Annotated in this window: 49 protein-coding genes and 1 tRNA gene (1 of these 50 running past the window's edge); 29 read left to right on the top strand and 21 right to left on the bottom strand. The window is 64.9% G+C overall.

From position 1 onward, the window contains the following. Together CH251_RS07580 and CH251_RS07570 are read right to left on the bottom strand one after the other, a co-directional pair. Nucleotides 1-580, bottom strand: the 5' portion of a protein-coding gene (locus CH251_RS07580) for an AAA family ATPase (protein WP_094612607.1). 152 nt of this gene lie to the left of the window's left edge; the window shows 580 of its 732 coding nt (coding positions 1-580); the start codon lies at nucleotides 578-580; the stop codon falls past the left edge of the window. A 243-nt stretch (nucleotides 581-823) separates the two neighbouring features. Next, nucleotides 824-900 (bottom strand) — tRNA-Leu (locus CH251_RS07570). 120 nt (nucleotides 901-1020) lie between these two features. On the opposite strand from CH251_RS07570, the gene CH251_RS07565 reads away from it, so the two are divergent. Then, a complete protein-coding gene (locus CH251_RS07565) occupies nucleotides 1021-1653 on the top strand; it encodes an ANTAR domain-containing response regulator (RefSeq protein ID WP_094612605.1) in 633 nt (210 codons plus the stop codon). A 173-nt stretch (nucleotides 1654-1826) separates the two neighbouring features. Next, a complete protein-coding gene (locus CH251_RS07560) occupies nucleotides 1827-3161 on the top strand; it encodes an ABC transporter substrate-binding protein (protein WP_094612604.1) in 1335 nt (444 codons plus the stop codon). Nucleotides 3162-3307: 146 nt separating this feature from the next. Here the strand turns inward: CH251_RS07560 and CH251_RS07555 are convergent, their stop codons facing one another. The 4 genes from CH251_RS07555 to CH251_RS07540 are packed head-to-tail and all read right to left on the bottom strand — an operon-like array spanning nucleotide 3308 to nucleotide 7532. Next, nucleotides 3308-4108 carry an ABC transporter ATP-binding protein gene (locus CH251_RS07555; protein ID WP_032394315.1) on the bottom strand — a complete coding sequence of 267 codons (801 nt, stop codon included), beginning with the start codon at nucleotides 4106-4108 and terminating at the stop codon, nucleotides 3308-3310. Then, nucleotides 4105-5202, bottom strand: coding sequence for an ABC transporter ATP-binding protein (locus CH251_RS07550; protein ID WP_094612603.1), 1098 nt, complete (start codon nucleotides 5200-5202; stop codon nucleotides 4105-4107). The genes CH251_RS07555 and CH251_RS07550 overlap by 4 nt, the downstream gene beginning before the upstream one ends. Then, a complete protein-coding gene (locus CH251_RS07545; protein WP_068052136.1) occupies nucleotides 5195-6184 on the bottom strand; it encodes a branched-chain amino acid ABC transporter permease in 990 nt (329 codons plus the stop codon). The genes CH251_RS07550 and CH251_RS07545 overlap by 8 nt, the downstream gene beginning before the upstream one ends. A gap of 7 nt (nucleotides 6185-6191) precedes the next feature. Beyond that, entirely contained in the window at nucleotides 6192-7532 is a 1341-nt protein-coding gene (locus CH251_RS07540) for a branched-chain amino acid ABC transporter permease (RefSeq protein WP_094612602.1), read from the bottom strand. A 261-nt stretch (nucleotides 7533-7793) separates the two neighbouring features. Between CH251_RS07540 and polA the strand changes: the two genes are divergently transcribed. Further along, on the top strand, nucleotides 7794-10535 hold the full coding sequence (polA, locus tag CH251_RS07535) for a DNA polymerase I (protein ID WP_094612601.1): 2742 nt from the start codon (nucleotides 7794-7796) through the stop codon (nucleotides 10533-10535). 76 nt (nucleotides 10536-10611) lie between these two features. Here polA and trxA read toward each other — a convergent pair whose 3' ends face one another. From trxA to CH251_RS07520, 3 genes are all read right to left on the bottom strand, one after another. Beyond that, complete coding sequence (gene trxA / locus CH251_RS07530; RefSeq protein ID WP_032394311.1) at nucleotides 10612-10983, bottom strand: thioredoxin; 372 nt, start codon at nucleotides 10981-10983, stop codon at nucleotides 10612-10614. 85 nt (nucleotides 10984-11068) lie between these two features. Then, the gene (locus CH251_RS07525; protein ID WP_094612600.1) at nucleotides 11069-12067 is read right to left on the bottom strand and encodes a GlxA family transcriptional regulator; all 999 of its coding nucleotides are present in this window, start codon (nucleotides 12065-12067) and stop codon (nucleotides 11069-11071) included. Between the two features lie 209 nt (nucleotides 12068-12276). After that, the gene (locus CH251_RS07520) at nucleotides 12277-12783 is read right to left on the bottom strand and encodes a 2'-5' RNA ligase family protein (protein WP_094612599.1); all 507 of its coding nucleotides are present in this window, start codon (nucleotides 12781-12783) and stop codon (nucleotides 12277-12279) included. A 10-nt stretch (nucleotides 12784-12793) separates the two neighbouring features. On the opposite strand from CH251_RS07520, the gene CH251_RS07515 reads away from it, so the two are divergent. Beyond that, on the top strand, nucleotides 12794-13891 hold the full coding sequence (locus CH251_RS07515; RefSeq protein WP_094612912.1) for an isocitrate/isopropylmalate dehydrogenase family protein: 1098 nt from the start codon (nucleotides 12794-12796) through the stop codon (nucleotides 13889-13891). Nucleotides 13892-13906: 15 nt separating this feature from the next. Here the strand turns inward: CH251_RS07515 and CH251_RS07510 are convergent, their stop codons facing one another. Beyond that, complete coding sequence (locus CH251_RS07510) at nucleotides 13907-14734, bottom strand: class I SAM-dependent methyltransferase (RefSeq protein ID WP_094612598.1); 828 nt, start codon at nucleotides 14732-14734, stop codon at nucleotides 13907-13909. A 214-nt stretch (nucleotides 14735-14948) separates the two neighbouring features. Here CH251_RS07510 and rpsA point away from each other — a divergent pair, with 214 nt between their 5' ends. Continuing rightward, nucleotides 14949-16427, top strand: a complete 1479-nt coding sequence (gene rpsA / locus CH251_RS07505; protein ID WP_027497255.1) for a 30S ribosomal protein S1 — start codon at nucleotides 14949-14951, stop codon at nucleotides 16425-16427. A gap of 156 nt (nucleotides 16428-16583) precedes the next feature. On the opposite strand, the gene CH251_RS07500 is transcribed toward rpsA, so the two are convergent. Next, nucleotides 16584-16793, bottom strand: coding sequence for a hypothetical protein (locus tag CH251_RS07500; protein WP_032394307.1), 210 nt, complete (start codon nucleotides 16791-16793; stop codon nucleotides 16584-16586). A gap of 129 nt (nucleotides 16794-16922) precedes the next feature. On the opposite strand from CH251_RS07500, the gene coaE reads away from it, so the two are divergent. Beyond that, nucleotides 16923-18140: a dephospho-CoA kinase gene (coaE, locus tag CH251_RS07495; protein WP_094612597.1), complete on the top strand. Its 1218-nt coding sequence runs from the start codon at nucleotides 16923-16925 to the stop codon at nucleotides 18138-18140. Between the two features lie 16 nt (nucleotides 18141-18156). Here the strand turns inward: coaE and CH251_RS07490 are convergent, their stop codons facing one another. Beyond that, complete coding sequence (locus CH251_RS07490) at nucleotides 18157-18702, bottom strand: DUF402 domain-containing protein (protein WP_094612596.1); 546 nt, start codon at nucleotides 18700-18702, stop codon at nucleotides 18157-18159. A 77-nt stretch (nucleotides 18703-18779) separates the two neighbouring features. Here CH251_RS07490 and uvrB point away from each other — a divergent pair, with 77 nt between their 5' ends. Together uvrB and CH251_RS07480 are read left to right on the top strand one after the other, a co-directional pair. Beyond that, nucleotides 18780-20942 (top strand): excinuclease ABC subunit UvrB, encoded by a 2163-nt coding sequence (uvrB, locus tag CH251_RS07485; protein WP_094612595.1) that lies wholly within the window; start codon nucleotides 18780-18782, stop codon nucleotides 20940-20942. A gap of 129 nt (nucleotides 20943-21071) precedes the next feature. Continuing rightward, complete coding sequence (locus CH251_RS07480) at nucleotides 21072-21935, top strand: hypothetical protein (protein WP_094612594.1); 864 nt, start codon at nucleotides 21072-21074, stop codon at nucleotides 21933-21935. A gap of 6 nt (nucleotides 21936-21941) precedes the next feature. On the opposite strand, the gene CH251_RS07475 is transcribed toward CH251_RS07480, so the two are convergent. Further along, nucleotides 21942-22799, bottom strand: coding sequence for an ABC transporter permease (locus CH251_RS07475; protein ID WP_094612593.1), 858 nt, complete (start codon nucleotides 22797-22799; stop codon nucleotides 21942-21944). Further along, complete coding sequence (locus tag CH251_RS07470; protein WP_094612592.1) at nucleotides 22796-25651, bottom strand: alpha/beta fold hydrolase; 2856 nt, start codon at nucleotides 25649-25651, stop codon at nucleotides 22796-22798. Before CH251_RS07470 ends, CH251_RS07475 begins: the two co-directional genes overlap by 4 nt. Nucleotides 25652-25833: 182 nt before the next feature. On the opposite strand from CH251_RS07470, the gene CH251_RS07465 reads away from it, so the two are divergent. Beyond that, nucleotides 25834-26286: a universal stress protein gene (locus CH251_RS07465; protein WP_032378962.1), complete on the top strand. Its 453-nt coding sequence runs from the start codon at nucleotides 25834-25836 to the stop codon at nucleotides 26284-26286. A gap of 68 nt (nucleotides 26287-26354) precedes the next feature. Here CH251_RS07465 and CH251_RS07460 read toward each other — a convergent pair whose 3' ends face one another. The 3 genes from CH251_RS07460 to CH251_RS07450 all read right to left on the bottom strand — a co-directional run bounded on the left by CH251_RS07460 (nucleotide 26355) and on the right by CH251_RS07450 (nucleotide 30843). Beyond that, nucleotides 26355-28676: an ATP-binding domain-containing protein gene (locus CH251_RS07460; RefSeq protein WP_094612591.1), complete on the bottom strand. Its 2322-nt coding sequence runs from the start codon at nucleotides 28674-28676 to the stop codon at nucleotides 26355-26357. A 149-nt stretch (nucleotides 28677-28825) separates the two neighbouring features. Further along, nucleotides 28826-30016, bottom strand: coding sequence for a DoxX family protein (locus CH251_RS07455; protein WP_094612590.1), 1191 nt, complete (start codon nucleotides 30014-30016; stop codon nucleotides 28826-28828). A 137-nt stretch (nucleotides 30017-30153) separates the two neighbouring features. Continuing rightward, the gene (locus CH251_RS07450; RefSeq protein ID WP_094612589.1) at nucleotides 30154-30843 is read right to left on the bottom strand and encodes an MBL fold metallo-hydrolase; all 690 of its coding nucleotides are present in this window, start codon (nucleotides 30841-30843) and stop codon (nucleotides 30154-30156) included. A 261-nt stretch (nucleotides 30844-31104) separates the two neighbouring features. On the opposite strand from CH251_RS07450, the gene uvrA reads away from it, so the two are divergent. Beyond that, a complete protein-coding gene (gene uvrA, locus CH251_RS07445; protein ID WP_094612911.1) occupies nucleotides 31105-34035 on the top strand; it encodes an excinuclease ABC subunit UvrA in 2931 nt (976 codons plus the stop codon). 78 nt (nucleotides 34036-34113) lie between these two features. On the opposite strand, the gene CH251_RS07440 is transcribed toward uvrA, so the two are convergent. Together CH251_RS07440 and CH251_RS27415 are read right to left on the bottom strand one after the other, a co-directional pair. After that, on the bottom strand, nucleotides 34114-34494 hold the full coding sequence (locus tag CH251_RS07440; protein WP_045199679.1) for a DUF1844 domain-containing protein: 381 nt from the start codon (nucleotides 34492-34494) through the stop codon (nucleotides 34114-34116). Between the two features lie 2 nt (nucleotides 34495-34496). Beyond that, the gene (locus tag CH251_RS27415; protein ID WP_179273337.1) at nucleotides 34497-34640 is read right to left on the bottom strand and encodes a hypothetical protein; all 144 of its coding nucleotides are present in this window, start codon (nucleotides 34638-34640) and stop codon (nucleotides 34497-34499) included. A gap of 234 nt (nucleotides 34641-34874) precedes the next feature. Here CH251_RS27415 and infC point away from each other — a divergent pair, with 234 nt between their 5' ends. The 17 genes from infC to CH251_RS07355 all read left to right on the top strand — a co-directional run bounded on the left by infC (nucleotide 34875) and on the right by CH251_RS07355 (nucleotide 53607). Then, nucleotides 34875-35615 (top strand): translation initiation factor IF-3, encoded by a 741-nt coding sequence (gene infC / locus CH251_RS07435; protein WP_373454930.1) that lies wholly within the window; start codon nucleotides 34875-34877, stop codon nucleotides 35613-35615. Between the two features lie 114 nt (nucleotides 35616-35729). Next, a complete protein-coding gene (gene rpmI, locus CH251_RS07430) occupies nucleotides 35730-35924 on the top strand; it encodes a 50S ribosomal protein L35 (RefSeq protein ID WP_032394297.1) in 195 nt (64 codons plus the stop codon). An 87-nt stretch (nucleotides 35925-36011) separates the two neighbouring features. After that, nucleotides 36012-36401, top strand: a complete 390-nt coding sequence (rplT, locus tag CH251_RS07425) for a 50S ribosomal protein L20 (protein WP_032378959.1) — start codon at nucleotides 36012-36014, stop codon at nucleotides 36399-36401. A gap of 38 nt (nucleotides 36402-36439) precedes the next feature. Then, nucleotides 36440-37246, top strand: a complete 807-nt coding sequence (locus tag CH251_RS07420; RefSeq protein ID WP_094612588.1) for an RNA methyltransferase — start codon at nucleotides 36440-36442, stop codon at nucleotides 37244-37246. A gap of 106 nt (nucleotides 37247-37352) precedes the next feature. Continuing rightward, nucleotides 37353-38420 (top strand): phenylalanine--tRNA ligase subunit alpha, encoded by a 1068-nt coding sequence (pheS, locus tag CH251_RS07415; RefSeq protein ID WP_094612909.1) that lies wholly within the window; start codon nucleotides 37353-37355, stop codon nucleotides 38418-38420. A 56-nt stretch (nucleotides 38421-38476) separates the two neighbouring features. Further along, nucleotides 38477-40963 (top strand): phenylalanine--tRNA ligase subunit beta, encoded by a 2487-nt coding sequence (pheT, locus tag CH251_RS07410; RefSeq protein ID WP_094612587.1) that lies wholly within the window; start codon nucleotides 38477-38479, stop codon nucleotides 40961-40963. 70 nt (nucleotides 40964-41033) lie between these two features. Then, nucleotides 41034-41591, top strand: coding sequence for a hypothetical protein (locus tag CH251_RS07405; RefSeq protein ID WP_094612586.1), 558 nt, complete (start codon nucleotides 41034-41036; stop codon nucleotides 41589-41591). A 52-nt stretch (nucleotides 41592-41643) separates the two neighbouring features. After that, entirely contained in the window at nucleotides 41644-42699 is a 1056-nt protein-coding gene (argC, locus tag CH251_RS07400; protein WP_094612585.1) for an N-acetyl-gamma-glutamyl-phosphate reductase, read from the top strand. Further along, nucleotides 42696-43934, top strand: coding sequence for a bifunctional glutamate N-acetyltransferase/amino-acid acetyltransferase ArgJ (gene argJ, locus CH251_RS07395; protein WP_094612584.1), 1239 nt, complete (start codon nucleotides 42696-42698; stop codon nucleotides 43932-43934). Before argC ends, argJ begins: the two co-directional genes overlap by 4 nt. Next, on the top strand, nucleotides 43931-44845 hold the full coding sequence (gene argB / locus CH251_RS07390) for an acetylglutamate kinase (RefSeq protein ID WP_094612583.1): 915 nt from the start codon (nucleotides 43931-43933) through the stop codon (nucleotides 44843-44845). The genes argJ and argB overlap by 4 nt, the downstream gene beginning before the upstream one ends. Further along, entirely contained in the window at nucleotides 44842-46047 is a 1206-nt protein-coding gene (locus CH251_RS07385) for an acetylornithine transaminase (protein ID WP_094612582.1), read from the top strand. The genes argB and CH251_RS07385 overlap by 4 nt, the downstream gene beginning before the upstream one ends. Next, on the top strand, nucleotides 46044-46979 hold the full coding sequence (argF, locus tag CH251_RS07380) for an ornithine carbamoyltransferase (protein WP_094612581.1): 936 nt from the start codon (nucleotides 46044-46046) through the stop codon (nucleotides 46977-46979). Before CH251_RS07385 ends, argF begins: the two co-directional genes overlap by 4 nt. Further along, nucleotides 46976-47491, top strand: coding sequence for an arginine repressor (locus CH251_RS07375; RefSeq protein WP_037192611.1), 516 nt, complete (start codon nucleotides 46976-46978; stop codon nucleotides 47489-47491). The genes argF and CH251_RS07375 overlap by 4 nt, the downstream gene beginning before the upstream one ends. Nucleotides 47492-47542: 51 nt before the next feature. Beyond that, a complete protein-coding gene (locus CH251_RS07370; protein ID WP_094612580.1) occupies nucleotides 47543-48742 on the top strand; it encodes an argininosuccinate synthase in 1200 nt (399 codons plus the stop codon). Then, nucleotides 48739-50187 (top strand): argininosuccinate lyase, encoded by a 1449-nt coding sequence (gene argH / locus CH251_RS07365; RefSeq protein WP_094612579.1) that lies wholly within the window; start codon nucleotides 48739-48741, stop codon nucleotides 50185-50187. Before CH251_RS07370 ends, argH begins: the two co-directional genes overlap by 4 nt. A gap of 108 nt (nucleotides 50188-50295) precedes the next feature. Continuing rightward, nucleotides 50296-53313 (top strand): AMP-binding protein, encoded by a 3018-nt coding sequence (locus CH251_RS07360; RefSeq protein WP_094612578.1) that lies wholly within the window; start codon nucleotides 50296-50298, stop codon nucleotides 53311-53313. A gap of 87 nt (nucleotides 53314-53400) precedes the next feature. Next, nucleotides 53401-53607 (top strand): Trm112 family protein, encoded by a 207-nt coding sequence (locus CH251_RS07355; protein WP_094612577.1) that lies wholly within the window; start codon nucleotides 53401-53403, stop codon nucleotides 53605-53607. A 28-nt stretch (nucleotides 53608-53635) separates the two neighbouring features. Here CH251_RS07355 and CH251_RS07350 read toward each other — a convergent pair whose 3' ends face one another. Beyond that, entirely contained in the window at nucleotides 53636-54391 is a 756-nt protein-coding gene (locus CH251_RS07350) for an ABC transporter permease (protein WP_094612576.1), read from the bottom strand. Next, a complete protein-coding gene (locus tag CH251_RS07345; RefSeq protein ID WP_094612575.1) occupies nucleotides 54388-55119 on the bottom strand; it encodes an ABC transporter ATP-binding protein in 732 nt (243 codons plus the stop codon). The genes CH251_RS07350 and CH251_RS07345 overlap by 4 nt, the downstream gene beginning before the upstream one ends. Before the next feature lie 80 nt (nucleotides 55120-55199). On the opposite strand from CH251_RS07345, the gene CH251_RS07340 reads away from it, so the two are divergent. Together CH251_RS07340 and tyrS are read left to right on the top strand one after the other, a co-directional pair. Continuing rightward, nucleotides 55200-55844, top strand: coding sequence for a DNA-3-methyladenine glycosylase (locus CH251_RS07340; RefSeq protein WP_094612574.1), 645 nt, complete (start codon nucleotides 55200-55202; stop codon nucleotides 55842-55844). Nucleotides 55845-55882: 38 nt separating this feature from the next. Further along, nucleotides 55883-57157, top strand: coding sequence for a tyrosine--tRNA ligase (gene tyrS, locus CH251_RS07335; RefSeq protein WP_094612573.1), 1275 nt, complete (start codon nucleotides 55883-55885; stop codon nucleotides 57155-57157). Nucleotides 57158-57671 lie beyond the last annotated feature (514 nt).

Genomic DNA, 57671 nt, shown 5'->3' with positions numbered 1-57671 from the left:
AGTGGGTGGCACAGACGATCTGCGCCCCCTCGTCGCCCAGCTCGGACATCAGTGCAACGAGCTGCAGGCTCGCGGTGAACGACAGCGCAGATTCCGGCTCGTCCAGAACGTAGAAGCCGGGTTCGGCCAACATTGCGCCGAACATGGCCAGGAACCCCTCGCCGTGACTCAGCTCGGCGGTGTTCTCGTCCCAGAAACCCGGCATGCCGCCGAGGTTCTCGGCCATGTCGAAGGCGGTCTCGGCCCGCAGGAAGAAGCCGCGCTTCTGCAGTCGGGGGCCGCGGAGCATCCGAGAACCCCGCGGCGTGGTCTCGAGTTCGAGTACCTCGCCGAGGGCGCTGGTCACCTCGTCGAGTCGACGGTATTGCTGCGCCGCCCGCCCGCCGCGGGCGTCGATTCCGAAACCCTCGGCGATGGCCTCGACGAGGGTCGATTTACCGGAACCGTTGTCGCCGACCAGAATTGTCACCGGTGCCAGGAACTCGAGTCCGTCGCGAGCGAGGTCGGCGACTGCGGGCACCGTGAAGGGCCACTCCGATCCGACATCGTCGGCGTGGACGTAGGCACGTTCTACGAACATGATTCAGGCAGTCACCAGGCGGTCGACGTAACCGGTCTCGTGGGTGGAATCGGCGCTGCAGGTGTAATAAACCCACTGCGCCGACTGGTCCGCCGAATCCCCGAACCGGTGGTCGACCTTCGCTGCGCACAAACTGCCTGCACTGGTGTCATGGCAACGAAGACTGCTGGGTATGTACATCACTCCACTGTAGGCGCGATTGTGGAATGCCTTCACCGTCGTCCGACCCGACGGGTGGTGTTGTGGTGCCCTCGGTGAGACTCGAACTCACACTGGACGGGTTTTGAATCCGTTTCCTCTGCCAATTGGGATACGAGGGCTGGCGTCTTTCAAGCAACGATTGACGAGTTTAGAAGATGCGCTTTCGGCGTCGTGCACCGGTACCCTTCAGATGCTCGACGGCCCTGATGGGCGATGACAGTCAAAGGAGACCGATACAGATGAATGCTCCTGGTGCGCACGGTACTGGCAAGCCCCCGCTTCGCGTGGTGGTGGCGGAGGACGAATCCCTGATCCGATTGGATCTCGTGGAGATGCTCCGCGAGGAGGGCTACGACGTGGTCGGTGAAGCGGCCGACGGTCAGCAGGCGGTGGAGTTGGCCGTCGAACTGCGTCCCGATCTGGTCATCATGGACGTCAAGATGCCGCGTCGGGACGGAATCGATGCGGCATCGGAGATCGCCGAGAAGCGCATTGCGCCCGTCGTCATTCTCACCGCGTTCAGTCAACGCGAGCTGGTGGAGAAGGCTCGCGATGCCGGAGCGATGGCGTATCTGGTCAAGCCGTTCACCAAAGCCGATCTGATGCCTGCGGTGGAGTTGGCCGCGAGCCGTTTCGGTGAGATCTCCGCGCTCGAATCCGAGATCGTGGATCTGCAGGACCGGCTCGAGACGCGCAAGCTCATCGAGAAGGCCAAGGGCATCCTGATGGAATCGCAATCGCTCACAGAACCGCAGGCGTTCAAGTGGATTCAGCGAGCGGCGATGGATCGCAGGACGACGATGAAGGCCGTCGCGGAGGTCGTGATCGACACGCTCGGTACCCCTGCGAACAAGCCTGCGGCAGAGAGCTGATCGGCCCGCGAAAGCTACGGCCACGTAAAACTTCGACTCCCTAGGTCACAGTCAGGTCACGAGCGTCGTTCTAGGCCTTGCGAATCAGCTCCGAGCATTAGCGTCTGACCCACACGTGAGCCACATGTAACTCAGGTGCGCTTCATCGACGAGCAATTTCAAGGAGAACCTAGATGGCAATTCGGACCTATGTCCGCACGGCTGCGGTGCTGAGCGTTACCTCGCTCGCACTGTTCGGCTGTTCGTCGAGCGACGACTCGGGCTCGACCGACTCCACCAGTGCCAGCGGCGGCACTGCAGCCGCGGAAACGACCGTCTCCACCGACTGCACGCCCGAGCAGGCCACTGCCGGGGCAACCCCGGACACGGCACCGCTGGTGGTGGGAACACTCCTCCCCGAGACCGGAACCCTGGCCTTCCTCGGCCCACCCGAAGTTGCCGGCGTTCAGTTGGCCGTCAACGACGTCAACGAAGCCGGTGGCGTCCTCGAGCAGCCCGTCACGCTCATCCCCGGTGACTCGGGCGACACGACGACCGATACCGCCAACACCACGGTCGACCGCCTGCTCGCCGGCGGCTCCGACGTCATCGTCGGTGCAGCGTCGTCCTCGGTCTCGCTCAAGGTCATCGACAAGATCGCCAGCGCAGGCGTCGTGCAGTTCTCGCCGGCCAACACCTCCGATCAGTTCGTCTGCTACCCGGACAAGGGTCAGTACTTCCGTACCGCACCCACCGACGTGCTGCAGGCACAGGCCCTGTCCCAGCTGATCGCCCAGGACGGTGCGCAGCGCGTCGCCATCCTCGCGCTCAACGACCCGTACGGCACCGGACTGGCCGCGAACACCGCGGACAACCTCGAAGAGGCGGGCATCGCGGCGGACCAGATCCAGACCACGATCTACGACCCGAACGCACAGTCGTTCAACGCCGAGGTCGACGGTGTGAAGAACTTCAACCCGGACGCCGTGGCCATCATCGGCTTCGAGGAGTCCGCGAAGATCATCACCCGTATGCACGAGATCGGCATCGGACCGTCCGACGGCACGCTGGTCTACGGCGTCGACGGCAACATGGGTAACGCCCTCGGCGAGTCGGTCGCAGCAGGTCTGCTCGATACGATGCGTGGCACCACCCCGTTGACCGATGTCGGCACCGGATTCCAGGATCGTCTCAAGGTCGTCGATCCGGCCCTGGTGGACTTCAACTACGCCGGCGAGTCCTACGACGCGGTGGTCATCTCGGCGCTCGCTGCCGAGCAGGCCAAGTCGACGGCAGGTACCGACATCGCTGCGAACATCAACAGCGTCACCAAGGACGGCACCAAGTGCACCAGCTACGCCGAGTGCCTTCCGCTCGTCAAGGCCGGAACCGATATCGACTACGACGGAATCACCGGCGCGCTGAACTTCAGTGATGCAGGAGAGCCCGCCACCGGTTCCTACGGCAACCTGGTCTTGGGACCGGACAACACCCTGACGACGGACGGTTACATCGTCGTCGGTGAGTGATCTGTAACTGTCACACAGCCTCTGGGCCCGAGTCCTCGATCAGGACTCGGGCCCAGAGGTTTTCGTATGTGTCGCATGTTCGACGGCAAACGAGAAGGCCCCGATTCGATGTCGATCGAACCGGGGCCTTCGTCGTTGCCGAGGAGCTACTTCTTCTCTTTGCTTCCCGCCAGGGTGCCGAGATACAGCTCGATCACCTTCGGGTCGTTCATCAACGCCGGACCGGTGTCGGTGTAGGCGTTACGGCCCTGATCGAGGACGTAGCCGCGGTCGCAGATCTGAAGGCAACGACGGGCGTTCTGCTCGACCATGATGATCGAGACGCCCGCTGCATTGATCTTCTTGCAGCGGATGAACACCTCGTCCTGGAACATCGGTGACAGTCCGGCCGACGGTTCGTCGAGCAGCAGTACCGACGGCTCCATCATCAGAGCGCGTCCCATGGCGACCATCTGGCGCTCGCCGCCGGACAGCGCGCCCGCCTTGACCTTCTTGCGCTCACCGAGCAGCGGAAACAGCTCGCTGACGAACTCGAAACGCTCGCCGAACTTCTTGGGACGCAGATAGATTCCCATTTCGAGGTTCTCTTCGATGGTGAGCGACGGAAACACGTTCTGCGTCTGCGGAACGTAGCCGACTCCCTTGGTGACCAGGACGTGCGCTTCGGCGGAGGTGATGTTGTCACCTCGCAGTTTCACGCTGCCCTCACGGACGGCGACCAGCCCGAACAGGGTCTTGAGGAGGGTCGACTTCCCGGCTCCGTTGGGTCCGATGATGCCGACGATCTCCCCGTCGTTGAGGAAGAAGTTGCATTCACTGAGGATGTTGACGCCCGGGATGTACCCGGCCACCAACCCGTCGGCGCGTAGCAGTGCACCTTCGGCGAGGCGGGCGTGCTCCTCGGGTGTCGCGGCGAACTCTGCCGGCGTCAATGTCTGTTCGCTCATCGTTTGTCCTCCTCGGCCCGGTGCGAGCCGCCTTCGGTCACGTCGGTTACCACCGGGCGTACGAACTCCGGCTCCGAGAGGTCGCCTCCCGCTTCGAGTTCCTCGGCCTCGGCCTTCTTCAGTGCCTCTGCGAGCTCCGCAGTGGCACCGACCGGATTGCCGTCGGCATCGAATTCCAGAGCCTGATCGTGATGGCTACCGAGATACGCATCGACGACGGCTCCGTTGTTGGAGAGCTCCTCGGGGGTGGACTCGGCAATGATGCTGCCCTGTGCCATCACCACCACCCAGTCACTGATGTCTCGGATGACGTCCATGTCGTGCTCGACGAACACCACCGTCATACCGTCGTCGCGAAGCGACTTGATGTGCCCGAGAAGCGACTGTGTCAGAGCAGGATTGACCCCGGCCATCGGCTCGTCGAGCATGACCACCGACGGATCGGTCATCAGCGCGCGCGCCATCTCGAGCAGCTTGCGTTGGCCGCCGGACAACGAGCCGGCCAGGTCGTCGGCCTTGGCGTCGAGCTTGAAGCGCCCCAACAGCTCGTAGGCGCGTTCGGTGATCTGACGTTCCTGGGCCTTCCACGTCCACGGCATGAACGTGTTGATCATGCGCTCGCCGCGCTGACCGGTTGCGCCCAGCCGAACGTTGTCCAGCACAGTCAGTTTCGACAGCGCCTTGGTCAACTGGAACGTACGGACGACACCTTTGCGTGCCACCTGGTGCGGATGCATCCGACCCAGTTCCTGGCCGTCCATCGACCAGGTTCCGGTGTCGGGTCGATCGAATCCCGTGAGCAGGTTGAACAGGGTGGTCTTGCCTGCGCCGTTGGGCCCGATGAGTCCGGTGATGCAGCCACGCTGGATTTCCAGGTGCGCCACGTCGACGGCTTTCAGGCCACCGAAGGTGCGCGAGACGCCGTCGACCACGAGGGTGGCGTCGGGCTTGGCGGATCCGGGTTCGTTGGCGACACCGGCGAACAACGCCGACCGCTGATCACTCGAGAGTGCTTTGGCCGCACGGGATTCGAGTGTGCTTGCTTTCTTGCTCGGTGCCGCGGTTGCGGCGGCATCCTTGCTCGGGTCAGGCATTGAGTTGAACCTCTCGCTTGTTGCCGAGAATGCCCTGAGGTCTGAACACCATCAAGACGGCGATCAGGATTCCCAGGAGCACGAACCGCGTGGCACCGACCTGCGCGCCGGTGAGGTTGAGCACCGGGTCGTCGCCGGAGATCAGTTGTCGCAGAATCGCATCGGGAATGGACAGCAGGAACCAGAAGAGCATCGCGCCCAGGACGGGGCCGAACACCGTGGCGGCACCACCGAGAATCAGGGCACCGAAGGCGAAGAACGTCTGCGCCGTCGAGTAGAAGTCCGGGTTGATGGACTGGGTCTGCAGTGCGTTGAACACACCGCCCATACCGCCGATGACGCCACCGAGAACCAGTGCCTGCATCTTGTAGACGAACACGTTCTTGCCCAGCGAACGGGCTGCGTCCTCGTCTTCACGGACAGCCTTGAGGACGCGTCCCCACGGGCTGTGCGTCAGCAGGTACACCACGCCGCACAGCAGCAGAACCAGGGTCCAGCCGACGAGCATGGCCCACAGATCGTTGCCGAGGAAGCGCACGCCGATGAATTCGTAGGACTTGCCACCCTCGAACGGACTCATGCTGGTGAACGGGCCGGCGAAACCGGTGATGCCGTTGGTCGACTTGGTCACCGAATCCGTTGCGGTGGAGCGAAACACCAGTCGCAGAATTTCCGAGGCGGCGATGGTGACGATCGCGAGATAGTCGGCTCGCAGTCGCAGAGTCGGAATGCCGAGCACCAGGGCGAGAAGCCCCGCCGCGGCGAGTCCGACCAGAATGCCGAGCCAGAGCGGCTGTTCGTAGGTGATGGTGGTGATGCCGACGCCGTAGCCGCCGAGCAGTGCGAAGCCGATCTGGCCGAAGTTGAGCAGTCCGGCGTAGCCGAAGTGCAGGTTCAGGCCGATGGCGAGCAGAGCGTAGAAGATGGCCGACGGGCCGACCAGCTGAGCGAGTGAGATCTGAAGTGCGCCGATGATATCCATGTGAAGGTCACCCGATCCTTTGTCGCGAGCCGAGGATGCCCTGTGGACGGACGACGAGGATGAGAATCAAGACGAGCAACCCTCCGATGTATTTGAGATCGGGATTGATGACCAGCGTCGACCACTGCACGAGCAGACCGACGATGACGCAACCGAGGAATGCGCCGTAGGCCGTTCCCAGTCCACCGAGTGTGATGCCGGCGAACATGAGCAACAGGAGTTTGAAGCCCATCTCCCACTGGACGCGACCGCCGAGTTCGGAGAGCCCGAACAGCACGCCGCCGAGGGCAGCCAGGCCGCCGCCGAGGCACCAGACGAACGTGACCACACGCTCGACGTTGATGCCCGAGGACGCAGCGAGGTCCCGGTTGTCGGCGACCGCGCGCATGGCCTTGCCGATCTTGGTGCGCTGCAACATCAGTGCAACGCCCACCAGGACGACGATGCTGATGACGATGCAGGCGAGGTTGACGTTGGTGATCGACAGCGGACCCCAGTCGTTCTCGGTCTGAGCCTGGTAGTCGTCGAAGGGTTCGGAACGGTCCGAGAAGAAGATCAGGATGAGATAACGCAGTGCGATCGCGAGGCCGATCGTCACCACCAGCTGAGCGATGAGGCCGGTTCGCCGCTTGCGTAACGGCCGCCAGATCAGGGCATTGTTGAGCCAGCCGATCGCGACTCCGACGACTATCGCGAGCAGCGTGGCCGGGATCAGCTGTATCCCCACACTGACGTTGAAGAACCACGCCGCGACGGCACCGAGTGTGACGAGTTCTCCGTGTGCGAAGTTCGTCAGACCGGTGGTGCCGAAGATCAGACTCAGCCCGACCGCGGCGAGCGCGATGACGAGGCCGAAACGGAAGCCGTCGACGGTGGTGCGAACGAACTTCTCGTAGAACGGAATGGTGGTGGCGGTTCTGGCCTCACCGAACGAGAAGATGACGGTGTTGGAACGCCCGGCCTGCACATCGCGCTGGACCTCGCCCTGGACGCTGACGCCGTCGGGGAGCGTTTCCTGAACCACCTGGAACGTGTAGGTGCCGGGAGACAGTTCGAGGGTCCACCGGCCCCCGGTTTCACTGGTGGTACGGGCGACTTCGGAGCCGGACGCGTCGAGCGCCGCGACGTCGATGCCGACGAGTCGTTCGCCACCGTTGTTCAGGGATCCGGCGACGCTGACCGCGTCCGCCGGTGGTGTCTGTTCGGCACTGGTCCCCGGCGCTGCCGGGGGAGTGGGGGTAGGTTCCTGGGCCAATGCCGGCGCACTGAACAGCAGCGCGGCAATGGAACTCAGAACGGCGAGTAGGAGTGTTCGCTGAAGGAGCCGAACGGCAGATCTTGCGCGCAACCTCGGCGGTTGCACCTTTCTGGTCCATCGAACATTTGGAGCCACGCACGTCCTCCGGACGGTTGTCGTTGTGCCACGGGTATGTGGGTTTCCTGCAATTGTCGGACTCTATCCGCTGAAACGACGCAAAATCGGCGACTGAGATTTCCGGAAAGTATCGGTTGTGTTTCGCGGTGCGCGACGCTCGCCGTGACTGCGATCGAGCCGCGGCGCGTGCATCCGGCTACGAGTTGTCGGACCCGCTCCCTAGACTGGTCAACCGTGAGCCCAGTAACGGAGAAAAGTGCAGCGCCGGCAGCCGAGACCGATGGGAAAGCGGGCGAGGAGCGGCCTACGTTGCTGCTCATCGACGGCCACTCGATGGCGTTCCGGGCCTTCTTCGCGTTGCCTGCGGACAACTTCAAGACCACCAGCGGTCAGTCCACCAATGCCGTGTACGGGTTCACCTCGATGTTGATCAATCTGCTGCGGGACGAGAAGCCGACACATATCGCGGCGGCGTTCGACGTCTCGCGGCAGACCTTCCGCGCCGAGCGGTACCCCGAATACAAGGCCAACCGCAGCAAGACGCCCGACGAGTTCGCCGGTCAGGTCGACATCACCAAGGACGTGCTCGGGGCCATGGGTATCCCGGTGATGGCAGAGGCGGGCTTCGAAGCAGACGACATCATCGCCACGCTGGTGACCCAGGCGGAGGCGCTCGGCTACCGCGTTCTGGTGGTCACCGGCGACCGCGACGCGCTGCAGTTGGTGACCGACAACGTCACGGTGTTGTATCCGCGCAAGGGCGTCTCGGATCTGACTCGGTTCACCCCCGACGAGGTCGCCACGAAGTACGGATTGACGCCATCGCAGTATCCGGACTTCGCGGCCTTGCGCGGCGACCCGAGCGACAACCTTCCCGGCATTCCCGGAGTCGGCGAGAAGACCGCGACCAAGTGGATCATCGAATACGGTTCCCTCACCGCTCTGGTCGACAACGTGGACAAGGTCAAGGGCAAAGTGGGAGATGCACTGCGCGCCAACCTGTCGAGTGTGGTGCTCAATCGCGAGCTCACCGAGATGGTCCGCGATGTGCCGTTGCCCTACACCCCCGATCAGCTCGAACTGGCTCCGTGGGATCGCGAGAAGATCCACGCCCTGTTCGACGATCTGGAGTTCCGCATTCTGCGGGACCGGCTGTTCGAGACTCTCGCGTCGGTCGAGCCCGAAGCGGAGGAAGGGTTCGACGTCCGCGGCGGCATCGTCGCGCCGGGCGAACTGGCCGCGTGGCTGGAAGAACACGCATCCGACGGCCGTCGAAGCGGGCTGTCGATCCTCGGCCCGCGTAGGCCGTTCGACAGCGACGCGACGTCGGTGGCGATCGCCGCGGCCGACGGGGAAGGCGCGTTCGTAACGACGACCGCCCTGGACGAATCCGACGAGCAGGCACTCGCCGCCTGGCTCGCCGATCCGGCACGACCGAAGGCTCTGCACGAGGCCAAGTGGGCTCTGCATGCGGTTCGGGGGCGCGGCTGGACCCTCGACGGGTTGACTACCGACACAGCGCTGGCGGCGTACCTGGTGCGGCCCGGTCAGCGATCGTTCAACCTCGACGACCTGTCGTTGCGCTACCTCAAACGCGAACTCCGAGTCGAGGATGCGGGTGAAGGCCAGATGTCGTTGCTCGATGCCGAGGACACCGCCGATGCGGCGTTCGCAGAGGGCGAGATTCTCAAGGCGCGGGCCGTCATCGACCTGGCCGACGCGCTGGACGCCGAGCTCGCCGCCATCGAGTCGACCACTCTGCTCTCCGAGATGGAGCTGCCGCTGCTGACGGTGTTGGCCGATGTCGAGGCAACGGGTATCGCCGTGAACGGTGATCATCTGCGCGCACTGCAGTCCGGATTCGCCGCCCAGGTGGACGAGGCCGCGAACTCCGCCTACGGCGTGATCGACAAGCAGATCAACCTCGGGTCACCCAAGCAGTTGCAGGTGGTGCTGTTCGAGGAACTCGACATGCCCAAGACGAAGAAGACCAAGACCGGGTACACCACCGATGCCGATGCGCTGCAAGGGTTGTTCGAGAAGACCGAGCATCCGTTCCTGAAGTTCCTGCTCGACCACCGAGATGCGACACGGATGAAGGTGACGGTCGACGGCCTGCTGAAATCCGTGGCCGACGACGGTCGCATCCACACCACGTTCAATCAGACGGTCGCGGCCACCGGACGACTGTCGTCCACCGAGCCGAACCTGCAGAACATTCCGGTACGCAACGAGGCGGGACGCCACATCCGTGACGGCTTCGTCGTCGGGGCCGGGTACGACACTCTGCTCACGGCCGACTACAGCCAGATCGAGATGCGCATCATGGCGCACGTCTCCGGCGACGAAGGGCTGATCGAGGCGTTCAACACCGGCGAGGATCTGCACAGTTTCGTCGGTGCCCGCGCGTTCGGGGTGCCGATCGAGGAGGTCACCCCCGAACTGCGCCGCCGGGTCAAGGCCATGTCGTACGGACTGGCCTACGGACTGAGCGCATTCGGTCTCGCCGCGCAGCTCAAGATCTCCACCGACGAGGCGAAGCAGCAGATGGAGGCGTACTTCGCGCGGTTCGGCGGCGTCCGTGACTATCTGCGCAACGCCGTCGAGGAGGCGCGCAAGGTGGGGTACACCTCCACGCTGTACGGCAGGCGCCGCTACTTGCCCGATCTCAACAGCGACAATCGTCAGCGCCGCGAGGTCGCCGAGCGGGCCGCCCTCAATGCGCCCATCCAGGGCACCGCCGCAGACATCATCAAGGTCGCGATGATCGACGTGCACCGGTCGCTGGCGGAGTCGACGCTGAAGTCGCGAATGCTCTTGCAGGTGCACGACGAATTGGTGCTCGAAGTCGTCGAATCCGAGCGCGAGGAAGTCGAGGCACTGGTACGCGACAAGATGTCCTCGGCCATCGAACTGTCGGTGCCCCTGGAAGTCTCGGTCGGCACCGGTCGCAGCTGGGACGCCGCTGCCCACTGATTCGACCTATGGCCAGACGAAGGGCCGCTCACCGAGGTCGGTGAGCGGCCCTTCGTTGGTTACGAGCGAGGAGAAACTACTCCGCCGCGGGAGCCTGCTCGGCGATCTGCTGGCGCACGACGTCCATGTCGAGTGCCTTGATCTGACCGACGAGGTCCTCGAGCGCCGGTGCAGGCAGTGCACCGGGCTGTGCGTAGACGAGAATTCCTTCGCGGAACGCCATGATCGTCGGGATCGACTGGATCTGCGCTGCCGCAGCGAGGCCCTGCTCGGCCTCGGTGTCGACCTTGGCGTGCACGACGTCGGGGTGCGCGTCGGACGACTTCTCGAAGGTGGGCGCGAACTGGCGGCACGGTCCGCACCAGGACGCCCAGAAATCGACCAACACCACGTCGTTGCTCGTCACGATCTCGTCGAAATTCTGCTGGGTCAAAGTCTGAGTGGCCACGCGGTCCCTTTCGATTGATTGCGCTTCTGGTGTGACTCAACGCAGGTACTCGCCGGAATCATCCCGGCTGTGTGCGGCCCCCTGCTCAGGCGGGCTGGGGTGCGGCACGGAACGTGCGGCGATACGAATTGGGCGTGGTGCATCGCAATCGCACGAAATGCTGCCTCAGGGCCGCGGCGTTTCCGAAGCCGACCACCTCGGCGATCGAATCCATCGGCAGATCCGAGTTCTCCAGCAGCTGCTGCGCTGCCAGTACTCGTTGGTCGTTGAGCCAACGTGCAGGCGTCGTTCCGGTCTCGGCCGCGAACTTGCGGGCGAAGGTGCGCGCCGACATGTTCACCCGCGCCGCCAATCGACCGATGGTGAGCTCGGAGTCGAGATTCTCGGTCATCCAGTCCAGCAGCGGAGCCAGTGTCTCGGTGCGAGTGGCGGGCAGGGGACTGGTGACGAATTGAGCCTGGCCGCCGTCACGATGCGGAGGAACGACCATCCGGCGGGCGATCCCGTTGGCCACGACGCTGCCCTGGTACTTGCGCACGATGTGCAGGCACAGGTCGATGCCGGCTGCCGTGCCAGCGCTGGTCAGTACGTTTCCGTCGTCGACGTAGAGGACGTTCGGATCGACCTGCGCGAGTGGGTATTTCGCGGCCAGCAGTGCGGAATGCCGCCAATGCGTCGTACAGGGGCGGCCGTCGAGCAGTCCGGCCTTGCCCAGGACGAACGCGCCGTTGCACAGGCTGGCGACCATGGCACCCCTGTCGACGGCTGCGCGAAGTTTGGCCAGTAATGGCTCGATGGACGAGTTGTATCCGACTCCGCAGACATACGTCCCGTCCTCGGCGGCTTCGGTGCCGCCGGCCGGAATGATGATCAGATCGGCGCTGTCGAGGCTGTCGAGATCGTGTGGCACGTCGATGGTGTAGCCGACGCGGGTGCGGATCGGTTCGGGTACACCTGCGATCAGGGAGAAGTCGTAGGTGGGGAGGCCCTCGTCCGAGCGATCGAATCCGAATACTTCGCAGGCAACGCCCAGCTCGAACTGTTCTGTCAACGGCATCAGCGCGACGACCACTCGTTTCAGCATGCCCAGAAGTATGGCAGAAAATCGTCGATATATGGCGTTACTGCCACTCGTGCACGCTTCCCGCGGGTTGGAAGCTAGCGGCATGACAATTGTATTGGTAGTTGTGCTGTTGTTCCTGGCCCTCGACGCCCTCGTGATCGCAGGCTTCGCTCCCGATACCCACGCGGAGGTGACTCAATTCGGCGACTTCCGGTTCTAGGGTGCCCAGGTCAGCCGATCCGCCATTCGCGCTTGGCCTCGCCGTCCCATCGGCGCAGCGCAACTGCAGATCCGACCAGATCGTCGACGTCCACCGAGAGCAGGCGCACCGCTGCTCCTGCCTCCTCGGGCGTCAACCGTCGGGCCACCGTCACGTGCGGCGTCCATCGGCCGGGTTCGAGGTGATCGAGCGAACGTTCGCCCACGGCCTCGTACAGCCGGGCGTGCAGATCGAGCAACTCGCTCGATGGAACCACCAGTCTCGCCAGGGTGATCGATCGACCACCGAACACCACGAGCCCACCGAGACGCACATCGAACGGATCGAAGCGGACCGCATCACCGTCGTCCACCGCGTCCGGCATCGACGACGCCACCGCGACGGTGACGTGCGGGCGGTTCGACTCACCGCGGTGCCGGTTCTGGCTCGGGAGGCCGGCGTCGGACAGTGCCGCCCACTCGCGGCGAACCGCTGCGTCGAGGCCGGAGTCGAGGAGAAGTTCTGCGGACTGCACCATGGAGGCCATGATGTCGCAGACGGACGGTCACAATGCAACGGCACTACGGATCGGGGCCATGACCGGCGACGGGATCGGCCACGAGATCGTGCCCGCGACGATCCGGGTGGTCGACGCGGCCCTCGCGGCCGCCGGTGGACCGGCTGTCGACTGGGTGCACCTGCCGCTGGGGCTCGGTGCCGTCGACGAGCACGGGACGCCCATACCCGATTCCACGCTCGCGAAGTTGGGCGAGCTCGAAAGCTGGATTCTCGGACCGCACGACAGCGCCTCGTATCCGGAGCCGTTCCGATCGCAGCTGACTCCGGGCGGACGGATTCGCAAGAACTTCGATCTGTTCGCCAACATCCGGCCGGCGAAGGCACTGCCCGGCGTACGAGCGGTATCGCCGCGAATGGATCTGGTGGTCGTGCGGGAGAACACCGAGGGGTTCTATGCCGATCGCAACATGTTCGTCGGCAGCGGGGAGTTCATGCCCACCCCCGATGTGGCTCTGGCGGTCGGAGTGTTCACCCGCGCGGCCTGCGAACGCATTGCTCACGAAGCGTTCTCGTTGGCCGAGCGACGCAATCGAAAGCTGACGATCGTGCACAAGACCAACGTGCTGTCGATGACGACGGGACTGTTCCGCGATGCGTGCCGCGCAGTGGGAGAACAGTTTCCGCACGTCGAGGTCACCGAGGAACACGTCGATGCCCTTGCAGCACACCTGGTTCGACGGGGCGAGGAGTACGACGTCATCGTGGCCGAGAACATGTTCGGCGATATTCTGTCGGATCTGACGGGTGAGCTGTCCGGGTCGCTGGGCACCGCGCCGTCGATCAACTCCTCGGAAACGCAGGCGATGGCCCAGGCCTCGCACGGATCGGCACCGGACATCGCAGGCAAGAACCGTGCCAATCCGACGGCGCTCTTCCTGTCGGCCGCGATGCTGCTCGAGTGGCTCGCCCCACGGCATCGGGACGAACGGTTGGCCGCGGCCGCGGGCAGGATCCGACACGCAGTCGACGCCACGGTCGAATCCGGGGTCGCGACAGCAGACCTCGGCGGGCAGGCCTCGACCAGTGCATTCACGGAGGCCGTCGAAGCCCGGGTGCATCGGCGCTGATCGCGGCACTCTCGGTCAGAGGGGCTTGCGGCTGCTGAAGATCGCGGTGCCGGGAAAGAGTTGCCCGCGCAGTGGGCTCCACTGACCCCACTCACGGTCGAGCCACTCCGGCCAGTCCGGTTCGACGATGTCGCGAACCTCGAGGCCGGCGGCGACCAGCTCGCGCACGCGATCACCGATCGTGCGGTGATGCTCCACGTAATTGGGGGTCCCGTCGGCGTCGTACTCGACGTAGGGGGTCCGGTCGAAGTACGGAATCGTCGCGGTCAGACCGCCCACCCCGGGGTCGTCGGGGAACACCCAGCGCATCGGATGATTGACGGCGAACACCCAGATCCCGCCCGGCCGCAGTACCCGCGCCACTTCCTTCATCACATTGGCGGAGTCCGCGACGAACGGCACCGCACCGAATGCCGAGCAGACGATGTCGAACCGCTCGTCGGCGAACGGCAAGGACTCGGCACTGGCCTGCACCAGCGGAACCGTCGACCCGCCCGCGGCCATGGCATCGACGCCGCGCTGCAACATGCCCATCGAGATGTCGAGACCGATCGCGCGCGCACCCTGGGTCCCGAGCCAGCGGGCGCACGGTGCGCTGCCGCAGCCCACCTCGAGGACGTCCTTGCCCACGACGTCGCCCAGCAGATGCACGTCGCCCTCGTGCAGCCCCTCCGGGCACCAGACGAACTCCCCGGATTCGGTCGTCACTCCCAGAAACGCGCCGTGCGTACGGTGGTAGCTCTCGGCGTCGGAATCCCACCAGAGGCGACTCGCGCGGTCGCTCGCGACCGAATCGATTCGGCCGCGGCCGGGAGTGGACGACGGTGTGGAAAGATCGGTCACACGCCGACTCTAACCGGGTTTGTGCTGGTACTGCGGCATCGCGTACCCTGTTCAACGCGAGTGTGTTCATGCTGCGCCCAGGCCGGGTCCGCCCGGCGTCGACGCATGCGGACCCGGCAACGGTTCCGCGGAATGTGCTCGTGTTGCACACGTTTCACAAGTCCGACCGAACATCCATCAACCGATACCCAACCCGTCCGGAGCAACTCAACACATGCCCTCAACCACAACCTCACCGCAGGTAGCCGTCAACGATATCGGCTCCGCAGAGGATTTTCTCGCCGCCATCGACGCCACGATCAAGTACTTCAACGATGGTGACATCGTCGAGGGCACCATCGTCAAGGTCGATCGTGACGAGGTTCTACTCGACATCGGTTACAAGACCGAAGGCGTCATTCCTTCCCGCGAGCTCTCCATCAAGCACGACGTCGACCCCAACGAGGTCGTCTCCGTGGGAGATGAGATCGAAGCACTCGTCCTCACCAAGGAGGACAAGGAAGGCCGTTTGATCCTGTCCAAGAAGCGAGCTCAGTACGAGCGCGCTTGGGGCACGATCGAGGAGCTCAAGGAGAAGGACGAGGCCGTCAAGGGCACCGTCATCGAGGTCGTCAAGGGTGGACTCATCCTCGACATCGGTCTCCGTGGCTTCCTTCCCGCCTCGCTCGTCGAGATGCGTCGCGTCCGCGACCTCCAGCCGTACGTCGGCAAGGAGATCGAGGCCAAGATCATCGAGCTCGACAAGAACCGCAACAACGTGGTCCTGTCGCGCCGCGCATGGCTCGAGCAGACCCAGTCCGAGGTCCGCAGCGAGTTCCTGCACCAGCTCCAGAAGGGCCAGGTCCGCAAGGGCGTCGTGTCCTCCATCGTCAACTTCGGTGCCTTCGTGGACCTGGGTGGCGTCGACGGACTCGTGCACGTCTCCGAGCTGTCCTGGAAGCACATCGATCACCCGTCCGAGGTTGTCGAGGTCGGCACCGAGGTCACCGTCGAGGTTCTCGACGTCGACTTGGACCGCGAGCGTGTTTCCCTGTCGCTCAAGGCAACTCAGGAAGATCCGTGGCGCCAGTTCGCTCGCACCCATGCGATCGGCCAGATCGTGCCCGGCAAGGTCACCAAGCTGGTTCCCTTCGGTGCATTCGTGCGCGTCGAAGAGGGCATCGAGGGCCTCGTGCACATCTCCGAGCTGGCCGAGCGCCACGTGGAGGTTCCGGACCAGGTCGTGGGTGTCGGCGACGACGCACTCGTCAAGGTCATCGACATCGATCTCGAGCGTCGCCGGATTTCGTTGAGCCTCAAGCAGGCCAACGAGGACTACGCAGAAGAGTTCGATCCGTCCAAGTACGGCATGGCCGACTCGTACGACGAGGGTGGCAACTACATCTTCCCCGAGGGCTTCGACTCCGAGACCAACGAATGGCTCGAAGGTTACGAGAAGCAGCGTGAAGAGTGGGAAGGCCGCTACGCCGAGGCAGAGCGTCGCCACAAGATGCACACCGCTCAGATGGAGAAGACGGCCAAGGACGAAGCTGCCGAAGCCGCCAACACCAACTACTCCTCCGAGTCGGGTCAGGCTCCCGCCGATGCAGAAGGCGACGCTCCCGCAGCGTCGGCTCCGGCCTCGACCGGTGGATCGCTGGCCAGCGATGCGCAGCTCGCTGCACTTCGCGAGAAGCTGTCGGGCAACGCCTGATAGATGTGGTCCGCCCGTGAGGGTGTGACACCGAGCCCCGGTTCTCTCCACGAGAACCGGGGCTTTCTCGTTCGAATCAGGTGAGTAGGAACCCTGCGGACACGACAATGGACCCGGTTCGGATGAACCGGGCCCATGGTGGAGGGGGAGTGCGAACTACGCGGCGGTGGCTGGACTCCACTGGCCGACGCTCTCCGTGCGCTTGCGCATGGTGGCGAAGCTGTGGCGGGCGGGGGTCAGGAGGTTGGTGAACCAGTTGCGCCGATGGTCGGCCAACGCCGAGGCTACTTCCGGGATGAGAATGCAATGAACGCCTGCATCCATGCCAAGGCGGTGCCGACCCGGTTGGATCTGATTGCTTCGCATGGGTGTCCTTTTCAATAGCGGTGGGTCGGCACATCGAGGTCGCGCTCGTCGAAGATAACCGACCGAACTCCGAAAGCGGTGCATTTGAGGCTGGTGTGCTTCGGCGTGTTCGAGTGTCAGACTGGGTGCATGCTGAGACTGGGACTGACCGGTGGAATAGGTGCCGGAAAATCGACCGTTGCGAAGGTGCTGACCGAACTCGGGGGAGTGCTCGTCGACTCCGATCTACTGGCCCGTGAAGTCGTGGAGCCGGGAACACCTGGGCTGCAACAATTGACCGATACCTTCGGAGCCGACATTCTTGCACCCGATGGCTCGCTCGACCGTCCGGCCTTGGCGGCCAAGGCATTCGGCGACGAGGAATCCCGCAAGAAGCTCAACGCCATCGTTCATCCGTTGGTCGGTGCGCGCACCGCCGAGATCATCGACGGAGCAGCGCCGGATGCCGTTGTGGTGCAAGACATTCCACTGCTCGTCGAGGGATCGATGGGCCCGTTCTTTCACCTCGTGGTCATCGTGTGGGTCGACGCCGAGGAACGGGTGCGTCGTCTCACGGGACAGCGGGGCATGCCCGAGGCCGACGCCCGCGCGCGGATCGCAGCGCAGGCGACCGATGATGCGCGCCGAGCCGCGGCCGACGTGTGGATCGACAACACCGGTGCGCCGGGCAGCGTCGACGACGATGTCCGAGCCCTGTGGAACGACCGACTGATTCCCTTCGAGCGCAACATCAGGGAGGGGATCATCGCGCGTGTTCATCCGGAACAGGTGACGGCCGACCCCTCGTGGGAATTGCAGGCCCGACGCATCATCTCGCGCCTGGCCCTTGCCTGCGCCGACAAAGCAGTCCGAATCGACCACGTCGGCTCTACCGCAGTGCCCGGCCTCGACGCCAAGGACGTCATCGACATCCAGATCACCGTGCGAGGGCTCGACGACGCCGATGCCGTCGCCGAACAGTTGCGCGTGGCTGGGTTCCCTCGGCGAGAGTCCAGCAATTTCGACCATCCGAAGCCCGCATACGGAATCGGCGGCGAAGCCGATCCGGCCGTGTGGTCCAAGCGTTTTCACGGCAGCGCGGACCCCGGTCGGCCGGCGAACGTGCACATTCGCGTGGACGGCTGGCCGAATCAGACGTTCGCCCTGCTGTTTCGTGACTGGCTGCGGGCGGACGACAGCATCACCACCGAATATTCCGGAATCAAGCGACGCGCCTCCGAGGCCGCTGCCGGAATCACCGACTTCGAATCGGCGATCGAGGCATACGAGAACGCGAAGGCCCCGTGGTTCGATGTGGCATACCGTCGGGCATGGCAGTGGGCGGAGGAGACGAACTGGACTGCGTGAATCGGTTCGGGCTCGATCAGGACGGTTTGCCGTTCCACTCGGTCGGCATGCCGACGGACGCGAGCCACGCGTTCAGGTCGTAGTCGTGCCGCGTCAGTCCTTCGATGGCCGTGATGGATCTGGCCAGCGCGAGCTCGGCCGTGGGGGTGTCGAGGTGTTGCGCCACCCGAGCGTCGAACAACTCGTCGACGTCCAGCAGGTCGTAATCGCGGCCGGTACGGACACTGAGGTCGAGATAGTGGTCGACGGATGTCCATCGGGTGGTGCCGGCGGTGTACTCGCCGATGTCGACGTAGTAGTCCTGATCGCGGGCGTGCGCAGGGAGGTAGTGGAACACCGAGGCCCGCAGCCCCAGAGCAGGCAGCAACCAGGACTCCAGGTAGTCGAAATGGGCGTGATCGGACGGGCGGGCCATGTACAGCCCCCACGGCTCGACGCGGTATTCGTCGACGACACGGACGAACCCCTTGGGATCCACGTTCGTCTTGGCGACGAGGTCGAACGTCTCGTGCTTGGGGGCATGAACGACGGTGTGCGCACCGGCTGACGTGTGAGCGACCATGCCTGTAGAAGCTACCGGGAACCGGTGTGTGGGTCTCTCCGACGGAACTTGTCGGTGGTCGCGTCTACGCTTGTGAAATGGCGTTTGCATCCGAACATCCCGTTGTCGCGCACTCCGAACACCGTCCGGTGGGCGCAATCGAGCGCACCGGACCGGCGTTCGAGGTCGTCAGCGAACACGTACCGGCGGGCGATCAGCCGACCGCCATCGCCGAGCTCGAACGCCGGATCAAGGCGGACGAGAAGGACGTCGTCCTGCTCGGTGCCACCGGTACCGGTAAATCGGCCACCACCGCCTGGCTCATCGAGAAGCTGCAGCGACCAACCCTGGTGATGGCACCGAACAAGACGCTGGCGGCGCAGTTGGCGAACGAGCTGCGAGACATGTTGCCCAACAATGCAGTCGAGTACTTCGTCTCGTACTACGACTACTACCAGCCCGAGGCGTACATAGCGCAGACCGATACCTACATCGAGAAGGACTCGTCCATCAACGACGATGTCGAACGTCTGCGGCACTCGGCGACGGCATCGCTGCTCTCGCGCCGCGATGTGGTCGTGGTGGCGTCGGTGTCGTGCATCTACGGTCTCGGTACCCCGCAGTCGTACGTCGATCGGTCGATCGAGCTGGAGGTCAACGTCGAAGTGCAGCGTGACGCGCTGCTCCGGCTGCTGGTGGACGTGCAGTACACCCGCAACGACATGGCCTTCACCCGCGGATCGTTCCGGGTTCGCGGTGACACCGTCGAGATCATTCCGTCCTACGAGGAACTGGCCATTCGCATCGAGTTCTTCGGCGACGAGATCGAAGCGCTGTACTACCTGCATCCGCTCACCGGCGACATCGTTCGGCAGGTGGATTCGGTGCGCATCTTCCCGGCCACGCACTACGTTGCCGGTCCGGAGCGAATGGAACGAGCCGTCAAGGACATCGAAGCCGAACTCGAGGGTCGGCTCGCCGAGCTGGAGGGCAAAGGAAAACTGCTCGAGGCTCAGCGGCTTCGGATGCGGACGCAATACGACCTGGAGATGATCAAGCAGGTCGGATTCTGCTCGGGTATCGAGAACTACTCGCGGCACATCGACGGTCGTGGTGCAGGCACCGCGCCCGCCACGCTGATCGACTATTTCCCCGAGGACTTTCTGCTCGTCATCGACGAGTCTCACGTGACGGTGCCGCAGATCGGAGCCATGTACGAGGGCGACATGTCGCGCAAGCGCAACCTCGTCGACTTCGGGTTCCGCTTGCCGTCCGCAACCGACAACCGACCGTTGACGTGGGAGGAGTTCACCCAGCGAATCGGTCAGACGGTCTACCTTTCGGCAACTCCGGGCAAGTACGAGCTGGGCCAGACCGGGGGAGAGTTCGTCGAGCAGGTGATCCGTCCCACCGGACTCGTCGACCCCAAGGTCGTCATCAAACCGACCAAGGGCCAGATCGACGACCTGGTTCATCAGATCCGGGAACGCGCGGAGAAGGACGAGCGCGTGCTGGTCACCACGCTGACCAAGAAGATGTCGGAGGATCTCACCGACTACCTGCTCGAACTCGGCATTCGTGTCCGCTACCTGCACTCGGACATCGACACGCTGCGCCGCGTCGAACTGCTCCGGCAGCTGCGGCTGGGCGAGTACGACGTGCTGGTGGGCATCAACCTGCTCCGTGAGGGTCTCGACCTGCCCGAAGTCTCGTTGGTGGCGATTCTCGACGCCGACAAGGAAGGTTTCCTCCGCAGCGGTACCAGCCTCATCCAGACCATCGGCCGTGCTGCGCGAAACGTCTCCGGCGAGGTCCACATGTACGCCGACAAGATGACCGATTCGATGACCTACGCGATCGAGGAAACCGAGCGTCGGCGCGAGAAGCAGATCGCGTACAACAAGGAGCGAGGCGTCGATCCGCAGCCGCTGCGCAAGAAGATCGCCGACATCCTCGACCAGGTGTATCAGGAGGCCGAGGACACCGATTCCGTCGTCGAGGTCGGTGGGTCCGGTCGCAACGCCAGCCGGGGTCGACGCGCGCAGGGCGAGGCGGGTAGGTCGGTCAGCACCGGGGTGTACGAGGGCCAGGACGTGTCGTCGATGCCGCGTGCCGAGCTGGCCGATCTGATCAAGAACATGACCGATCAGATGATGAACGCGGCACGCGAGCTCAAGTTCGAGCTCGCCGGCCGACTGCGCGACGAGATCCAGGATCTGAAGAAGGAACTGCGCGGGATGGATGCGGCCGGGCTCAAATAGGTCGGGTGGTAGACGCCGCGAGTGGAGCCTGCGGAATGCGCTGGAAGGTTCAGTGGAGCCTGCGGAATGAGCTGGAAGGTTCAGTGGAGCCTGCGGAATGAGCCGAAATGGTTCGGATACGGTTCAGTGATGGACGCCACCACCGCCGGCCGCACGTCTCGTGCGCTCGAGCTGATTCACTCGATGACCTATTTCCTTCCGGAGACGCAGGATGCTCTGGTCGCCGCCGGGTTGCCTCCCCGGGCGTGTTATTTCGCGGGCCGAGCAGCGCCTCTGGGGCGCGTCGGAGCAGGGGTCGTCACCGCCACGTTCTACAACTTCAACCGAGAATTGGTGGCGCCGCTGATCCCGGCAGCCTGGGACATCGCGTCACCCGACGAGATCATGGCCATCCGCTATACCACTCTCGATGCCGCTTTCGCCCGGCTGCTCGGCCCTGAGGTTCTCGAATCCGCAGACATGGCCGAGGCCGCAGACCTGGCGTCGATCGCAGCCCGTGGAATTCCCGGTGACGACGGTCGACCCCTGTACGCCGCGTATGCCGAGCTCGACTGGCCCACAGCTCCGCATCTCGTGCTGTGGCACGCCCTGACCCTGATTCGCGAGTACCGCGGCGACGGTCACATCGCGGCGCTGCAGACGGCGGGCCTGAGCGGTCTCGAAGCGCTGATCACCCATACCGCCACCGGATACGGCTTCCAGAAGGAGTTCGCCCGCAAGCGTCGCGGCTGGTCGACAGAGCAGTGGGACGGGGCGGTCGCGTCTCTGGCCGACCGAGAGCTGCTCTCGTCCGACGGTGCGCTGACGCAGGACGGTAAGGATCTCCGCACGTTGGTCGAGGACATCACCAACGACCTCGCCGTCTCGCCGTGGGCCGCCCTCGGTGAGGACGGTGCCGCTCGGCTGGTCTCGCTCGCGACGCCGTGGCGCGAGTCGATCGTCGGTCAGGGCGTCATTCCCGAGGGTGTCTTCGGGCCTGCGATCAAGAAGTAGGTCGCCTCAGCTGGTGATGTCCTTGGTGCCGAACCGTCGCCACGCGATCAACCCGAACAGTGCCGCGTACGTGATGGCCGAGAACGAACCGACCACCATGTCGTTCCAATCGATGCTCGTGCCGAACGCGTCGATCCACGAATTGGCGTAGTGCCCGGGCAGGTAGTTCCGAAGTGATCCCAGCGCCGTGATCTGATCGAGAATCTGCATCAGAATCGACGTCATCACCGCGCCGCCGACGGCCCCGAGAGGGGCGTCGGTGAGCACCGACAGCAGCATCGCCAGTCCGGCGACCCACAGCAGGTTGATGCCGATGTACGCGACTGCGATCAGCAGCCGCACCAGCGAGGTGCCGTAGGGCAGTCCCTCACCCAGCGGCGTGATGAGCGACTCCGCCCCGTACATCACGGTGCCGATCAACAGGGACACCCCGACGAGCACCAGGATCGCAGCACTGGACAGCGTCGCCGACACCAGTGCCTTCTGCGTCAGCAGTCGACTCCGGGGCACGGGAATGGCCAGCAGATATCGCAGACTCGACCACGACGCTTCGCTTGCCACCGAGTCGCCGAAGAACAGGGCCACCACCACGATCAGCAGAAATCCCACCGACATGAACAGCGCGAAGACCGTGAAGTTCATGCCTCCGCGAGTGCCGAGCTCGATGAGCCCATCGGCGTCGGAGTCCGCATTCGAGCTGCCGACGGTGAAGGCGATGGCCAGGATCACCGGAAGCAGGGCCAGGAAGCCGATGGCCAGCTGGGTGCGGCGACGTCCCAGTTGCCTGCGCAACTCGGTACGGAACGGCAAGGTGCTGCCACCGGTGTACCCGGCAGCGCGCCCGTCGGCGTGTGTGGTGCTCATGAGCGATCCTTGCTGGTGTCGGACCCTGGGTTGTCTCGGTGGACGAGGTCGAGGAACACGTCTTCCAGGCGCGTCGACTGCGAGAATCCGCGCACCGATACCCCTGCGGTGACGAGCTCTCTGATCACGACGGCGGCATCTGCGTCGGTCAGATCGACGGTCACCGTGCCGTCGTCGACGATCACTGCACCGTCGTGGCCGGAGGCACCCAGCACCGACGAAGCGCGGGTGGCGTCGTCGACCCTGATCTCCGTTTGTCCGCCGGCCGCGGTCAGTTCGCGGACAGTGCCGGAACTGATCACCGATCCGCGATTCATGACGACCACGTGGGTGCAGGTCTGCTCCACTTCGGCAAGCAGATGGCTCGACACCAACACGGTTCGACCGGTCTTCGCGTAATTGATCAGCACATCGCGCATCGTCCTGATCTGGGGTGGGTCGAGACCGTTGGTCGGTTCGTCGAGGACCATCAGGTCCGGCAGCCCCAGCATGGCCTGGGCTATCGCGAGCCGCTGCCGCATGCCCTGGCTGTACGACTTGACCTTGCGTTCGATCGCGGTGCCGAGGTCGGCGATCTCGAGGGCTTCCTCGAGGTGAGCGTCCTCGATCGGGCGACCGGTCGCTTCCCAGTACAGCCGCAGATTCTGCGTTCCGGTCAGGTGCGGCAGGAAGCCGGATCCCTCGACGAACGAGCCCAACCGGGACAGCACCGGGGCTCCGGGCGTCACCTTGTGGCCGAAGACTCGAATGTCGCCGCCGGTGGGCGTGATCAGGCCCATCAGCATGCGCAGGGTGGTGGTTTTCCCTGCGCCGTTCGGCCCGAGGAGACCCAGAACCTGGCCCTGCTTCACCTCGAAGCTGACGCCGTCGACGGCGCGGAAGCCGTTGGAGTACGTCTTGGCGAGATCGGTGATCACCAGGGGAGTGTCGATCAGGTTCTCGTCCACTTCGGCGACTGCGCGACGTCGGGTTCGCACGACTCCGGCGACGATCGCACCGGCGACCGCGAGCAGGACGACTCCGATGCCGATCAGCGGAGCCACCGGAACGGTGCTGTTGGCACTCGCTTCGGCGGGCACGGTGGGCAACGCGATGGTGTTGTCGGTCATGGCCACGCTGAACTGCGCCGGTTCGAGCGGAACGGCGTAGGCCTGATCGGTGGTGGAGATGCTCAGTTCGAGGCGGTGACCCTGCTGCACGGTGTAGCTGATGCCGGGAAGCGCAACGGTGACGTCGACGGGGTCGATGCCCTCGGTATCGGGCAGTCGGATCGCCGAGACAGCACCGCCAGGAAGGGTTCTCGTGCCGTTAGGTGCTACGTCGTAGAGCTTCGCGAACAGAACGGCTTGACCCGGTGCGGCCAGCGACGCCACGCGTAGGTTCACCCGCGGCGCACCGGTGATCGTCACGGACGAATCGACGGGATCGCTGGTGAACGTGGCCGACTGGCCCGGTAGGTCCGCGGTCAGGGCGGCTCCGGCCCCGGTCGATCCCAGAGTCGAGAGCACCGAGCCCAAACCGGGTACCGACGAGATCGCCGACGGGGACGCTCCGGGCGGACGAATGATCGACTGGTTCTCCGCGGCGGGAGTGAACGTCACCGATTCGGTCTGCGTGGGATCGGTTGTGGGGGTCAGCCCTGGGTATGCAGGAGCCGTCATTCGGCGGTCGCGATCGCCGCCGCGCTCGTCGGCTGCTCGCTGAGTGGAGTAGACGAACGGCTCGGCGTCGGTGCCGGTGGGTGCGTCGGTGTCACGCAGCGTCGTGTCGAAGAAGTCGGCGATGGCTCGGTCGCTCGTGCCGTCCGTTCCGCCTGCGTCGTGGCCGCCGTCGAACCATCGCACGGTGACGTTCCCGCCGGCCGCGGCGATCTGACGCGCCGTCGCGTCGGCCTGATCCAGGCCGAACAGTGTGTCCTGGGTGCCTTGAACCAGCAGGGTCGGTGCGGTGATGTTCGACGCCACCGCGACCGGCGAGTGGGCGGTCAGCAGATCGAGCAGTTGTTGGCTGGGGATTCCGGTCACCGCGGATTGGGTGTAAGCGTCGCAGAATTCGGGTGCGAATCTTCCGCAGGCCGAGGTGCCCTCGTCGGTGCTGGAATCGGTGCCGGCGTCGCCGTTTTCGCCGGCCGGTGCACTCGCTGCGCCCACTCCGAAGAACACTCCGGCCCAGCCGCGCTTGAGTACGCCGGGTCCGCCGTACTCGGCAGCTGCGGGAGTGGCGGTGTCGCCGAGGGTTTCTCGGCCTTCGGCAGAGGTGACGCCGTAGTTGGGGAACAGTGCCTGACCCAGGTCGTTCCAGGTGATCGCTGCGGCTATCGAATCGATTCGGGGGTCGGTGCCGCCTGCGCTCAGTGCCAGCGCGCCGCCGTACGATCCGCCGGCGACTCCGACGTGCGGGTCGCCGGGAGCGTCGAGTTGCACCTCCGGTTGTTCGGCGAGCCAGTCGATGAGTCCGCGCGCGTCGGCAACTTCGCGATCGGGGTCGTTGAGCGAGATCGAACCCGTGCTGTCGCCGAACCCGCGTGCGCTGTAGGCGAGCACGGTGTATCCGCGTGCAGCGAGGTCACGTGCCTCACCGTCGACCGAGTCCTTGCTGCCACCGAAGCCGTGGGCGAGCAGCACCGTCGGCGCGGGGGTGACAGCAGGTACGTAGAGACGAGTGTCGATGTCGACGGTGCCCGTCGACCCGGGGCTGTCCGGTAGCGTGATGCGCGCATCACGCGTGGATGTGTCGGCGCTCGAATCCTGGGGGAGGAAGACGAATGCGAGGGCGGCTACCGCCAGAACCGCAGTCACGGCGGCACCGACAGTCATGGCCCGTCTCGACAGTGGCGGGCGGGGAATCGGCATGGAAACCAATGTATGTGAGTGGCGCGGATCGTGTTGTTCCCCAAGTTCACGTGCCGATCGGCCGGTTCCGGCTAATGTCAGCGAATCAGTCCCCGGACCACGTCTTTCGGTCCTGTGACTTGCACCAATCGAGTTCGACCAGAAGTGTCACATCTGTGTGTGACCGACAAATGGAGGAATGAATGAGCGCCTACCGCACCGTCGTCGTCGGGACCGATGGCTCCGAATCGTCACTGCGGGCAGTGGAGAAGGCCGCGGCTCTCGCGGGAGACGCCGATGCCACCTTGGTGATCGCCTGCGCGTACTACCCTGCCGATCCGAAGGACACGTCCGCTGCAGCCGACGCATTGCGCGAGGACGCCTACCAGATCACCGGATCGGCACCGACGCGTGAGATTCTGCGCACGGCGCGCGAGCACGCCACCAAGGCCGGTGCGAAGAACATCGAGGAGAAGGCGATCGTCGGTGCTCCCGTCGAGTCGCTGCTGGCCCTCGTGGACGAGGTGAAGGGCGACCTGCTCGTCGTCGGCAACCGCGGCTTGAACTCGTTGACGGGTCGCCTGTTGGGATCGGTCCCGTCGGACGCCGCTCGAAAGTCCACCTGCGATGTTCTGATCGTGCACACCGTCCGCTGATCTCAGCTCGCACACCAACGGCCCGCTCCCTCGAATCGACGGAGCGGGCCGTTGCTGTGTGCGGTTCTCTACGCTTCCGGCTCGAAGGGCTGCAGCGCCGAGAGTTCACCCGGTAGTGCGTCCACGTGCACCACACCGAGTCGCTGCGTGGCTCGGGTGAGAGCAACGTACAGATCGTTCATGCCCTTGACCGAAGCGGCCACGATGGCACCGGGTTCGACGATCAGCACCGAGTCGAACTCGAGTCCCTTGGCATCCTTGACCGTCGATACGGTGACCAGTTCCGATGCCAGATGGCGGAATCGGTCGACGTGGCCTGCGGGCACCAGGACCGCGCTCAGGCCCGGTCGCGGGTGATCGGCCACTCGCTTCTCCACCGCGGTGACCAGATCGGCCGCTGCCACCCTTTGAGCCCACGGTTGTACTCCGGTGCTGCGGATGGACCGCGGCTCGGACTGCTCGGGATCGATGGCAGCCAACACATCGTGTGCCACGGCCATGATCTCGGACGGTGTTCGGTAGTTCACCGTCAGTTCGGTTCGCTTCCAGCGCTTGGCCACATACGGTTCGAGAACCGAACCCCACGACGAGGTTCCGGCGGGATCGCCGGTCTGCGCCGTATCGCCCACCAGCGTCATCCACCGATTCGGTATGCGCCGCATCACCATTCGCCACGCCATCGCAGAGAGCTCCTGCGCCTCGTCGACGATCACGTGCCCGTAGGTCCACGTTCGGTCACCGGCGGCCCGTTCGGCCGTCGTGAGTCGCTGACCCGAATTCTGCCGTCGCGCAAGCTGATCGGCATCGATGAGGTCGTAGGCCATCAGGATCTCCGGATCCAGTTCGTCCTCGAGGTCCTGAGGTGCCGAACCGGTCAGGATGTCCAGGGCACCCTGGGCGTCGGCGATCTGACTGCGCCATTGACGTTGTGCCTGTTCACGCTCGGCTGCGTCGTCGACGCCGAGCAGTTCGGCGAGCTCGTCGAGCAGGGGAGCGTCGGCCGACGAGAAGCCGTTGCCCCGACGGACGAGTGCCTCACGCTCCGCCTCATCGAGCGCAGGCGCGGCCGACGCGATCTTCTCGGGAGATGCGTAGAGGTCGCGGAGAACCTGCTGGGGAGACAGATCCGGCCACAGTTCGTCCACGGCGGCCATGACGTCCTGATCCTCGCGCATCTCGTCGCGCATGTCCGCGATGTCGTCGGCGCTGAGCAGGCTGGACCCGTCGACGAGATTCTGCCCGAGTTTCGCTGCCAGCTGGTTGGCCAACTGGTCGATGACCGAGGACACGAACAGCGGCCGAGCCAGGTTGTGCGGTCGCCGGGACGAGCGAGCGCGACCACGAGCCCTGGTGACGATCTTGCGATCGAGCGTGATGTCGTAGGTGTCGAACTTCAGTCGACGGGGCTGCGCGGGGACTTCCTGACGGTCGCGTACCGCCTGGGTCAGCACCTCGACCATCGACAGTCTGCCCTTGACCTCGGTGGCCAGGGCCGAATCTTCCCGTTGCGCACGAACTCCCGGGTAGAGGTCACCGATCGTGGACAGCAGGACGCCCGTCTCGCCGAGTGACGGCAGCACCTGCCCGATGTAGTCGAGGAACGTGGCGTTGGGTCCGATGATCAGCACACCGCTCTTACCGAGCTGTTGGCGGTAGGTGTAGAGCAGGTAGGCGGCCCGGTGCAGCGCGACGGCCGTCTTGCCGGTGCCCGGTCCGCCCTGAACCACCAACACACTGCGATGCTGCGATCGGATGATCGCGTCCTGCTCGCTCTGGATCGTCTCGACGATGTCGTTCATCTGACCGGTACGTGCGGCATCGAGTGCCGAGAGCAGCGCGCCTTCGCTCGCGACGCCGCCTGCCACAGCGGCATCGCTCGACGATCGGGCAGAGTTCAGGTCGAGGAATTCGTCGGCGATCGACGTCACTCGACGACCACGGGTGCGAATGTGCCTGCGCCGCAACACGTTTTCGGGTGCGGCGGGAGTCGCCAGGTAGAACGGCCGGGCCATCGGTGCTCGCCAGTCCAACAGCAGCGTCTCGTAGTCGTTCTTGTCGTCGAGAATTCCCACGCGGCCGATGTAACGCTCGGGCCGGTCGTCGACCTTGGGGTCGAGGGACTCGGGATCGAGGTCGATGCGTCCGAAGCACAGACCGTTCTCGGCGGCGTCGTACTTGGCGATGTCCTCGGTGTACATCTGGTTGAACGATTCGCGTTCGCTACGGGCCTGCGGGGTGCCGCCGGTCTCGAGCAGCACTGCGCGCAATCTGTTCGCGGCGTATTCGCGCAACGCGTCGAGCTGCGTGTACAGCCGCGTCAGATGCGCCTGTTCGAAGTCTTCTTCGAGCGGCACGACGGAGTCGCTCGATGTGTGGCCGTCGTCCGGCAAAGGGTCTCCTCGGGAGTTCGGCCGAGGCGAAGATATCGCCTCGAAATCAGCCAGAGCAGTCTACGCCGCACAACGGCCCTGCCGCAGAACCGCTGGTTCCGGGGCAGGGCCGTCTATGCGAACGTCGCTGTATTGCTGTCGGCGAGAAACTACTTCGCGTACTGCTGCAACTTCTTGTCCAAGTTCTTCTGAGCCTTCGCAACTCGCTTCTCGAGCTTGGCGCGAGCCTGCTCGGTGACCTTCTCGAGTTCCTTGCTCTGCTTCTCGGCGCGCTTGCGGGCGCGCTTGCTCAGCGTCTCGACGCGATCGGACGCCAGGTCGGCCCAGGTGACTCCACGTTTCTGGGCTTCGTCGGCGAGGACGGAACCCTTCTCGGTGGCGAGATCGGCGAGCTTGGACGCGCGCTTCTGCGCAACGTCGGCCAATTCGCTGCGACGATCTGCAGCGACGTCGACCAGCTTGGAACCGCGCTTCTGCGCGAGTTCTGCCAGGTCGGTTCCGCGATGCGCTGCCTTGTCGGCGAGCTTGGAGCCGCGCTTCTGCGCCTCGTCGGCCAAGTCGCTGCCGCGATCGGCGGCCAGTTCGGCCAGCTTGGAGCCGCGCTTCTGTGCTTCCTCGGCGAGCACGGAACCCTTGTCGGCAGCCACGTGAGCCCAGCGGCTCAATGCCGGCTGAGCGACCTCGGCCAGCTCCGAGCCCTTGTCGGTAGCGATGTCGGCGAGCTTGGCCAACTTGGGCTGGGCGGCGTCGGCCAACTTGGCCAGCTTCGGCTGTGCAGCCTCGGCGAGATCGGCGCTGCGGCTCGCGGCGACGGCTGCGATTTCCTTGACGCGCTCACCGGTCTCGTGGGTGGAGTGCCCCGGCAGTGCCGAGACGACGCTCTCCTGCGCGCGACGTGCCGCCCGCTTGCTACGCCATGCGACGGACGGCTTGCCCTCGGTGTCGACGGCTGCGATGAGGAGTCCGCCGAGCAGGCTCAGGTTCTTGAAGAAGTGGATACGCTGCGCAGCCTTCGCCTCCGGGTCGGTCTCGTTCCAGAAGGCGTGTCCGGCGAGCGTCGTCGGTACGAGACTTCCCGCGAGAGCGAGAGAGGCGATACGCGGTGCCTTGCCGGTGGCCAGCAGAATGCCGCCGGCGACCTGGATTCCGCCGTTGATACGGACCAGCGTCTCCGGGTCGTTCGGCACGTTCGCGGTGACGTCGTTGGGAAGGACGTCCTTGCCCTGCTCGATCAGCGGAGTGGCGACCTGCGCCTTGCCGGTGGGATTACGGAGTGCGTCGACGCCCCCTGCGATGAAGATCGTAGACATCAGCGGACGGGCGATACGGCGGACCAGCATTGACAGCCTCCTGCGTAGTTTCTCGTGTCATCGGCGGTGGAACGATGGACGGCACGGCGGTCCGAAAACCTACCGCTGTGCGTCCTTTTGTCACACTATTCATACCCCGTGGTTCGCGGTCTCAAGCACGCCGATCGTCACCAACCGCGTGCGCGCCATTCGTCCAGGTGAGGGCGCTCGGCACCGAGTGTCGTGTCCTTTCCGTGGCCCGGGTAGACGACGGTCTCGTCATCGAAGCGGTCGAACAATTTCGTAGTCACGTCGTCGAGCAGGTGGGCGAAATCCTCGGGGCTGCCCGTCTTGCCGACGCCGCCGGGAAAGAGTGAATCTCCGGTGAAGAGGTGCGTGCGAGCGCCGTCGGCATCGGTCAGTGCAAGGGCGATGGAGCCGGGGGTGTGTCCGGTCAGGTGCACCACCTCGAACGTGAGCTCGCCCACCGATACGGTGTCCCGATCTGCGAGCAGGCGGTCGGGAGCCACCGGTAGGGGTCCGGCATCGAGTTCGTGGGCAGCGGTCGGGGAGTCCGTCCCGCCGGCGATGTCCGCCAGCGCCTGCCAGTGGTCGGCGTGCTGGTGAGTCGTCACGACGAGTGAGAGTGTCGGCGCGTTCTCGTCGATGAGCAACGAGATGCGGTCGGCCTCGTTCGCTGCGTCGATCAGCACCGAGTGACCTGTTGCGGAACAGACGACAAGGTAGGTGTTGTTGTCCATGGGGCCGACCGACATCTTCGTGATCGTCGCTCCGGGAATCGTTCGCCGCTGCGGCTGCGAACCCTGCGAGACGACGCCGGTGTAGTTGTCATCGATGACCATGAGGTGCTCGTCCATTTCGAGGACGCTACCGTCGTCGACGGCACGCTGGGCGGCGGGGTCGCGCACGTGGAAAAGTCTGTCGGTGCCTGGATCTACCATTGCTACTGCGTGAGGTTCGTCCCTCACCACAACAGGTTTTCGACGTGGGGTCCTCGGTTACACGACATGTAATCGGTGCGTCGGCATCACACGTCATCACGCGACACCGAGGTCGTGCAGTGCTGCGCCCCCGCAGCAACTCGGCTGGACGTGCTCGTTCGGAAAGAAGGGAACACAGTGGCGGATCGCCTGATAGTGCGAGGTGCACGGGAGCACAATCTGCGGGGAGTCGACATCGACCTGCCTCGGGATGCGCTGATCGTGTTCACGGGTCTGTCCGGATCGGGCAAATCCTCTCTCGCCTTCGACACGATCTTCGCCGAAGGGCAGCGTCGCTACGTGGAGTCGCTGTCGGCGTACGCGCGGCAGTTCCTCGGCCAGATGGACAAGCCGGACGTCGATTTCATCGAAGGCCTCTCGCCTGCGGTTTCCATCGATCAGAAGTCGACCAACCGCAACCCGCGATCGACGGTGGGCACCATCACCGAGGTCTACGACTACCTCCGTCTGTTGTACGCGCGTGCGGGAACCGCTCACTGCCCCGTGTGTGGCGAACAGATCGCGAAGCAGACTCCGCAGCAGATCGTCGATCAGGTGCTGGACATGGAGGAGGGCCTGAAGTTCCAGGTGCTCGCCCCGGTGGTACGCACCCGCAAGGGCGAGTTCGTCGACCTCTTCGACTCGCTGAACACTCAGGGCTACTCGCGTGTTCGCGTCGACGGCGTCGTACATCAGCTCACGAGCCCGCCGGTGCTCAAGAAGCAGGAAAAGCACGACATCGAAGTCGTCGTCGACCGCCTGACCGTGAAGTCGAGTTCGAAGCAGCGTCTGACCGACTCTGTGGAAACCGCCCTTCGGCTGGCCGACGGCATCGTGGTGCTCGATTTCGTCGACCGGGACGAGAATGCATCGGATCGTGAGCGCCGGTTCTCCGAGAAGCTGGCCTGCCCCAACGGTCACCCGTTGTCCATCGACGATCTCGAACCGCGGTCGTTCTCCTTCAACTCGCCGTACGGTGCGTGCCCGGATTGCGTCGGACTCGGCGTTCGCAAGGAAGTCGACCCGGAGCTGGTCGTTCCCGACGGCGATCTCAGCCTCGCTGACGGTGCCATCGCGCCGTGGTCGATGGGCCAGACGTCGGAGTACTTCGGCCGCCTGCTGTCCGGGCTCGCCGACGCCATGGGGTTCGACCTGAACGCGCCGTGGAACAAGTTGCCCGCCAAGGTCAAGCGTGCGGTCCTCGAGGGCAGCGATCACCAGGTGCACGTGAAGTACAAGAACCGCTACGGCCGCACGCGGTCGTACTACGCCGAGTTCGAGGGTGTGATGCCGTTCCTGCACCGCCGGCTGGAGCAGACCGAGTCCGAGCAGATGAAGGAACGCTATGACGGCTACATGCGCGACGTGCCGTGTCCCACCTGCAACGGTGCCAGGCTGCGGCCCGAGATCCTGTCGGTGACGATCGCCGCGGGTGACTTCGGGCCGAAGTCGATCGCCGAGGTGTGCGAATTGTCGATCGCCGACACCGCGAATTTCCTCAACAGCCTTACTCTCGGTCGCCGCGAGGAAGCAATCGCGGGTCAGGTCCTCAAAGAGGTGCAGGCTCGGCTCGGCTTCCTGCTGGACGTCGGTCTTGAATACCTGTCACTGGCCAGGACAGCCGGCTCGCTGTCCGGTGGCGAGGCCCAGCGCATTCGACTCGCCACCCAGATCGGATCGGGACTCGTCGGCGTTCTCTACGTCCTCGACGAGCCGTCGATCGGACTGCATCAGCGTGACAACCGTCGGCTCATCGACACGCTGACGCGGCTGCGCGACCTCGGGAACACGCTGATCGTCGTCGAGCACGACGAGGACACCATCCGTACTTCCGATTGGATCGTCGACATCGGTCCATTGGCAGGTGAGCACGGCGGACGCGTCGTGCACAGTGGTTCGTACGAGGACCTGCTGACCAACGAGGAATCGCTGACCGGTGCGTACCTGTCAGGACGGATGGAGATTCCGCTGCCCGACACCCGTCGTGTCATGGACAAGAAGCGTCAGGTCACCGTGGTCGGTGCCCGCGAGCACAATCTCCGCGGCATCGACGTCAGCTTCCCGCTCGGCGTGCTCACCTCGGTCACCGGGGTATCTGGTTCGGGCAAGTCCACACTCGTCAACGACATCCTCGCGACGGTGATGGCCAACAAGCTCAACGGTGCCCGTCAGGTTCCCGGTCGGCACACGCGCATCAACGGACTCGATCAGCTCGACAAGCTCGTGCGGGTGGATCAGTCCCCGATCGGACGCACACCACGCTCGAACGCCGCAACCTACACCGGGGTGTTCGACAAGATCCGGACGCTGTTCGCAGCGACCACCGAGGCCAAGGTGCGCGGCTATCAGCCCGGTCGATTCTCGTTCAACGTCAAGGGCGGCCGGTGCGAGGCATGCTCGGGAGACGGCACACTGAAGATCGAGATGAACTTCCTTCCGGACGTCTACGTTCCGTGTGAGGTCTGTGAGGGTGCGCGGTACAACCGCGAGACACTCGAGGTCCATTACAAGGGCAAGACCATCGCCGAGGTCCTGGATATGCCGATCGAGGAGGCCGCCGACTTCTTCGAGGCCATCACCTCGATCCACCGCTACCTCAAGACGCTCGTCGAGGTCGGTCTCGGGTACGTCCGCCTCGGCCAACCGGCAACGACGTTGTCCGGCGGCGAGGCGCAGCGCGTCAAACTGGCCGCGGAACTGCAGAAGCGGTCCACCGGCCGCACAGTCTACATCCTCGACGAACCGACCACCGGCTTGCACTTCGAGGACATCCGCAAGCTGCTCGGCGTCGTGAACGGCCTCGTGGACAAGGGCAACACGGTGATCGTGATCGAGCACAATCTCGACGTCATCAAGGTCTCGGACTGGGTCATCGACATGGGCCCCGAAGGTGGTTCCGGAGGTGGAATGGTTGTGGCGCAAGGGGATCCGGAGGCCGTGGCCGCCGTTTCCGAGAGCTACACCGGCAAGTTCCTGCAGGAGGCGCTCACCCGTGAGTCGGTCGTCGTTCCGCCGGTGAAGGCGGCTCCGAAGAAGCGCAGGCCGCGCAAGGTCGCCGCCGTCCGGTAGCGCCCGCGAACGACGAACGCCGCATCCGGTATTCCACGGGATGCGGCGTTCGTGTTCGGGGCGTCGTCGGTGTTCTGCTCAGTGCACCGGTCCGGTGTACTTCTCGCCCGGGCCCTTTCCTGGCTCGTCCGGGTGGGCCGATGCTTCTCGGAATGCGCGCTGCAGTGCCTGCAGCCCGTCGCGAATGGGTCCGGCATGGGGGCCGAGGTATTCCACCGACGCGGTGACCAAGCCTGCCAGCGCGGTGATGACACGTCGTGCCTCGTCGAGGTCCAGGTAGGGGCTCTCCGCGGGATCCGGCTCGGAGAGTCCCAACTTCTCGGCTGCAGAACTCATCAGCATCACCGCAGCGCGGCTGATCACCTCGACAGCGGGGACCTCGGCGAGTTCACGGACTTCGGGCTCGGCACCCAGGGGGTCGGCACCTGCGGCATCGTCGGGATTGGGGGAGCTGGTCATGTCTACGAGAATCCCACGCCTCCCGCTGCGAAGAGCAACGGGTATCCACCGAGAAGGGGCAACAACGCTCGATTGTTCGATTCGGGAATCTGCTGGTAGTGTGACTCGACGACCGTCTTCGGCGTGCGCTCCTCGATGGAGTTCACCGCACGGAGGCAGCAAGTGGAGCCCGACTCCCACCGGCACGTAGCCTTCAACAAGTTACTTCCGGTCCGGTCGCACGATGGAGATCTTCACCGATTTCCTACGTGCTTCCTCCCAGTGAGGAGACTGTACGACGAAAGTTGTCGTGCGGGTCGACCGGTCGACATCGGGCCCTGCCATCGGATCACACCGAGAGCAGGGTTTTTTCGTTGCAGCGGTTCGTACCGCTGCGGGGAATGTCGAGGATCGACGGCGACGGGCTGTGCCAGTGGCAGGCGGTCGGGTTACACACCACACCGCACTACCTAGGAGGCCCCATCAGCACTGAGACCCGCATCAACGATCGCATCCGAGTTCCCGAGGTCCGGCTTGTCGGACCGGGCGGTGAACAGGTGGGGATCGTGCGTGTTGAAGATGCACTCCGCTTGGCTCTCGAAGCCGACCTCGATCTTGTAGAAGTAGCTCCCGACGCACGTCCGCCGGTCTGCAAGATCATGGACTACGGGAAGTTCAAGTACGAGGCTGCGCAGAAGGCGCGCGAATCGCGCAAGAACCAGACGCTGACCGTCATCAAGGAGCAGAAGCTCCGTCCCAAAATCGACGCGCACGACTACGAGACCAAGAAGCGCAGCGTCGTTCGCTTCCTCGAAGCCGGCTCGAAGGTCAAGGTCACCATCATGTTCCGTGGCCGCGAGCAGTCGCGTCCCGAACTCGGCTTCCGTCTGCTGCAGCGCCTGGGCGCGGACGTCGCGGAGCTCGGCTTCGTGGAGACCTCGGCCAAGCAGGACGGCCGCAACATGACGATGGTGTTGGCACCGCACAAGGGTGCCAAGACTCGCGTCAAGGCACAGGAGAGCGCAGCGGCTCCGCCCGCGCAGCGCGCACCGGCCCCCGCGCCGGAACAGCCCGCCGACGCAGCCCCGGCTGCCGAGGCACCGGCCGCAGCAGCTCCGGCTACTCCGGCGCAGACCAACTGAGCCTCGCGCTCTACCAGTAAGACAGCCCTACACCTGCTTCGGTGCACAGGTTCTCCGTAGCGATGTACGGCTGTGCCATGCAACACCGAAGAGCTATCAGAAGAAGAGGATTTCATGCCCAAGCAGAAGACCCACAGTGGTGCCAAGAAGCGATTCAAGGTGTCCGGCAGCGGCAAGATCCTGCGCCAGAAGGCCGGCCGTCGCCACCTGCTCGAGCACAAGCCCACCAAGGTGACTCGTCGCCTCGATGGTGTTGCCGTCGTCAAGAAGCCCGACGTCCCGCGGATCAAGCGCCTGCTCGGCATCTGATCTGGACCGGCCGCCGACCGATACCGGTCGGCTTCATCCCATTACCATTCGGGGTTTCACAAGCCCCCAGATCGACAGGATTTACCAGTGGCACGCGTAAAAAGGGCCGTCAACGCCCAGAAGAAGCGCCGTTCGATTCTCGAAGCGTCCAAGGGATACCGCGGACAGCGCTCACGTCTGTACACCAAGGCCAAGGAGCAGCAGCTTCACTCGCTGACCTACGCCTACCGGGACCGTCGCGCGCGTAAGGGTGACTTCCGCAAGCTGTGGATCACGCGTATCAACGCTGCAGCTCGCGCCAACGACATCACGTACAACCGCTTCGTCCAGGGCCTCAAGGCCGCGGGTGTCGAGGTCGACCGCAAGATCCTCGCCGAGCTCGCTGTGTCGGATGCTGCGGCGTTCGCCAGCCTGGTCGCCATCGCCAAGGCTGCACTGCCTGCCGATGTCAACGCTCCGGCCGGAGAAGCAGCCTGAGCGAGTCGACGTACGACGACTCAACACCGAAACGGCCCGTGGATTCGCTGACCGAGCGAACTCCGCGGGTCGTTTCGGCCGTCAAGCTCGCTCGAGCGGCGGAACGCAAGAAGACCGGACTCTTTCTCGCCGAAGGCTTCAATGCGGTGTCCGAGGCGGCGCAGTCGCGGTTGGTTCGTGAGCTCTTCTTCACCGCTGATGCCCTCGAGCGCCACCATGACCTCATCGCGTCCGTCGAGGCCGGTGGCGCACGAGTTCATCCGATCACCGACCGTGCGGCGAAGGCACTGTCCGACACCGTCACCCCGCAGGGCCTGATCGCCGTCACCGAGTTGGTCGACGTCCCGATCGAGCGTGCGTTGGCCGGCACACCGCGGCTGGTGGCCGTACCGGTGGAGATGGCCGAGCCGGGCAATGCCGGGACGGTCATTCGCGTCGCCGACGCGGCCGGCGCGGATTCGGTAGTTCTGCTGGGCGACTCGGTGGACCCCCACAACGGCAAATGCGTCCGCGCCTCTGCCGGCAGCGTGTTCCATCTCCCCATCGCTCGGGAGCGATCGATCGAGTCCGGAATCGACGCGTTGCGCAGAGCGGGTCTGACCATCGTCGCCACGGCCGCCGACGGCGAAGTGGACTTGGACGACGCCGACGAACTGCTCACGCAACCGACCGCGTGGTTGTTCGGCAACGAGGCGCACGGGCTCCCCGAGTCCGTGACGCGCGACGCCGATCACCGCATTCGAATCCCGATCCACGGCCGCGCCGAGAGCCTCAACCTGGCCACCGCCGCGGCGATCTGCCTGTACGCGAGTGCCAGGGCGCAGCGACGCTCCGAAACTCCGTGAGCAGGTCTCGCCTAGGATCGATACCTGTCTGCTCCGCGCAGGAGTGAAGCCTGCGCAACGACCCTTCGTGGCAGACACCGACTATTACTCGAGGAGTGCAGCTGTCGTGGCGAAGAAAGATGTCGGAACCGAGCCGGTAGATCCGAGCGTTCTCGAGGAGTCCGCGCTCGGATCCGCAGTGGACTCGGCCGAGCAGGCGTTCGCCGACGCGTCGGACCTCGATGCTCTGACCAAGGTCAAGATCGATCATGTGGGCGGCAAGGCTCCGTTGGCGCTGGCGCAGCGCGCCCTCGGTGCGATTCCGGGGGACCAGAAGGCGGACGCGGGCAAACGCGTCAAGGCAGCTCGAGATCGAGTGCAGAAGGCCTTCGACGAGCGCCGCGCCGTGCTGTCGGCCGAGCGTGATGCCGCCATCCTGGTCGCGGAAACCATCGACGTGACACTGCCGACCGACCGCGCTCCCGTCGGTGCCCGGCACCCGATCACGATCATCGCCGAACAGGTTGCGGACGTGTTCGTCGGAATGGGCTGGGAGGTCGAAGAAGGCCCCGAGGTCGAGACCGAACACTTCAATTTCGATGCGCTCAACTTCCTCCCCGACCACCCGGCACGAACGATGCAGGACACGTTCCACATCGCGCCCGAGGGTTCGCGGCAGGTGTTGCGTACCCATACCTCTCCGGTGCAGGTCCGGTCGATGCTCTCGCGTGAGGTGCCGATCTACGTCGTCTGCCCGGGACGGACGTTTCGCACGGACGAACTCGACACCACGCATACTCCGGTCTTCCACCAGGTCGAGGGTCTTGCCATCGACAAGGGCCTGACCATGGCGCATCTGCGCGGCACACTCGATGCGTTCGCCAAGGCGTTGTTCGGCAACGACACTCGTACTCGCATGCGGCCCAACTACTTCCCGTTCACCGAGCCGTCGGCCGAGGTCGACGTGTGGTTCCCGAAGAAGAAGGGCGGGGCCGGTTGGGTCGAGTGGGGTGGCTGCGGAATGGTCAACCCGAAGGTGTTGCAGGCCAGCGGCATCGATCCCGAGGTCTACACCGGTTTCGCGTTCGGCATGGGTCTCGAGCGGACGCTGCAGTTCCGCAACGACATCCCGGACATGCGCGACATCGTCGAGGGCGACATCCGGTTCACGTTGCCCTTCGGTGTCCAGGCCTGACGGAAGCTTCTCACCCGACCCACTTCTTCTCGGATACAAGAAAGAGCTGAGCACACGTGCGAGTCCCACAATCCTGGCTGACCGAGGTCCTGCACGCGGGGTCTCCCGACTGGGCCGTGTCGCCCGAGGAGCTCGACGCCGGTTTCGTGCGGGTCGGGTTCGAGGTCGAGGAACTCGACTCGCTGGACAACGTCACCGGCCCACTGGTGGTGGGTCGGGTGAGTTCTATCGAGGAGCTGACCGAGTTCAAGAAGCCGATTCGCTTCTGCCTGGTGGACGTCGGAGCCGCCGAGCCGCAGGAAATCGTCTGCGGTGCCAGGAACTTCGCCGAGGGCGACCTGATCGTGGCCGCTCTGCCGGGCAGCGTCCTGCCCGGGGGATTCGCCATCGCGTCACGCAAGACGTACGGCCGCAACTCCAACGGCATGATCTGCTCGACGCTCGAACTGGGGTTGGGTAAGGATCACTCCGGAATTCTGGTGCTGCCCGAGGGCACGGCCGCTCCGGGCGACGACGCCAAAGCCGTTCTCGGTCTGCACGACTCGGTGATCGAGCTCAACGTGACCCCCGATCGCGGGTACGCCTTCTCGGTCCGTGGCCTCGCCCGTGAGCTGGCCTGCAGTTTCGATCTCCCGTTCGTGGACCCGGCGCGCACGGTCCCCACCGAGGTCACCGGTGACGCGTGGCCGGTCACCGTCGAACCGAACTCCGGCGCATCGCGATTCGCGCTGCGCAAGATCGTCGGCATCGATCCGACGGCGACCACGCCCTGGTGGCTGCAGCGTCGACTGCTGCTGGCCGGCGTGCGCCCCATCTCGGCCGCCGTCGACGTCACCAACTACGTGCTGCACGAGCTCGGGCAGCCGCTGCACGCGTTCGATGCGGCCAAGGTCGACGGCGATCTGGTCGTCCGTCGTGCGAATGCGGGGGAGAAGCTGACCACGCTTGACGGAGTCGAGCGTTCCCTCGATCCCGAGGACGTCGTCATCGCCGACGGATCGGGAGCGATCTCGTTGGCGGGCGTCATGGGCGGCGCGTCCACCGAAGTCGACGATTCGACCACCGAGGTCGTGCTCGAAGCGGCATCGTTCGATCCGCTGGCAGTGTTCCGCACCGGGCGGCGCCACAAGCTCTCCAGCGAGGCCAGCAAGCGGTTCGAGCGGACCGTGGATTCGGCTCTTCCGGTGGCGGCGCTCGATCGGGCAGCACAGTTGCTGGTCGAGATCGCCGGTGGCCGGATCGAGCCCGTGTTGACGGACATCGGGCAGGCCGCCGAATATCCGGCGGTCACGATGGACTTCGACCTGCCGGATCGAATTGCCGGTGTTCAGTACCCCAACGGAACCGCTGCCCGACGGTTGACGCAGATCGGTTGCAGCGTCGAGGTATCGGTCGACGACGGCGGGCACGGCCAGCTGATCGTCACGCCGCCGTCGTGGCGACCGGACCTGGTGCAGCGCGCCGACCTGGTGGAGGAAGTCCTTCGCCTCGAGGGGCTCGAGAAGATCCCGTCGGTGCTGCCGTCGGCCCCGGGTGGTCGTGGCCTCACCGCCGAACAGAAGCGCAGGCGCGCCGTCGGTAAGGCACTCGCGTTCTCCGGGTATGTCGAGGTGCTACCTCCGGTGTTCCTGCCCAAGGGTGTGTTCGACACGTGGGGACTCGACGCGGACGATCCGCGGCGGGCCACCACCTCGGTGCTCAACCCGCTCGAGGCCGACCGTCCCGAACTCGCGACCACGGTGCTCCCCGGTTTGCTCGAGATGCTCGGTAGAAACATTGCCCGTGGTCAGCGAGACGTCTCGCTGTTCGGAATCGCACAGGTGGTGCTCCGACACGACGCCACCGCCGCCGTGGACGCGTTGCCGGTCGATCGTCGTCCCACCGACGATCAGATCGCCATGCTTCGCGGTTCGTTGCCGGCGCAGCCGGTGCATGTGGGTGTGGTGCTGACCGGTCAGCGTGAGTTGACGGGTCCCTGGGGTCCCGGCCGCGCGGCCGAGGCCGCCGACGCGTTCGCTGCGGTGCGTACCGTCGCCGAGGCGTCCGGGGTGCACGTCGATCTTCGTGCAGCACAGCATCTTCCGTGGCATCCAGGTCGGTGCGCGGAGGTCCTGCTCGACGGCGAGGTCGTCGGGTACGCGGGCGAACTGCATCCGGCGGTCCTCGAGCGAGCCGGTTTGCCTCCTCGTACGTGTGCCGTCGAGTTGAGCCTGAGCGCTCTGCCTGTCGTCGAATCACTTCCTGCTCCCGAGGTGTCTCCGTATCCGGCGGTGTTGCAGGACGTGGCCGTGGTGGTCGACGCGTCCGTTCCGGCAGCGTCGGTGCAAGCCGCGCTCACGATCGGCGGCGGCGATCTGCTCGAGTCGATTCGGTTGTTCGACGTCTACGAGGGTGAACAGGTCGGTGAGGGCCGCAAGTCGCTGGCGTTCGCGCTGCGCTTCCGTGGAGCGGACGGCACCTTGACCGAGGATCAGGCGACGGCTGCCCGCGATGCGGCGGTCGAAGCGGCATCGAAGGCCGTCGGAGCGCGCCTGCGCAGTTGATCCGTGCACGTTCGGGCTCGGGTGTCCGTAGCGTGGAGTCACGAGTGACCACGGGTGACGGGAGCAGCGCATGAGTGAATTCGGTACCGACGGTGCGGCGACGGATCTGCAGGTGATCGAGGAGATTCTCGCCGCTGTGGCGGGTCGACCGCGCCTCGCCCCGGTGGCAGCTGCCGCGTCGGCTCTGGCGGCCGAGCTGGGTACCGCAGAACCGGAGCCGGTCAACCCCGATCGCGGAGCGCCACCCGGGACGGTTCCCGATGTCGACGTTCCGCAGGTCACCAAGCCGCGCATCGATCAGCCCCTCGGTGATCCACCGCCGGGGGCTCCGCTCGGCGGCACGGTACCGGGCATCATCGACGCGGAGCTGGTCGACGACCTGCCTGTCGGTACCGGATACGGTGCCGGGTCGGTGAGCGCACCGATCGGTGACTTCACCGATTCGGGGGTGCCCACTTGGGACGGTGTGCGGGACAAGGTAGAACAGCGATCGGGCACAGCCGTCGGTGCGGAGGAGTTGGACCGAGAGTCCAGGGCGGGCCGCGACCTCGACGAGCAGTGGAACGAACGGCAGGAAGCCGGCCGAAAGAAGCTCGACGAGATCCGCAAGTCCATGGGCGGACGCTGACACACCGGACCCGTTCATGAATGAGCTTGCATGATGCTGCATAATAAACCGCATGACTATTTCGGAGGCGACGCGGAAGCGCATCGCGGTGGCGGGCGCAAGCGGATACGCCGGCGGTGAGATTCTCAGGCTGCTGCTCGGGCACCCGGGAGTACGCGACGGTTCGTTGGTCATCGGCTCTCTGACCGCGGGCGGCAATGCCGGTGCGACGCTGGGTGAATTCCATCCACATCTGTTGCCGCTCGCAGATCGCGTTCTGGCCCCGACCACCGTCGACGAACTCGCTGGGCACGACGTCGTGTTCCTGGGGCTGCCGCACGGCAAGTCCGCCGAACTCGCGCTACAGCTGCCCGAGTCCGTGGTGATCATCGATTGCGGTGCCGACTTCCGCCTCACCGACGGGGCGGCCTGGGAGAAGTACTACAAGAGTCCTCATGCGGGTAGTTGGCCGTACGGATTGCCGGAGTTGCCGGGCTGTCGTGAGCGTCTGGTCGGTGCCACTCGCATCGCGGTTCCCGGGTGCTACCCGACGGTGTCCTCTCTCGCGCTCGCACCTGCCGTCGCCGCAGGCATCATCGAGCCCCGCGTCAATATCGTTGCCGTGAGCGGTAGTTCGGGTGCCGGCCGCGCTCCGAAGGCCGATCTTCTCGGTTCGGAGGTGATGGGTTCGGTTCGGGCGTACGCCGTTGCGGGCGCGCACCGCCACACTCCCGAGATCGTGCAGAACCTCTCGGCCGTCGCCGGTAGCCCAGTGGCGGTGTCCTTCACTCCGGTTCTCGCGCCGATGCCGCGCGGGATCCTGGCCACCTGCACCGCTATCACCACTGCCACGCAGGCACAGGCCGTCGAGGTCTACGAAAAGGCCTACGCCGCAGAGCCGTTCGTGCACGTACTTCCGGCCGGACGACTTCCGCAGACCGGTGCGGTCATCGGATCGAACGCCGTGCAGATGAGCGTGTCGGTCGATGCAGACGCCGGCTTGCTCGTCGTGATCGCGGCCATCGACAACCTGGCCAAGGGCACGGCAGGAGCCGCCGTCCAATCCATGAATCTTGCACTGGGAATCACCGAGACCGAGGGTCTCTCTACCGTAGGAGTAGCACCATGAGCAGCGTCGGGAGCCAGGCGGAGGCCGTCGGTACGGTTGCGGGCAAGCTCGTGCGAACACAGGGTGTCACCGCTCCCGCGGGTTTCCGCGCCGCCGGTATTCCGGCCGGTATCAAGGCAAGTGGCAAATCCGATCTGGCCTTGGTATTCAACGAGGGCCCCGATTTCGCTGCGGCGGGTGTGTTCACCCGCAACAAGGTCAAGGCAGCGCCCGTGTTGTGGTCGCAGCAGGTGCTCTCCACCGGACGGCTGCGTGCGGTGATTCTCAATTCCGGTGGTGCCAACGCCTGCACGGGTGCGCCGGGCTTTCAGGATTCGCATCGCACGGCCGAGGAAGTGGCGTCGGCACTGAGCAATTGGGGTTCGGAGACCGGGGCGATCGAGGTTGCCGTGTGCTCGACGGGTCTCATCGGTGACCGGCTCCCGATGGACAAGCTGCTGCCCGGCGTGACCGAGGTGGTGCACGAACTCGCAGGTGGCATTTCCGGTGGTACCGATGCCGCGTACGCGATCATGACCACCGACACCGTGCCCAAACAGGCGGCTGTTCATCATGCCGACAAATGGAACGTCGGCGGCATGGCCAAGGGGGCAGGCATGCTGGCACCGTCGTTGGCCACCATGCTCAGCGTCATCACCACCGATGCCGTCGCCACCGCAGACCAGTTGGACAAGGCACTGCGCGCGGCGACCCGGTTGTCCTACGACCGGCTCGACGTCGACGGCGCGTCCTCGACCAACGACACGGTGCTGTTGCTCTCCTCCGGGGCCAGCGGAGTGGCACCGTCGCAGGAAGAACTCGACGCCGCGGTTCTGGCGGTGTGCGACGACCTGGCCGACCAGATGATGGCCGACGCCGAGGGCGTCACCAAGCGGGTGCGGATCACCGTCTCGGGTGCGATGAACGAGGACGACGCCCTGATCGGTGCGCGCGCGGTCGCCAGGGACTCTCTGACCAAGACGGCCCTGTTCGGTTCCGATCCCAACTGGGGTCGGGTGCTCGCAGCGATCGGCATCGCCCCGATCGAGCTCGATCCCGATCGAATTGCCGTGTCGTTCAACGGAAACCCGGTCTGCATCGACGGCGTCGGTGCGCCCGGCGCTCGCGAGGTCGATCTGTCCGGTGTCGACATCGCGGTGACCATCGATCTCGGTCTCGGCTCCGGCTCGGCCACCATTCGAACCACCGACCTCTCGCACGCGTACGTCGAAGAGAATTCGGCGTACTCGTCATGACCTCGGCCGCATTGGATTTGACGGCCGCGCAGAAGGCCTTCACCCTCGCTGAGGCATTGCCCTGGCTGCAGCGATTCTCGGGCAAGGTCGTCGTCGTGAAGTACGGCGGAAACGCCATGATCGACGACGATCTGAAGCGGGCATTCGCGGCCGACATGGTATTTCTGCGCACCGTCGGAATTCATCCGGTCGTCGTGCACGGCGGCGGGCCGCAGATCTCGGCCATGCTGACCAGGCTCGGCCTGACGGGTGAATTTCGCGGTGGTTTCCGCGTCACTACGCCCGAGGTCATGGACGTCGCGCGGATGGTGCTGTTCGGGCAGGTCGGTCGTGAGCTCGTCGGTCTGATCAACGGGCACGGTCCGTATGCCGTCGGAATCTCCGGTGAGGATGCGCACCTGTTCACCGCGACGCGTCGTACCGTGCTGGTCGACGGCACCGAAACCGACATCGGCCTCGTCGGCGACGTCACGTCGGTGAACCCCGCAGCGGTCTTCGATCTCATTGGAGCAGGACGCATTCCGGTGGTGTCCACCATCGCTCCCGACCGCGACGGCGTCGTACACAACATCAACGCCGACACTGCGGCCGCGGCGCTTGCCAGTGCCATCGGTGCCGAGAAGATGGTGGTGCTCACCGACGTCGAAGGCCTGTACACGGATTGGCCCGATCGCAGCTCGTTGACCTCCGAGATCGACGCGTCCACGCTCGAGGCGTTGCTGCCCTCGCTCGACGCCGGGATGGTGCCGAAGATGGAAGCGTGCCTGCGTGCGGTTCGTGCGGGTGTTCCGTCGGCGCATGTCATCGACGGTCGCGTCGAACATTCCGTTCTGGTCGAGCTGTTCACCGGTGAGGGGATCGGCACCATGGTCACCCCCGATCATTCTTCTACGTCAGGAGTCACGCCATGACCGGCACCGAGTCCACCCTCGATCTGCAACAGCGGTGGTCGAATTCGTTGATGGACAATTACGGTGTTCCGCGCGTGGCGCTCGTGCGCGGCGAGGGTGCGGTGGTGACGGACGCCGACGGAAAGCAGTATCTGGACCTACTCGCGGGGATCGCCGTGAACATCCTCGGACATGGCCATCCGGCGGTGATCGAGGCGGTCACCACTCAGCTGTCCACTCTCGGGCACACCTCGAATCTCTATGCGACAGAACCCGGTATTGCGCTGGCCGAGCAATTGCTCGCGCACCTCGGTGCCGGGGCCACCGGCCGGGTGTTCCTGTGCAACTCTGGAACCGAGGCCAACGAGGCGGCCTTCAAGATTGCTCGCCTCACCGGCCGCCCCAACATCGTGGCCGCCGAGAAGTCCTTTCACGGACGGACGATGGGTGCTCTCGCACTGACCGGTCAGCCGGACAAGCGGATCCCGTTCGAGCCGATGCCTGCAGGCGTGCACCATGTTCCGTACGGCGATGTCGCCGCGCTGGAAGCCGTCGTCGATTCCGACACCGCCGCAGTGTTTCTCGAACCGATCATGGGCGAGGGCGGTGTGGTGGTTCCGCCCGAGGGATACCTCCTCGCTGCGCGTGAGATCACCGCGAAACACGGTGCACTGCTGGTCCTCGACGAGGTGCAGACCGGTATCGGCCGAACGGGATGGTTCTACGCCCACCAGTCGGTCGGCATCGTGCCCGACGTGATCACGCTCGCCAAGGGTCTGGGCGGTGGCCTGCCCATCGGTGCATGCATCGGCATCGGAGCGGCGGGGGAGTTGCTGCATCCGGGCAAGCACGGCACCACGTTCGGTGGTAATCCCGTATGCGCTGCGGCGGCTCTGGCCGTCCTGCGCACCCTTGCCGACGAGGATCTCATCTCGCACGCGGACAGCATCGGCAAGACCATCGCGCACTCCATCGAGAGTCTCGATCACCCTCTGGTGAGCCATGTTCGGGGTTCGGGTCTCCTTCTCGGCGTGGTCCTCACCGCAGCCGTCGCACCGGCGGCCGAAGCGGCGGCACGCGAGGCAGGCTTCCTCCTCAATGCGGCACAGCCCGACGTGCTCCGGCTCGCACCACCGTTGATCATCACCGAAGAGCAAGCCGCGTCGTTCGTGACGGCGTTACCGGCAATTCTCGACGCAGCACAGGAGGCTCACCAGCCATGACCGTTCAGCATTTCCTCCGGGACGACGACATCACGCCGCGGCAGCAGGGTGAAATCCTCGCTCTGGCAGCAGAGCTCAAGCGTGCACCGTTCTCGAAGCGTCCGCTCGAAGGCCCCAAGGGAATCGGGGTCATCTTCGAGAAGAACTCGACGCGTACTCGTTTCTCGTTCGAGATGGGCATCGCTCAGTTGGGTGGTCATGCCGTCGTCGTGACAGGTCGCGACACCCAGCTCGGTCGCGAGGAGACGCTGCAGGACACCGGTCGAGTTCTCTCGCGCTATGTCGAGGCGGTCGTGTGGCGCACGTTCGGGCAGAAGCGGCTCGAGCAGATGGCCACCGGTGCAACGATTCCGATCGTCAACGCCCTCTCCAACGAGTTCCACCCCTGCCAGGTTCTGGCGGATCTGCAGACCCTGATCGAGCACAAGGGAAATCTGGAGGGCCGCACCTTGGCCTACTTCGGTGACGGTGCCAACAACATGGCGCACTCGCTGCTCATCGGCGGAGTGACGGCCGGGCTGAACGTGCGGATCGCCTCGCCCAAGGATTTTGCGCCGCTCGGCTACGTTCTCGACGCGGCACATGCGCGCGCCGAGGAAACCGGAGCCACCATCACCATCACCGAGGATCCGGTCGAGGCCGCCACCGGTGCCGATGCGCTCGTCACCGACACCTGGACGTCGATGGGCCAGGAGAACGACGGTCTCGATCGCGTTGCTCCGTTCCGGCCGTATCGCATCGATTCCGATCTGCTCTCGAAGGCACAGTCGGACGCCGTCGTGTTGCACTGCCTGCCCGCACATCGCGGCGAGGAGATCACCGACGAGGTGCTCGACGGTCCCCAGAGCGTGGTCTGGGACGAGGCCGAGAACCGCCTGCACGCGCAGAAAGCGCTGCTGGTGTGGCTCCTCGAACAGGCCCGACGACCATGAGCGAGGACGTCACTGCGGTGCCGTTGACCGCGTCGACCCGCGCGGGCAGGCAGGCACGGATCATCGCGTTGCTGGCCACGCACCAGGTGCGCAGTCAACCGCAGCTGGCGTCGTTGCTCGCGGCCGAGGGGATCGACACCACTCAGGCCACGCTCTCGCGGGACCTGGAGGAACTGGGTGCGGTGAAACTGCGCGCGCCGGACGGTGGAGTGGGGGTGTACGTCGTGCCAGAGGACGGCAGCCCGGTCCGGGGAGTGTCCGGCGGTACCGACCGGCTCCTGAAGTTGCTGGGGGAGTTGTTGGTGTCCACCGATCACAGCGGGAACCAGGCCGTCCTCCGAACGCCACCCGGCGCGGCGCACTACCTGGCCAGCGCTCTCGATCGTGCTGCGATGCCAGAGATCGTCGGGACCATCGCCGGTGACGACACGATTCTGTTGATCGCCCGCGAGCCACACACCGGTGGCGAGGTCGCGGACAAGATCGAAAAGCTTGCTCGACGCGGTAACTGAGATCCGGTTATCCATCATGCGCACCAAGAACAACGAAGGAGCTTGAACACCATGGCCGAACGCGTCATCCTCGCCTACTCCGGCGGACTCGACACCTCCGTCGCCATCAGCTGGATCGGGAGGGAGACCGGCAAGGAGGTCGTCGCCGTCGCCATCGATCTGGGGCAGGGCGGCGAGGACATGGACGTCGTGCGTCAGCGCGCACTCGATTGCGGCGCAGTCGAATCCGTCGTCGTCGATGCCAGGGACGAGTTCGCCGACGAGTACTGCTTGCCGACGGTGCAGTCCAACGCGCTGTACATGGATCGGTACCCGCTCGTGTCGGCCATCAGCCGTCCGTTGATCGTCAAGCACCTCGTGGAGAACGCACGGGCGCACGGTGGAACCGTTGTCGCACACGGATGCACGGGTAAGGGCAACGACCAGGTTCGGTTCGAGGTCGGCTTCAACACCCTCGCCCCCGAGCTCGAGGTGTTGGCGCCGGTTCGCGATTACGCGTGGACGCGCGAGAAGGCGATCAAGTTCGCCGAGGAGAACGACATCCCGATCAACGTGACCACCAAGTCGCCGTTCTCGATCGACCAGAACGTCTGGGGGCGCGCGGTGGAGACCGGCTTCCTCGAGGACCTGTGGAATGCGCCGACCAAGGATGTCTACGACTACACCGAGGATCCGACGGTCAACTTCCAGGCTCCGGACGAGCTCGTCGTCTCGTTCGACAAGGGTCGTCCCGTCGCGATCGACGGCCGGCCGGTCTCGGTCCTCGAAGCGATTCAGGAGCTCAACACTCGCGCGGGCGCGCAGGGTGTCGGCCGTTTGGACGTGGTCGAGGATCGGCTCGTCGGCATCAAGAGTCGTGAGATCTACGAGGCACCCGGCGCCATGGTGCTCATCCGCGCCCACGAGGAGCTCGAGCACGTCACCCTCGAGCGCGAACTCGGTCGCTACAAGCGCCACACCGACCAGAAGTGGGCGGAGTTGGTGTACGACGGCCTGTGGTACTCCCCGCTCAAGGGCGCTCTCGACACGTTCGTGCAGCACACGCAGGAGCACGTCTCCGGCGACATCCGCCTGGTCCTGCACGCGGGCGGGATCATCGTCAACGGACGCCGCAGTGGCGAGTCGCTGTACGACTTCAATCTCGCCACCTACGACGAGGGCGACACCTTCGACCAGTCCGCGGCCAAGGGATTCGTTCAGCTGCACGGACTCTCGTCGAAGATCGCCGCGAAGCGGGACCTGGGCCTGTGACGAATTCGGAGACCTCGCACGGAACCAACGAAGGTTCGCTCTGGGGCGGCAGGTTCGCATCGGGACCGGCCGCCGCCATGGCAGCGCTGAGCAAGTCGACGCACTTCGACTGGGTGCTCGCGCCCTACGACATCCGCGCATCCATGGCGCACGCCCGGGTGCTGAACGGTGCCGGACTGCTGACCCCGCAGGACCTCGAGACCATGCTCGACGGCTTGCAGCGCCTCGCCGACGATGTCGCCTCCGGTGCATTCGTGGCGGCCGAGTCCGACGAGGACGTGCACGGCGCTCTCGAACGTGGCTTGATCGATCGCGTCGGTCCCGAGGTCGGTGGCCGGCTGCGCGCGGGCCGGTCTCGAAACGACCAGGTGGCCACGCTGTTCCGCATGTGGCTGCGCGACGCGGTCCGTCGGGTGTCGGTGGGCGTTCTGGATGTGGTCGACGCGTTGGCCACCCAGGCAGCGGCGCATCCGACGGCCGTCATGCCGGGCAAGACGCATTCGCAGGCCGCGCAGCCGGTGTTGCTGGCGCATCATCTGCTCGCCCACACCCACCCGTTGCTGCGTGATGTGCAGCGCTTCGCAGACTTCGACACACGAGCGGCGGTGTCGCCCTACGGTTCCGGTGCTCTCGCCGGTTCGTCGTTGGGTCTGAGTCCGGAGAAGATCGCAGCCGAGCTCGGGTTCGACTCGTCCGCCGAGAACTCGATCGACGCCACATCGTCGCGCGACTTCGCGGCAGAGGCGGCGTTCGTGTTGGCGATGACGGCTGTCGATCTGTCTCGGTTCGCCGAGGAGGTCGTTTCGTGGAGCACCCCCGAGTACGGCTACGTGACGTTGGCCGACGCGTGGTCCACGGGCAGTTCGATCATGCCGCAGAAGAAGAATCCCGATGTCGCAGAGCTGACCCGGGGAAAGACCGGCCGATTGATCGGAAACCTGACCGGCCTGCTCGCCACACTCAAGGCGCAACCGTTGGCCTACAACCGTGACCTCCAGGAAGACAAGGAGCCGGTGTTCGATTCGGTCGCGCAGCTCGAGCTGTTGCTGCCTGCACTCACGGGATTGACGGCAACGCTCGAATTCCACACCGAGCGCATGGCCGAGCTGGCACCGGCCGGGTTCACGCTCGCCACCGACATCGCCGAGTGGATGGTGCGGCAGGGGATTGCGTTCCGCGTTGCTCACGAGGCCGCGGGTGCCTGTGTCCGGGCGGCCGAGGCGCGAGGCGTCGGGCTGGCGGATCTGACCGACGACGAACTCTCCGCGATCGATCCGTCCCTCACGCCTGCCGTTCGTGAGGTGCTCACGGTGGAGGGTTCCATCTCGTCGCGTGACGCTCGCGGTGGCACTGCCGCGGTGCAGGTGGCGAACCAGCTCGGGGGCGTGCGGGCCACGGCGTCGACGCTGCGTACGTGGGCCGAGGAACCGGTGTTGCGGCACTGAGTGCGCAATCGATATCCGTGCCGGTTTCCTCGAGTGTGATGTGAGAAGCTTTCGTCACGCGAAGACCGATGCCGGTGTTCCGTCGGGGCCGAACGCAGGAGTGTATTTGTGGGACTGAATGCAGACGCCGTACGCGGCCCACTGCGCCGTGCCATCGCCACGGCGCAGAACGGTCTCGAGGTCATCCGTCTCGGTGGTCTGGAGACCGAGGTGGACCCGTCACCGTTTCGGGTGATGGACCGCGAGCCCATGTATCGGCTTCGTCGTTACTTCCCCGACGATGTGCCTGCGGACAGTCCTCCGGTGGTGCTCATTCCGCCGATGATGGTCTCCGCGGACGTCTACGACGTGACGACCGACCAAGGCGCGGCCGGAATCCTGCACGGCATGGGGCTGGATCCGTGGGTCGTCGATTTCGGCTCGCCGGATACCGAGGAAGGCGGGTGGGGCCGCACGCTCGCCGATCACGTCGTGGCGATCAGCGAGGTCGTAGACAAGGTGCACGAGCACACCGGTCGCGATGTGCACCTGGGTGGCTACTCTCAGGGCGGAATGTTCTGCTACCAGGCGGCGGCCTACCGAGGCGGCCGAAATCTGGCCAGTCTCATCACTTTCGGGGCACCGGTCGACACACTCGCCGGTTTGCCTCTCGGGATCCCCGCCGGAGTGGCGACGCGAGGTGCGGAGTTCCTGGCCGACCATGTGTTCACCCGGCTCGCTGTGTCCGGATGGATGGCACGGACGGGATTCCAGCTCCTCGATCCGGCGAAGACCGTGCGGTCGCGCTTGGATTTTCTACGCCAGTTGCACGACCGTGAGGCGCTGTTGCCGCGCGAGCCGCAGCGACGCTTTCTGGCGATGGACGGATGGGTGGCGTGGTCCGGCCCGGCCGTGGCGGAGTTGCTGAAGCAGTTCGTCGTGCACAACCGCATGATGACCGGCGGGTTCGTCATCAAGGACAGGCTGTTGACTCTGGCCGAACTCACGGTGCCGGTGTTGGCCTTCGTCGGCGAGGTGGACGACATCGGGCAACCGTTGGCCGTGCGCGGCATCCAGCGTGCTGCCCCGCGTGCACAGGTGTTCGAAACCACCTTGCGCGCAGGCCATTTCGGCTTGGTTGTCGGCAGTACCGCGGCCGCACAGACGTGGCCGACAACGGGAAACTGGATTCGGTGGCGTGAGGATCTCGGACCGAAGCCCGAGGCGGTCCGCGTCATGGAACGCGAGGATCACGGCGACAGCGACAGTGGTGTGTCGATCACCAATCGGCTGATCCACACCGCTGCCTCCATCGCCGAAGTCGGCGTCGGCGTCGGCCGCGGGCTTGCGTCGGCTGCGACCGGCGCGGTGCGCGGCACCCGCGAAATCTCTACCGAGGCCGTGCGCACGTTGCCGAGGCTCGCCCGCCTCGGGCAGATGCAGCCGCACAGTCGAGTCTCGTTGGGCCGCTTGATCGCCGAACAGGGACGTAAGTCTCCGAACGGCGAATGCTTCCTGTTCGACGACCGAGTGCACACCTACGATGCCGTCAACGTCCGCATCGACAATGTGGTGCGCGGTCTGATCAGTGTCGGGGTGCGGCCTGCGTCGCGCATCGGAGTGTTGATGGAGACTCGCCCCAGCGCGCTGGCCGCCATGGCGGCGCTCTCGCGGATCGGGGCAGTGCCGGTTCTGCTGCAGCCGGGCAGCGACCTGACCGCAGCCCTGAGGGCCGTCGATGTCGACACCGTGATCGCAGATCCGGAAAACGTCGCAGCAGCAGTGAAGGTGACATCCAACGTCCTGGTGCTCGGCGGCGGAGACACGCGGCAGCTGGACATCCCGTCCGGGTACGAGGTCACGGACCTCGAGGCCATCGATCCCGACGGTGTGCGTCTGCCCCAGTGGTACGAGCCCGATCCGGGTCGCGCTCGCGAACTCGCCATGGTCCTGTTCACGACCACCGATCGCGGTCTCGAGCCTCGATACATCACCAACCACCGCTGGGCGTTGTCCGCTTTCGGTACTGCCACCACTGCCGCTCTCGGTCCCGGCGATACCGTGTATTGCCTTGCACCGCTGCATCATTCGGCAGGAATCCTCGTCACGATCGGCGGCGCGCTCGCGGGCGGATCGCGGATCGCACTCTCGCGTGGTCTCGAGCCCGAGAGGTTCAGCGAAGAGGTCTACCGCTATGGCGTCACTGTCGTGAGCTACACCTGGACGATGATGCGCCAGATCCTCGACGACGGCCGATTCCCCGTCGACTCCGGGCATCCGGTACGGCTGTTCATCGGTTCCGGTATGCCGGTGGGGCTGTGGCGACGCACTCTTGCAAGATTCAGCCCGGCTCGGGTACTCGAGTTCTACGCCTCCACCGAGAACGACGTGATTCTGGCCAACGTCGCAGGCTCGAAGATCGGATCCAAGGGCCGCCCGCTGCCCGGTAGCGCACGGGTTGCGTTGGCGGCCTACGACCCGATCACCGGGCGTCTCGAAGAGGACGACGAGGGCTTCGTCCGACAGTGCCGCGACGACGAGATCGGCCTACTCCTCGGCCGACCGAGCGGAGACGGCGAAGCGACCAGTCACGTCATGCGGGGAGTATTCGAACCTGCGGACGCGTGGATCCCCACCGAGAACCTTTTCCGTCGCGATTCCGACGGCGACTACTGGCTCGTCGACCGCAAGGACACCGTCGTGCGATCGGCCTGCGGGCCGGTGTACACCCAACCGATCGTCGACGCGGTGGGTGACCTGGACCAGGTCGATTCGGCTGTGGTGTACGGAGTGCGGGTGACGTCCGATCGGCCACGATCGGTGCGCGTCGAGGCATCGGCCACCGAGGTGGCCGTCTGCGCCATATCGCTGCAACCGGAAGCGGTGATCACCGCTCGTGCATTGACGGACACTCTCGGCGTGCTGCTCCCGGCGGAGCGTCCGGCAATCGTGCACGTGGTGCCCGAAATTCCGGTGGGTCGTGCGTACCGACCGACCGCGACGGCGTTGAAGCAGGTCGGCATCCCGACGCCGAGTGCGCGTTCGTGGTACTACGACTCCGAGTCGAACAGCTACCGTCGGATGACGAAAGCTGTTGTGGCCGAGCGGTTCGTCGGACGAGAAGCGGCCACCGAACAGTCGTCGTAGCAATGACTCCGTGCAGAACGGAACGCGTTCGGTAGCGTAAGCGAGTACACCACTTCCGGTTCGACCGGATCAGAACGAAGGACACCCGTGGCAATCGATTCGACACTGCTTTCCATTCTCGCGTGCCCAGTGGACAAGGGCCCGCTGCTGTTGATCGAAGGGGAATTGCTCTACAACCCGCGACTGCGGCGTGCGTATCCCATCGAGAACGGAATTCCGGTGTTGCTCGCCGACGACGCCCGCGAGGTCGACGACGCCGAGCACGAATCGATCCTGTCTCGCGCCACGTCCTAGAACTTTCGTCGACTACTGGGTTCGTCGGCTACTGGGTTCGTCGACGCAATGTCGCGGCGGCGCCGCTCAGCGCAGCGACGGTGAACGCCGTGACCACGACGATGTCGGTCCACATGCGCCCGGTGACTCCGGGGTACCGGGATATCTCCTGGAGCGCGTCGACCAAGTAGCTCAGCGGCAGAACATTGCTGATCGTGCCGAGCCAATCCGGCATCTGGTCACGCGGCACCAGGAGTCCGCACAGAAACAGCTGTGGAATCACGACGACCGGCATGAACTGAACGGCTTGAAACTCTGTGCGAGCGAATGCGCTGCACAGCAGTCCGATGGCGACGCCGAGCATCGCTCCCAGGACTGCGATCACCAGAACCCAACCGACCGACCCCTCGATGTCGAGCCCGAGAAATCCGAACGCGACGGTGCACGCAAGTAGCGCCTGTGCGATCGCGGCGAGCGAGAAGGCGGACCCGTAGCTCGCGAGCAGGTCCAGTTTGGCCATCGGAGTGGTCAGCAGGCGTTCGAGCGTTCCTGAGGTGCGTTCGCGCTGCATCGAGATCGACGTGATCAGGAACATGACGACGAACGGCAGAATGCCGAGCATCGTGATCGCGATCCGATCGAACAACGACTGCTGATTCGGCGGGGTCGGCACGTCTCGGTACAGGTAGTACAGCAACACCATCAGCAGGGACGGAACGAGCAGAACCATGGCGACCGATCGATGGTCGGCTCTGAGCTGTCGCAGGATGCGACGCGTGCCGGCCGCGTAGATCCGCGCGTTCACGATGTCTGTTCCGTGGATCTGATGAGGGACAGGAATGCGCGATCGAGGGTCGTTTCGTTCGTGCGCGCGAGCAGCGCATCCGGGCTCGATTGGGCCAGTATCGTGCCGTCGCGCATGAGAACGAGACGGCCGCAGTGCTCGGCCTCTTCCATCACATGGCTCGAGACCAGCACCGTTGTACCGCGTGCAGCGATATCGGCGAAACGCGACCACAGCTCCGAGCGCAACACGGGATCCAAGCCGACGGTCGGTTCGTCGAGGACGATCAGCTCGGGTTCGGCAACCAGCGCGCTGGCCAGGGAGACCCTCCCCAGCTGGCCACCCGAGAGTTCGCCCGCCCGTGACGACGCGTTGTCGGCCAGTCCGACCGAAGCGATGGCGGATGCGACGTCCGCGCGCCCGCGACCGTACAGCGACCCGAAGTACTGCACGTTTTCGCGAACGGTGAGATCTCTGTAGACGCTCGGTGCCTGGGTCACGTACCCGACTGTGCGGCGCAACGGAGCCGAGCCGGCCGGAGATCCGAGAACTGTCACCGTTCCGCTGTTCACGATCTGAGTGCCGACGATCGCACGCATCAGAGTCGTCTTGCCGCAGCCCGACGGACCGAGAAGTCCCGTGATGGCACCAAGAGGGATTGTCAGGGACAGGTTTCGCAGCACCGTTCGCTTACCGCGGCCAACCGTCAGCCCCGTGATCTCGACGGCGTGCTCACCGGTGAACGCCATGTCGGCCTCCAGACTCGTCGGACGTTGAAGTCATAGCCCCGTCGGCGCTCGGTGGTCAAGGGCGAAGCATCATGGGAGGGATGAATGTCGCTGACTTGGAGATCGGGGAGCCCGACGACGTTGCCCGACGCATCCTCGGTGGAACCGTCACCGTGGGCGACGTGTCCGTGCGCATCGTGGAAGTCGAGGCCTACGGTGGCCCGCTCGATGGTCCGTGGCCCGATCCGGCTGCGCATTCCTTTCGAGGGCCGACCGCTCGCAACGAGGTGATGTTCGGTCCTGCGGGGCGTCTGTACGTCTACCTGAGCTATGGAATGCATCTGTGCGTGAACGTGAGCTGTGGCCCGGACGGCACGGCCGCTGCCGTATTGCTTCGAGCGGGTGAAGTGGTGGCGGGCCACGACGTCGTCGAGAGCAGGCGCGCCGGCCGCGGTCCGCGATCGGCACGAGTCGAGGCCGGTTGGGCCCGCGGGCCGGGCAATCTCGGTCGAGCCCTGGGCGTGTCACTGGTAGACAACGGAACGGACGTGTTCGACGCGTCGTCGGCCGTCACCCTCGAACTTCTCGGGCGCCCGCTGCACGAGAAGGCAGTTGCCTCCGGCCCACGGGTAGGGGTGAGCGCGGCGGCCGATCGTCCGTGGCGCTTCTGGGTGCCCGGTTCACCGGCGGTATCGAGCTACAAGCGCAGTCCCCGCGCCGCCGCTCCTGGTGGCTCGGAGGCCTGACCGACGCCTGGATGCGTCCATGCAGGAGAATCGACGTCGTGAGTGAGAACATCATCGACGAAATGACCTGGCGTGGACTGATCGCGCAGTCCACCGATGTGGACGCGCTGAAGAAGGCCACATCCGAGGGCCCGATCACGCTGTACTCCGGTTTCGATCCGACAGGTCCCTCGCTGCACGCAGGACATCTCGTGCCGTTGCTGGCACTCAAGCGTTTTCAGCGAGCAGGCCACCGCCCGATCATTCTCGCCGGCGGTGCCACAGGACTCATCGGTGACCCGCGCGACGTGGGGGAGCGGACCATGAATTCCCGCGAGGTCGTGACCGAGTGGGCGTCACGAATCCGTGGCCAACTCGAACGGTTCGTGGATCTGGACGAGAGCCCGACGGGCGCAGTGGTGGTGAACAACCTGTCCTGGACAGGAGAGCTGTCCGCGATCGATTTTCTGCGCGACATCGGCAAGCACTTCTCGATCAACGTCATGCTTGCTCGCGAGACGGTGAAGAACAGGCTCGAAAGCGACGGAATGTCGTACACCGAGTTCAGCTACATGTTGCTGCAGGCGAACGACTACGTGCAGCTTCGCCGGCAGTACGGCTGCAGCCTCCAGATCGGTGGCTCCGATCAGTGGGGAAACATCATCGCCGGGGTGGAACTGAACCGGCGCCAGGACGCAGAGTCTGTCCACGCCATGACGGTTCCCCTGGTCACCTCCGCCGATGGGAAGAAGTTCGGCAAATCCACCGGAGGCGGCAGCCTGTGGCTCGACCCGGAGATGACAAGCCCGTACGCCTGGTACCAGTACTTCGTGAATACCGGTGACGCGGACGTGGTGAAGTACCTGCGCTGGTTCACCTTCCTGTCCAAGGACGAGTTGGCAGAACTCGAGTCGGCGACCACCGAGCGTCCGCACGCGCGCGAAGCGCAGAAGCGCCTGGCCGCCGAGATGACCACCCTTGTCCACGGCGAAGCGGCGACGCGGTCGGTCGAACTCGCCAGCCAGGCGCTCTTCGGGCGGGCCGAACTGACGGAACTCGACGAGAAAACGCTCGCCGCCGCGCTACAGGAAGCGTCTGTGGCGGACATCGAAGCGGGTGCGCCGAACACCATCGTCGATCTGCTCGTCGCCACGGGATTGAGTGAGAGCAAGGGCGCTGCCCGACGCGCGGTCAAGGAGGGCGGCGCATCGGTCAACAACGTCAAGATTTCGGACGAAGAGTGGACGCCCGGTGCGGACGATCTGCTGCACGGCCGGTGGTTGGTGGTCCGACGCGGGAAGCGGAACTTCGCCGGCGCGCGAATCGCCGGCTAGCTTTCCGTTGTTGCCAGTGGCCGGAGTCACATCCATGTAATTTGGTTACGAGGCCCGTCAGTTGGGTAAGTGACCGGTTGCGACCAGGCTGTTCACGCGAATCACGCGTGAACGACCTGGGGATTTGACGCGTTGTTATCCGGAGCGTAACTTTGTCCAGGTCAGAGCGACACGGACGCCAGCCCAGACCGCAAGGCCTGAGCAACGCGGAGTTCGCTTTCGACACAATGAAGGTAGATGAGCCGCAAGGTTCGACTCCTTCGTGGATGTGAAGCCAGTTTGACTGTGCTCGATCATCTGATCTAAGCTGGAACGGTTGCCCCGGACACCCACGAGCTTCAGCTCGGCGGTGAATGGTGTGTGCGTGTTCTTTGAGAACTCAACAGTGTGTCGATGAATGTCAGTGCCGAAATTATTTGTTTTGGTGAAAGCATTCGATGTATCAGCCATCCGCTTGTGGTGGTTGTTGTCGGGTGTTGTTTGAAATGCTAGTTGAGTTTTTCTGCTAGTGATT

The sequence above is a fragment of the Rhodococcus sp. 06-462-5 genome (assembly GCF_002258315.1).
Lineage (GTDB): Bacteria > Actinomycetota > Actinomycetes > Mycobacteriales > Mycobacteriaceae > Rhodococcoides.
Note: the sequence above shows the minus strand (reverse complement) of the source record. Positions and strands in the feature narration are given on the sequence as shown.

Excerpts from the sequence above, each read along its gene's own strand:
- CH251_RS07565 (WP_094612605.1), top strand. The coding sequence starts at position 1,021 with ATGAATGCTCCTGGTGCGCACGGTACTGGCAAGCCCCCGCTTCGCGTG.
- CH251_RS07560 (WP_094612604.1), top strand. The coding sequence starts at position 1,827 with ATGGCAATTCGGACCTATGTCCGCACGGCTGCGGTGCTGAGCGTTACC.
- CH251_RS07555 (WP_032394315.1), bottom strand. The coding sequence starts at position 4,108 with ATGAGCGAACAGACATTGACGCCGGCAGAGTTCGCCGCGACACCCGAG.
- CH251_RS07550 (WP_094612603.1), bottom strand. The coding sequence starts at position 5,202 with ATGCCTGACCCGAGCAAGGATGCCGCCGCAACCGCGGCACCGAGCAAG.
- CH251_RS07545 (WP_068052136.1), bottom strand. The coding sequence starts at position 6,184 with ATGGATATCATCGGCGCACTTCAGATCTCACTCGCTCAGCTGGTCGGC.
- CH251_RS07525 (WP_094612600.1), bottom strand. The coding sequence starts at position 12,067 with ATGCTGAAACGAGTGGTCGTCGCGCTGATGCCGTTGACAGAACAGTTC.
- CH251_RS07520 (WP_094612599.1), bottom strand. The coding sequence starts at position 12,783 with ATGGTGCAGTCCGCAGAACTTCTCCTCGACTCCGGCCTCGACGCAGCG.
- CH251_RS07515 (WP_094612912.1), top strand. The coding sequence starts at position 12,794 with ATGTCGCAGACGGACGGTCACAATGCAACGGCACTACGGATCGGGGCC.
- rpsA (WP_027497255.1), top strand. The coding sequence starts at position 14,949 with ATGCCCTCAACCACAACCTCACCGCAGGTAGCCGTCAACGATATCGGC.
- CH251_RS07500 (WP_032394307.1), bottom strand. The coding sequence starts at position 16,793 with ATGCGAAGCAATCAGATCCAACCGGGTCGGCACCGCCTTGGCATGGAT.
- coaE (WP_094612597.1), top strand. The coding sequence starts at position 16,923 with ATGCTGAGACTGGGACTGACCGGTGGAATAGGTGCCGGAAAATCGACC.
- CH251_RS07490 (WP_094612596.1), bottom strand. The coding sequence starts at position 18,702 with ATGGTCGCTCACACGTCAGCCGGTGCGCACACCGTCGTTCATGCCCCC.
- uvrB (WP_094612595.1), top strand. The coding sequence starts at position 18,780 with ATGGCGTTTGCATCCGAACATCCCGTTGTCGCGCACTCCGAACACCGT.
- CH251_RS07480 (WP_094612594.1), top strand. The coding sequence starts at position 21,072 with ATGGACGCCACCACCGCCGGCCGCACGTCTCGTGCGCTCGAGCTGATT.
- CH251_RS07475 (WP_094612593.1), bottom strand. The coding sequence starts at position 22,799 with ATGAGCACCACACACGCCGACGGGCGCGCTGCCGGGTACACCGGTGGC.
- CH251_RS07470 (WP_094612592.1), bottom strand. The coding sequence starts at position 25,651 with ATGCCGATTCCCCGCCCGCCACTGTCGAGACGGGCCATGACTGTCGGT.
- CH251_RS07465 (WP_032378962.1), top strand. The coding sequence starts at position 25,834 with ATGAGCGCCTACCGCACCGTCGTCGTCGGGACCGATGGCTCCGAATCG.
- CH251_RS07455 (WP_094612590.1), bottom strand. The coding sequence starts at position 30,016 with ATGCTGGTCCGCCGTATCGCCCGTCCGCTGATGTCTACGATCTTCATC.
- CH251_RS07450 (WP_094612589.1), bottom strand. The coding sequence starts at position 30,843 with ATGGACGAGCACCTCATGGTCATCGATGACAACTACACCGGCGTCGTC.
- CH251_RS07440 (WP_045199679.1), bottom strand. The coding sequence starts at position 34,494 with ATGACCAGCTCCCCCAATCCCGACGATGCCGCAGGTGCCGACCCCCTG.
- infC (WP_373454930.1), top strand. The coding sequence starts at position 34,875 with ATGTCGAGGATCGACGGCGACGGGCTGTGCCAGTGGCAGGCGGTCGGG.
- rpmI (WP_032394297.1), top strand. The coding sequence starts at position 35,730 with ATGCCCAAGCAGAAGACCCACAGTGGTGCCAAGAAGCGATTCAAGGTG.
- CH251_RS07405 (WP_094612586.1), top strand. The coding sequence starts at position 41,034 with ATGAGTGAATTCGGTACCGACGGTGCGGCGACGGATCTGCAGGTGATC.
- argC (WP_094612585.1), top strand. The coding sequence starts at position 41,644 with ATGACTATTTCGGAGGCGACGCGGAAGCGCATCGCGGTGGCGGGCGCA.
- argJ (WP_094612584.1), top strand. The coding sequence starts at position 42,696 with ATGAGCAGCGTCGGGAGCCAGGCGGAGGCCGTCGGTACGGTTGCGGGC.
- argB (WP_094612583.1), top strand. The coding sequence starts at position 43,931 with ATGACCTCGGCCGCATTGGATTTGACGGCCGCGCAGAAGGCCTTCACC.
- CH251_RS07385 (WP_094612582.1), top strand. The coding sequence starts at position 44,842 with ATGACCGGCACCGAGTCCACCCTCGATCTGCAACAGCGGTGGTCGAAT.
- argF (WP_094612581.1), top strand. The coding sequence starts at position 46,044 with ATGACCGTTCAGCATTTCCTCCGGGACGACGACATCACGCCGCGGCAG.
- CH251_RS07375 (WP_037192611.1), top strand. The coding sequence starts at position 46,976 with ATGAGCGAGGACGTCACTGCGGTGCCGTTGACCGCGTCGACCCGCGCG.
- CH251_RS07370 (WP_094612580.1), top strand. The coding sequence starts at position 47,543 with ATGGCCGAACGCGTCATCCTCGCCTACTCCGGCGGACTCGACACCTCC.
- CH251_RS07345 (WP_094612575.1), bottom strand. The coding sequence starts at position 55,119 with ATGGCGTTCACCGGTGAGCACGCCGTCGAGATCACGGGGCTGACGGTT.
- CH251_RS07340 (WP_094612574.1), top strand. The coding sequence starts at position 55,200 with ATGAATGTCGCTGACTTGGAGATCGGGGAGCCCGACGACGTTGCCCGA.